This window comes from Mesorhizobium ciceri WSM4083 (assembly GCF_000519305.1).
GTDB lineage: Bacteria > Pseudomonadota > Alphaproteobacteria > Rhizobiales > Rhizobiaceae > Mesorhizobium > Mesorhizobium ciceri_B.
In genome coordinates, this window is record NZ_JAFG01000012.1 from 1 (window position 1) to 57,671 (window position 57,671).

Annotated in this window: 45 protein-coding genes, 1 tRNA gene and 1 pseudogene (1 of these 47 running past the window's edge); 26 read left to right on the top strand and 21 right to left on the bottom strand. The window is 59.3% G+C overall.

Features of this window, described 5'->3' with window-relative positions; genetic code table 11:
• Positions 1 to 793 (bottom strand): nitrogenase iron protein (nifH, locus tag MESCI2_RS0121710; protein WP_027038414.1); only part of this gene is annotated, 793 nt, incomplete at its 3' end.
• Between the two features lie 1,114 nt (positions 794 to 1,907).
• On the opposite strand from nifH, the gene MESCI2_RS0121715 reads away from it, so the two are divergent.
• Both MESCI2_RS0121715 and MESCI2_RS1000000137090 read left to right on the top strand, forming a co-directional pair.
• Complete coding sequence (locus MESCI2_RS0121715) at positions 1,908 to 2,876, top strand: NAD-dependent epimerase/dehydratase family protein (protein WP_027038415.1); 969 nt, start codon at positions 1,908 to 1,910, stop codon at positions 2,874 to 2,876.
• A 291-nt stretch (positions 2,877 to 3,167) separates the two neighbouring features.
• Complete coding sequence (locus tag MESCI2_RS1000000137090; RefSeq protein ID WP_050596608.1) at positions 3,168 to 3,611, top strand: TOBE domain-containing protein; 444 nt, start codon at positions 3,168 to 3,170, stop codon at positions 3,609 to 3,611.
• A gap of 52 nt (positions 3,612 to 3,663) precedes the next feature.
• On the opposite strand, the gene MESCI2_RS0121725 is transcribed toward MESCI2_RS1000000137090, so the two are convergent.
• Both MESCI2_RS0121725 and MESCI2_RS0121730 read right to left on the bottom strand, forming a co-directional pair.
• Positions 3,664 to 5,529, bottom strand: a complete 1,866-nt coding sequence (locus MESCI2_RS0121725; RefSeq protein WP_245270415.1) for a hypothetical protein — start codon at positions 5,527 to 5,529, stop codon at positions 3,664 to 3,666.
• A gap of 444 nt (positions 5,530 to 5,973) precedes the next feature.
• Positions 5,974 to 7,416, bottom strand: coding sequence for a UbiA family prenyltransferase (locus tag MESCI2_RS0121730; RefSeq protein ID WP_032901154.1), 1,443 nt, complete (start codon positions 7,414 to 7,416; stop codon positions 5,974 to 5,976).
• 1,354 nt (positions 7,417 to 8,770) lie between these two features.
• Here MESCI2_RS0121730 and MESCI2_RS1000000137100 point away from each other — a divergent pair.
• Positions 8,771 to 9,013, top strand: coding sequence for a beta-eliminating lyase-related protein (locus MESCI2_RS1000000137100; protein ID WP_245270419.1), 243 nt, complete (start codon positions 8,771 to 8,773; stop codon positions 9,011 to 9,013).
• Here MESCI2_RS1000000137100 and MESCI2_RS0121745 read toward each other — a convergent pair.
• A complete protein-coding gene (locus tag MESCI2_RS0121745; protein ID WP_027038419.1) occupies positions 9,010 to 9,366 on the bottom strand; it encodes a hypothetical protein in 357 nt (118 codons plus the stop codon). The two genes, MESCI2_RS1000000137100 and MESCI2_RS0121745, sit on opposite strands and share 4 nt — an antisense overlap.
• A gap of 580 nt (positions 9,367 to 9,946) precedes the next feature.
• On the opposite strand from MESCI2_RS0121745, the gene MESCI2_RS0121750 reads away from it, so the two are divergent.
• From MESCI2_RS0121750 to MESCI2_RS0121770, 5 genes are all read left to right on the top strand, one after another.
• Positions 9,947 to 10,756, top strand: a complete 810-nt coding sequence (locus tag MESCI2_RS0121750; protein WP_032901156.1) for an EipB family protein — start codon at positions 9,947 to 9,949, stop codon at positions 10,754 to 10,756.
• Between the two features lie 524 nt (positions 10,757 to 11,280).
• Positions 11,281 to 11,622, top strand: coding sequence for a nucleotidyltransferase family protein (locus MESCI2_RS0121755; protein WP_081738831.1), 342 nt, complete (start codon positions 11,281 to 11,283; stop codon positions 11,620 to 11,622).
• Positions 11,603 to 12,106 carry a hypothetical protein gene (locus tag MESCI2_RS1000000136200; RefSeq protein ID WP_050596610.1) on the top strand — a complete coding sequence of 168 codons (504 nt, stop codon included), beginning with the start codon at positions 11,603 to 11,605 and terminating at the stop codon, positions 12,104 to 12,106. The genes MESCI2_RS0121755 and MESCI2_RS1000000136200 overlap by 20 nt, the downstream gene beginning before the upstream one ends.
• A 479-nt stretch (positions 12,107 to 12,585) precedes the next feature.
• Positions 12,586 to 13,233: a helix-turn-helix domain-containing protein gene (locus MESCI2_RS1000000137105; RefSeq protein WP_081738832.1), complete on the top strand. Its 648-nt coding sequence runs from the start codon at positions 12,586 to 12,588 to the stop codon at positions 13,231 to 13,233.
• Positions 13,226 to 14,461 carry a type II toxin-antitoxin system HipA family toxin gene (locus MESCI2_RS0121770; protein ID WP_027038422.1) on the top strand — a complete coding sequence of 412 codons (1,236 nt, stop codon included), beginning with the start codon at positions 13,226 to 13,228 and terminating at the stop codon, positions 14,459 to 14,461. The genes MESCI2_RS1000000137105 and MESCI2_RS0121770 overlap by 8 nt, the downstream gene beginning before the upstream one ends.
• 315 nt (positions 14,462 to 14,776) lie before the next feature.
• On the opposite strand, the gene MESCI2_RS0121775 is transcribed toward MESCI2_RS0121770, so the two are convergent.
• Entirely contained in the window at positions 14,777 to 15,736 is a 960-nt protein-coding gene (locus MESCI2_RS0121775) for an omptin family outer membrane protease (RefSeq protein ID WP_027038423.1), read from the bottom strand.
• A gap of 659 nt (positions 15,737 to 16,395) precedes the next feature.
• On the opposite strand from MESCI2_RS0121775, the gene MESCI2_RS01000000135000 reads away from it, so the two are divergent.
• From MESCI2_RS01000000135000 to MESCI2_RS0121795, 3 genes are read left to right on the top strand one after another with little or no spacing between them, the layout of a single operon-like run.
• Positions 16,396 to 16,830, top strand: a complete 435-nt coding sequence (locus tag MESCI2_RS01000000135000; protein WP_081738833.1) for an XRE family transcriptional regulator — start codon at positions 16,396 to 16,398, stop codon at positions 16,828 to 16,830.
• Between the two features lie 19 nt (positions 16,831 to 16,849).
• Positions 16,850 to 17,905: a DNA-processing protein DprA gene (locus MESCI2_RS1000000136205; RefSeq protein WP_050596611.1), complete on the top strand. Its 1,056-nt coding sequence runs from the start codon at positions 16,850 to 16,852 to the stop codon at positions 17,903 to 17,905.
• 3 nt (positions 17,906 to 17,908) lie between these two features.
• Positions 17,909 to 19,144 carry an HAD-IA family hydrolase gene (locus MESCI2_RS0121795; protein ID WP_027038424.1) on the top strand — a complete coding sequence of 412 codons (1,236 nt, stop codon included), beginning with the start codon at positions 17,909 to 17,911 and terminating at the stop codon, positions 19,142 to 19,144.
• An 18-nt stretch (positions 19,145 to 19,162) separates the two neighbouring features.
• Here MESCI2_RS0121795 and MESCI2_RS0121800 read toward each other — a convergent pair whose 3' ends face one another.
• Positions 19,163 to 21,028 carry an ABC transporter ATP-binding protein gene (locus MESCI2_RS0121800; protein ID WP_027038425.1) on the bottom strand — a complete coding sequence of 622 codons (1,866 nt, stop codon included), beginning with the start codon at positions 21,026 to 21,028 and terminating at the stop codon, positions 19,163 to 19,165.
• Between the two features lie 1,229 nt (positions 21,029 to 22,257).
• Here MESCI2_RS0121800 and MESCI2_RS0121810 point away from each other — a divergent pair.
• From MESCI2_RS0121810 to rpoN, 5 genes are all read left to right on the top strand, one after another.
• Positions 22,258 to 23,544 (top strand): efflux RND transporter periplasmic adaptor subunit, encoded by a 1,287-nt coding sequence (locus MESCI2_RS0121810; protein ID WP_027038426.1) that lies wholly within the window; start codon positions 22,258 to 22,260, stop codon positions 23,542 to 23,544.
• A gap of 3 nt (positions 23,545 to 23,547) precedes the next feature.
• The gene (locus MESCI2_RS0121815) at positions 23,548 to 24,252 is read left to right on the top strand and encodes an ABC transporter ATP-binding protein (protein ID WP_027038427.1); all 705 of its coding nucleotides are present in this window, start codon (positions 23,548 to 23,550) and stop codon (positions 24,250 to 24,252) included.
• Positions 24,249 to 25,466 (top strand): ABC transporter permease, encoded by a 1,218-nt coding sequence (locus MESCI2_RS0121820; protein WP_027038428.1) that lies wholly within the window; start codon positions 24,249 to 24,251, stop codon positions 25,464 to 25,466. Before MESCI2_RS0121815 ends, MESCI2_RS0121820 begins: the two co-directional genes overlap by 4 nt.
• 1,463 nt (positions 25,467 to 26,929) lie before the next feature.
• Entirely contained in the window at positions 26,930 to 27,463 is a 534-nt protein-coding gene (locus MESCI2_RS0121825; protein WP_027038429.1) for a peroxiredoxin, read from the top strand.
• Positions 27,464 to 27,533: 70 nt separating this feature from the next.
• Complete coding sequence (rpoN, locus tag MESCI2_RS01000000135010; RefSeq protein WP_050596612.1) at positions 27,534 to 29,000, top strand: RNA polymerase factor sigma-54; 1,467 nt, start codon at positions 27,534 to 27,536, stop codon at positions 28,998 to 29,000.
• Positions 29,001 to 29,015: 15 nt separating this feature from the next.
• On the opposite strand, the gene MESCI2_RS0121835 is transcribed toward rpoN, so the two are convergent.
• The 6 genes from MESCI2_RS0121835 to MESCI2_RS0121865 all read right to left on the bottom strand — a co-directional run bounded on the left by MESCI2_RS0121835 (position 29,016) and on the right by MESCI2_RS0121865 (position 35,383).
• Positions 29,016 to 29,636: a nitrogen fixation protein NifQ gene (locus MESCI2_RS0121835; protein ID WP_027038430.1), complete on the bottom strand. Its 621-nt coding sequence runs from the start codon at positions 29,634 to 29,636 to the stop codon at positions 29,016 to 29,018.
• Positions 29,637 to 29,944: 308 nt separating this feature from the next.
• Positions 29,945 to 30,997: an LLM class flavin-dependent oxidoreductase gene (locus MESCI2_RS0121840; protein ID WP_027038431.1), complete on the bottom strand. Its 1,053-nt coding sequence runs from the start codon at positions 30,995 to 30,997 to the stop codon at positions 29,945 to 29,947.
• A gap of 292 nt (positions 30,998 to 31,289) precedes the next feature.
• Positions 31,290 to 32,891: an SDR family oxidoreductase gene (locus MESCI2_RS0121845; RefSeq protein ID WP_027038432.1), complete on the bottom strand. Its 1,602-nt coding sequence runs from the start codon at positions 32,889 to 32,891 to the stop codon at positions 31,290 to 31,292.
• A gap of 220 nt (positions 32,892 to 33,111) precedes the next feature.
• Entirely contained in the window at positions 33,112 to 33,696 is a 585-nt protein-coding gene (locus MESCI2_RS01000000135015; protein ID WP_050596613.1) for a nuclear transport factor 2 family protein, read from the bottom strand.
• Positions 33,697 to 33,821: 125 nt separating this feature from the next.
• A complete protein-coding gene (locus MESCI2_RS01000000135020; protein ID WP_050596622.1) occupies positions 33,822 to 34,106 on the bottom strand; it encodes a ferredoxin in 285 nt (94 codons plus the stop codon).
• Between the two features lie 59 nt (positions 34,107 to 34,165).
• A complete protein-coding gene (locus tag MESCI2_RS0121865) occupies positions 34,166 to 35,383 on the bottom strand; it encodes a cytochrome P450 (protein ID WP_027038434.1) in 1,218 nt (405 codons plus the stop codon).
• 1,084 nt (positions 35,384 to 36,467) lie between these two features.
• On the opposite strand from MESCI2_RS0121865, the gene MESCI2_RS0121870 reads away from it, so the two are divergent.
• The gene (locus MESCI2_RS0121870; protein WP_027038435.1) at positions 36,468 to 37,694 is read left to right on the top strand and encodes an MFS transporter; all 1,227 of its coding nucleotides are present in this window, start codon (positions 36,468 to 36,470) and stop codon (positions 37,692 to 37,694) included.
• 1,419 nt (positions 37,695 to 39,113) lie between these two features.
• On the opposite strand, the gene MESCI2_RS0121875 is transcribed toward MESCI2_RS0121870, so the two are convergent.
• The gene (locus MESCI2_RS0121875; RefSeq protein WP_235984499.1) at positions 39,114 to 41,297 is read right to left on the bottom strand and encodes a S46 family peptidase; all 2,184 of its coding nucleotides are present in this window, start codon (positions 41,295 to 41,297) and stop codon (positions 39,114 to 39,116) included.
• A 683-nt stretch (positions 41,298 to 41,980) separates the two neighbouring features.
• Between MESCI2_RS0121875 and MESCI2_RS1000000138010 the strand changes: the two genes are divergently transcribed.
• The 5 genes and pseudogenes from MESCI2_RS1000000138010 (at position 41,981) to MESCI2_RS0121890 (ending at position 46,083) form a co-directional block, all read left to right on the top strand.
• Positions 41,981 to 42,063: transfer RNA gene (locus MESCI2_RS1000000138010), tRNA-Ser, on the top strand.
• 563 nt (positions 42,064 to 42,626) lie between these two features.
• Entirely contained in the window at positions 42,627 to 42,881 is a 255-nt protein-coding gene (locus tag MESCI2_RS1000000137115) for a topoisomerase DNA-binding C4 zinc finger domain-containing protein (RefSeq protein ID WP_235984500.1), read from the top strand.
• 135 nt (positions 42,882 to 43,016) lie between these two features.
• A pseudogene (locus tag MESCI2_RS1000000138870) lies at positions 43,017 to 43,508 on the top strand (MucR family transcriptional regulator); the annotation flags it as partial.
• A gap of 56 nt (positions 43,509 to 43,564) precedes the next feature.
• Positions 43,565 to 44,515 (top strand): IS481 family transposase, encoded by a 951-nt coding sequence (locus MESCI2_RS0121885; protein WP_027038437.1) that lies wholly within the window; start codon positions 43,565 to 43,567, stop codon positions 44,513 to 44,515.
• Between the two features lie 455 nt (positions 44,516 to 44,970).
• Entirely contained in the window at positions 44,971 to 46,083 is a 1,113-nt protein-coding gene (locus tag MESCI2_RS0121890) for a potassium channel family protein (RefSeq protein WP_081738835.1), read from the top strand.
• A 79-nt stretch (positions 46,084 to 46,162) separates the two neighbouring features.
• Here MESCI2_RS0121890 and MESCI2_RS0121895 read toward each other — a convergent pair whose 3' ends face one another.
• The 4 genes from MESCI2_RS0121895 to MESCI2_RS0121910 form a co-directional block, all read right to left on the bottom strand.
• Positions 46,163 to 46,393: a hypothetical protein gene (locus tag MESCI2_RS0121895; RefSeq protein WP_027038439.1), complete on the bottom strand. Its 231-nt coding sequence runs from the start codon at positions 46,391 to 46,393 to the stop codon at positions 46,163 to 46,165.
• A complete protein-coding gene (locus tag MESCI2_RS0121900) occupies positions 46,390 to 47,385 on the bottom strand; it encodes a DUF4238 domain-containing protein (protein ID WP_027038440.1) in 996 nt (331 codons plus the stop codon). The genes MESCI2_RS0121895 and MESCI2_RS0121900 overlap by 4 nt, the downstream gene beginning before the upstream one ends.
• Positions 47,386 to 47,654: 269 nt before the next feature.
• A complete protein-coding gene (locus tag MESCI2_RS0121905; protein ID WP_027038441.1) occupies positions 47,655 to 48,539 on the bottom strand; it encodes a hypothetical protein in 885 nt (294 codons plus the stop codon).
• A gap of 1 nt (position 48,540) precedes the next feature.
• Complete coding sequence (locus MESCI2_RS0121910; RefSeq protein ID WP_235984502.1) at positions 48,541 to 49,593, bottom strand: type IV toxin-antitoxin system AbiEi family antitoxin; 1,053 nt, start codon at positions 49,591 to 49,593, stop codon at positions 48,541 to 48,543.
• 261 nt (positions 49,594 to 49,854) lie between these two features.
• Here MESCI2_RS0121910 and MESCI2_RS0121915 point away from each other — a divergent pair, with 261 nt between their 5' ends.
• Positions 49,855 to 50,325 carry a hypothetical protein gene (locus MESCI2_RS0121915; RefSeq protein WP_027038443.1) on the top strand — a complete coding sequence of 157 codons (471 nt, stop codon included), beginning with the start codon at positions 49,855 to 49,857 and terminating at the stop codon, positions 50,323 to 50,325.
• 140 nt (positions 50,326 to 50,465) lie between these two features.
• On the opposite strand, the gene MESCI2_RS01000000135030 is transcribed toward MESCI2_RS0121915, so the two are convergent.
• The 4 genes from MESCI2_RS01000000135030 to MESCI2_RS0121930 all read right to left on the bottom strand — a co-directional run bounded on the left by MESCI2_RS01000000135030 (position 50,466) and on the right by MESCI2_RS0121930 (position 53,767).
• Positions 50,466 to 51,080, bottom strand: coding sequence for a site-specific integrase (locus MESCI2_RS01000000135030; protein WP_081738836.1), 615 nt, complete (start codon positions 51,078 to 51,080; stop codon positions 50,466 to 50,468).
• Positions 50,977 to 51,366 carry a nucleotidyl transferase AbiEii/AbiGii toxin family protein gene (locus tag MESCI2_RS1000000138875; RefSeq protein ID WP_181060873.1) on the bottom strand — a complete coding sequence of 130 codons (390 nt, stop codon included), beginning with the start codon at positions 51,364 to 51,366 and terminating at the stop codon, positions 50,977 to 50,979. Before MESCI2_RS1000000138875 ends, MESCI2_RS01000000135030 begins: the two co-directional genes overlap by 104 nt.
• Positions 51,367 to 51,441: 75 nt before the next feature.
• Entirely contained in the window at positions 51,442 to 52,236 is a 795-nt protein-coding gene (locus MESCI2_RS0121925) for a type IV toxin-antitoxin system AbiEi family antitoxin domain-containing protein (RefSeq protein ID WP_027038444.1), read from the bottom strand.
• Positions 52,237 to 52,699: 463 nt separating this feature from the next.
• Complete coding sequence (locus MESCI2_RS0121930; RefSeq protein ID WP_027038445.1) at positions 52,700 to 53,767, bottom strand: hemin-degrading factor; 1,068 nt, start codon at positions 53,765 to 53,767, stop codon at positions 52,700 to 52,702.
• A 763-nt stretch (positions 53,768 to 54,530) separates the two neighbouring features.
• Here MESCI2_RS0121930 and MESCI2_RS0121935 point away from each other — a divergent pair.
• From MESCI2_RS0121935 to nifV, 3 genes are all read left to right on the top strand, one after another.
• Positions 54,531 to 54,851 (top strand): iron-sulfur cluster assembly accessory protein, encoded by a 321-nt coding sequence (locus MESCI2_RS0121935; RefSeq protein WP_027038446.1) that lies wholly within the window; start codon positions 54,531 to 54,533, stop codon positions 54,849 to 54,851.
• Positions 54,852 to 55,613: 762 nt separating this feature from the next.
• Entirely contained in the window at positions 55,614 to 56,837 is a 1,224-nt protein-coding gene (gene nifS, locus MESCI2_RS01000000135035) for a cysteine desulfurase NifS (RefSeq protein ID WP_050596616.1), read from the top strand.
• A protein-coding gene (nifV, locus tag MESCI2_RS0121950) for a homocitrate synthase (RefSeq protein WP_027038447.1) crosses the window boundary here: on the top strand, positions 56,827 to 57,671 show its 5' portion. It continues 307 nt past the right edge of the window; 845 of the gene's 1,152 nt are visible here — the first part of the coding sequence; it begins with the start codon at positions 56,827 to 56,829; its stop codon lies off the right edge, out of view. The genes nifS and nifV overlap by 11 nt, the downstream gene beginning before the upstream one ends.

Here is a 57,671-nt window from a genome sequence, read left to right on the forward strand (position 1 = left end):
CCTCCATGGTGATCGGCGTCGGCACGGTGCCCTGCCCCGAATTGGCATGGATCTTCTCGGCCAGCGCGCGGTATTCGCCGGCCTGCTTGGAGTCCGGCGCATACTGGATCACCGACATCTTCCTGAGCTCGGCGTGCTGGACGATGTTGTCGCGCGGCACGAAGTGGANGAGCTTGGAATTGAGCCNNGAGGCCAGCGCTTCGGCGAGGTCGAGCTCGCGGTCGGTCTGGCGCTCGTTGCAGATCAGCCCGCCCAGCCGCACGCCGCCCGAATGGGCATATTTGAGGATGCCCTTGGCGATGTTGTTGGCCGCGTAAAGCGCCATCATCTCGCCCGACATGACGATGTAGATCTCCTGCGCCTTGCCCTCGCGGATCGGCATGGCGAAGCCGCCGCAGACCACGTCGCCGAGCACGTCGTAGGAGACATAGTCGACATCGTCATAGGCGCCGTTCTCCTCGAGGAAGTTGATCGAGGTGATGACGCCGCGCCCGGCGCAGCCGACCCCCGGCTCCGGACCGCCGGACTCCACGCATTTGATGCCCTTGTAGCCGATCTTGAGCACGTCCTGCAGCTCGAGGTCTTCCACCGAACCCTGCTCGGCCGCAAGGTGCAGCACGGTGTCCTGCGCCTTCGAGTTCAGGATCAGCCTTGTGGAATCGGCCTTGGGGTCGCAGCCGACGATGAGGATCTTCTGGCCGAGGTCGACAAGGGCGGCCAGCGTGTTTTGCGAGGTGGTGGACTTGCCGATGCCGCCCTTGCCGTAAAAGGCGATCTGACGCAGACCTGCCATAGTGCTTTCCTTCCTTCGTTCCTGCAATCGCGGTCGCCCGCCACATCAATGCCGTCGGCAGCTCTCGCCGCCTCACAGCCGAAGGACCTCAAGATCCATGCCAACTCGCCCGAGCCAGCCCGAGGAAAAACCAAGCGTTGCTCCTCAACGGCTTGGCTCGCCATCCGACAGCCATTGTCGGACGACCCATGTAGCGGAACCGACAAAGGGCGACAGATCGCGTCGGATAGCGATCCTCGAGGCCGCTACGCTGACTGGCAGAATGCGGCAGCGCCGAGGCGATTGCTACGTAAGCGGCGATAGGGAATCCGTCCACGCACAGTCTGCGCAGCGCCTGATATCTATCTGAGCGGCAGATTGGCACTATTCGCGTCCGATCCCGTGCTCTTCAATTTTGATCGTAAGCGTTTTTCGTTTCGGCCGGCTCCTCAGTTCGAAACGCTTAGCTGTTCAAAGTTTATTAATGGGATAGCAAACACTAGAAACAATACATCGAAAAACTTTAACACTGTTGCCTTATTCATGCCACGTGCCTCGTATATCAACATTCACACCGGGCACAGATTTCAGGTTTCACGTCAGCGACGGGTAACGCATTCACCTGCGAATATACTAGTAAACGAGCTGATCTGATTTCGATAAGCCATAAAAATTAAATTTCTATTCTGAGTCGCTTACGCAAAGGAACTACGGCACTTCCGGACATTGCGTGTCTCACTCTCCAGAAATCAGATAATATATCATGACCGCTTCCTCATTTGGAATGATCCTTTTTAGCGTGAGCATGAACTCACTAGCTCAAATCGCTCTCCGGGCAGCTATGCTGTCTCTTGGTAGCATTTCTTTTGCTGATCCACTAGTTGCGGCTCTTGCACTCGCTGGTAATGTTTATTTTTGGGGCGGGTTATGCTGTTATGCGATAAGCGTGTTATCCTGGATCATTGTACTGTCGACCTACGAGGTTAGTTTTGCTTATCCAATGTTGTCAATCGGATACGTAATTGCGGTCGCACTTAGCTTCTTTGTGCTTGGTGAGGCGATACCACTCCCAAGGCTGGCTGGCATCGCACTGATTTGCGCAGGCGTAGTCCTGATTGCTCGGACGGCGTAGCCGATGCGACATATCATCACCGGAGGCTCCGGTTTCGTCGGAACGTACATGGCATCCGTTCTCGCTGAGCGTGGAGAGAACGTTGTCGTTTTTGATCTCGACGAGCCGCTGGGAATGAAGAGCTCTTTGGATTTCATACTTGGTGACGTACGGCAGCACCGAGACCTGAGGAAGCTTCAGCTCCAACGCGATGATGTGGTCTACCACCTTGCGGCGCGTCAATTTCACGGTGATGTACCTTACAGAAATCGAGATCAATGGTTTTCTGACGTGAACGTCAATGGGACCCGCTGCCTGTTGGAAGCAATCTCGGCTGGCCACACGCAGCGACTTGTTTTCTTTTCCACCGACATGACCTATGGAAAACCAGAGCGTACGCCGGTCAATCCAACCGATATGCAACGTCCGATCGGACCCTATGGCAGGAGCAAAGTGGCAGCGGAGCGGCTTCTGATGCATGCCTGTAGAGAGTTCGGCCTCCACGCGACCATATTCCGGCCAAGACTCATCGCTGGCGCTGGGCGCCTTGGAATATTGATGAAGCTCTTTCGGCTGATCAGGGCAGGGCTACCTATCCCGCTAGTAGGCACCGGCGAAAATCGCTATCAAATGATTGCCGTTGAGGATTGCGTCACTGCTGCGTTGGCGGCTGTAGAACGAAATTGCCCGTCTGGTCCATTTCACCTCGGCTCCCGTGAACCGCCTACGGTCAAAGAGCTTCTCCGAGAATTAACTCGGCGAGCCGGTTCACGATCGGTCCTTCTTCCTGTACCCGCGATCATTCTGAAGCCTATTCTTTCACTGTTGGATAACGTCGCCTTGACATTACTCTATCCGGAACAGTTTGCTATCGCGAACATTGATTACCTGCTCGACATCGAGGCGACGACCAAAGGCCTGGGCTGGGCGCCAATTTGGAGTGACATGGATATCATTTACGAGGCCTATACGGGGTTTTTGAAGTCCTTGTAAATTCGTGCCAACGCCCGCTGGCGCCGTCTGACCACGGATGAGAAGGTCGGTTATGCAGCCAGGATCCTAAACATTACCGACCTCCTCAAACGCTACCCAGGCAACTTTCCGGCGGTCAACGGCAGCGTGTCGCCATGGGCCGAGCGATCGTGCGCGATCCACAAGTGTTCCTCTTCGATGAGCCGCTAAGCAACTTGGATGCCAAGCTCCGGGTGCAGATACGTACAGAAATCAAGCAGCCAACGGCTCAAAACGACCATCGTCTACGTCACCCACGATCAGGTCGAGGCCATGACGATGGCCGACAGGATTGTGGTCATGCGAGGCGATATCATCCAACAAATCGGTCGCCGCTTGATCTTTACGACCACCGTGTTTGTGGCCGATTTCATCGGCTCGCCTGCGATGAACTTCATCCCCGGCACAGTGCAGGACGGGGTGTTCGTCGCGCATAGCACCGCTCAGTTGCCGCTCTCAGCGAACGCGCATGGCGATGCGGCAACTTATGGAATCCGGCCGGAGCACCTTAAAAATGACGGGGGCTTTCCAGCGGAAGTCGTCGTGATCGCGCCTATGGGATCGTCGACGCAGATCATTGCGAAAGTCGCAGAAACCCTGATGATGGCGATCTCGTCGGAACGTCTGGCGCCGCAGCCAGGATCGACCGTGCGTCTGATGCCGCAGGTGGCGGCTGTCCATCTGTTCGACCGCGATGGAGCGCGGATCAACTACTAAGACTCTATCAGTAGGTCTTCCTGAGTCCCACTGAGTTGGACCCTAGGACCTACTATCGGTAAATGCGCCACTTCCCCTTTTCCTCGGAAACAAGCTGGAAAACTGAATTATGGTCCAGAAGCGGCTTACCCCATAACCCATCTCGAACCGTAACAACCAGCGTTTTGCAACGATACTCTTCCTTCATAACTTTCAGCCGAGCTTCAGTGATGTTGCCGTGGAATACATCTGTAAAAAACCCGTCAATATCGGATGCTTGCTCCGGCGAGAGTTGACCAGCGAAAGCACGCAGATGTTGCAGAGACGTCGCACAATTTCTCCTCTGCGACATTATTGCCCATGAAATATTCGCCGGCGAAAACGTCAACTCAGCAAGGTCTAGCGGGTTGTTAGCGACCGCATCATTGGGTGGCGTTACTCGTCGAACGGCTTTCCACATTTCAGAAGACGCTCTGAAAGCCTTAGTTTCTTCGGTTTCCGGACCCTCAACCCGGAACCGAAACGCATATGCGTATAGATCTCGAGCGCCAACCAGAATCGATGGGGTCAGCAATATCACCACAGCTACCGTCACTAGCCGTCCCAATTTTGTTTTTTCGCCCATGTGCCGTGATAAGACTGTAGCAGTAATCACCATCATGAGGAGCGTCGATGGCATTGCGACATGGAGTGCTAAGTCGTTATACATGACTACGCTGTGCACGAACTGAACACACGTGAACGGAACTAATACGGTGGACATTACTGCTGGAGCCAGGTTGCCGTTATCCTTCTGGAGGGGATAGCTCGACTCTGCCCGCCACACAACAAAGGATAGAAACAGAATGCCGAAGTCGAAAATGATTCGGATGAGCCAGAACCCCGGCAGGTCAATAAACCATTTCCCACCGGCGAATACGGGAAAGATCCAAAATTCCACGGGGGTTCTTGTCTCCAAGATGGCTGCTTGCTCGTACGCCAGCACCCCCGCACAGAGTACTGTCACAGCAGCAATGACGAAAATTGACGTGACCACCTGCATCGTCCGCTTAGCGCGTAATATATGGGGAGTCGACAGCAGTCCTATAACAGGCAATACCAAAAGGGGTGAAAGGCCGCCCGCCCACATGGAGCTGCCGTAAGCGGTCGCTAGCATTGCTCCCATCAGCACTGACAAAGCAATATTGTTTCGAATATTGCAAAATAGAACTCGCATGTATGCGGTAATAACGATTAGGACGATGGTCGCGGAAAATAGGTGCTGGGGTGACCATGCCGCCTCTGCAAACCACGTTCTCGGATGACCCATTGCCACAATCCAATCGTCGGACTTTTCAGAGATAAATAGAAGGATTCGGCTAAGCGGGCCTACAAGCAGTAGCGGCAGTACCCACCATGCGGCATCTGAGCGTTTACTTTGCGCGACGGCAAGCCATGTTACGACGAAGATCGAACTCAACGCCGTCACGGCAGTAAGAGCAATGTCGGCCTCCCAGCCACCGGCGCCCGTAATGATTGATGAAGAAGCGGCTAAGAAGTACCAGATGTAGTAGTAAATAAGAATATTGGAACCCTGGGCCTCGGAATAGTACGGATTGTAAGGAGGCAAACCGTTTTGAGCGATTTCATCGATGATGGCTATTTTGGCATGGTCAAAAATCGGAGCACCGACACTCGCGCCAGCGCCATAATATTGGGGAATGACTGTCAACATAGGTAAAAGGCCGAAAACAGACGCAACAGCTATCCAGGAGAAGCTTGGACTTACCGGCGAGCTGAAAATCGGGCAGGCCGCTTTCGACAACCCTACCGCGGCAACTGACAGAAAGATGGTAGTTGCAAGTAGATTGCTGACTGTAAATGGCAGTAGATGAAAGATAGAGGCACCCGCGGCGCCGAATATGCCAAGCCCAATGGCCGGCGAGATGAGCAAACGCATTCGAATATTGGCCTCAAAGTACCTGGAGGCCGGCAGGCCGATGGCATAGCCTACGGCGCCTAATGTGAGAGCACTTGAAATCAGGGAGGCGGTTTTAACTAGCAAAAGATGACCTCAGGTTTGGCGGCGGCAATCTCTGCTCGCACCCACAATCAGCATCTTGGGATTAATGCGGCGCCATGTGCATCGGCTACGGATCCGCGGAGAGGTTCCACGTCTCAGATATACTTGCCGCACTTGGACGGCTTGCAGACGCAACTGCACCACGTGTACTTGTGCAAGAGCGAGTGCCCGCCTTGGGCTGCATGAAGCCGCACTTCCGGCAAACCTGCCGTTGGCGCGGCTCCGACGCGCCCTCCCAGACTTCCGGCGACTCCTGCCAGAACACAGGGGCTTAGCAAGATCACTGCGATGGTCCATTGCATTGCACGCGGGGCCTTTGTGTTATAGTGCCAAAGCAAACGCCAATGCGATGCAGAAACCGATGAGGTAGCTCGTCTTGTCCTTGAGCGCAAAAACTACCGGATCGTCATGCAAGCGCATGCGATGACTTAGAATCCAGATCCTTTGCAGCCAGACGAACATGCCGGCCGGGGCCACAAAGAGCCATACGGAATTGCGATAGGTTTCCGTCACTCTGGGATCAAGCGCGACGAAAATCAGCATGATGACAATCGAAGCTGAGGCGGAAGCAACGCCATAGCCGAGGGTGAGTGGCCAATCGTCCGGCAAATATCCGCGCCCTCTGACAACCTCCCGTCCTTGGGAGTGTGCACGCATCACCTCCACATGGCGTTTTGCGAGCGACAGCGAAAAGAAGAGCATGGAGGAGAAAGAAAACAGCCACGGCGAAAATTCGAAATCGTTCAGCACTTGTCCCATGATGATCCTCAATGTGAACAGCCATCCAATCACTGTCACATCAAGCAAGGCGTAGCGCTTTAGAGAGAATGAATATGCTAATGTCAGCGCCAGATAACCCGAGAGGGTCAGCGCGAATCGCGGATGTAAGAACAAGGCCATTCCCAATCCTGTAGCGAGCAGGAATATGCTTCCCACGAAGCCGTTGATGATGCGTATTCTTCCGGCGGCAATCGCCCTGAAGCGCTTGGTCGCATGCGCCCGGTCCGACTCCAAATCGGCCAAATCGTTGATGACGTAAGTTGAGGAAGCAACCAGACCGACAGCAACGAAGGCGATCGCCGTGTTCAAGACGACACCAAAGTCCCCCCCCTCTTGAGCGAGAAACAGCGGAACAAAGATCAGCACATTCTTCGACCACTGGTGTATCCTCAGCTCGTGCAGCCAGTCCTTCACCAACTCGCTTTTTTCAGGGATGATGGTCCTAACCTCGACGCCAGCGTTTCGGAGTCGGCTCGCGTACCTCACCGCGTTGCCGACAAGAACGGCTCCGGTAGCCACCTCCCAGATTGGGAGATCCGCAGCACTGTCGCCCGCGTAGATGAACCCGTTTGGGAAGCTTTCTTGAAGCCATTTGAGCTTGTTGCAGCTCTTGAGGTTCAAAGTGCCATCGCTGCCCTTCGCCCCGTCAAATCCGCCAAGATGAGAAATGACTCTGTCAGCTATGCTCTGGTCTGCTGCCGTGACGAGATGAATTTCACGTCCGTCAGCATGCGCCTCACGTATCAGAACCAACACTTCTTCACGATATGGAAGGGCTCGAACTTCGATCGGACGAATGCTTGCCAGGGTACGTTTCAAGGCGGCGCGGTTAAGGCATCTCGGAACGGAGCAAAACAGGCGCTTCGGTGAGTGAAAGAAGGCTTGAAAGAAATTCTCATGCAAGCTGTCCGACTTTATCAGAGTGCCATCCAAATCACAAATTAGAGGTAATCGGCGATCAAAGCCGCGCAAATTGAAAATCATGATCTTGACTCCCTAACCGAAGTCACGTCGCTGGGATCAACGAGGGCAACAAAGCTGCCACTGCCTGGATACGCAAGAATCCGAACTTCTACTCTGCTTGGTTGGGTCAACACCGAGGCGTGTCGATTCCTTGAACGCGAAACGACGCAGCGATTTGGTCTGGCGCGTCGCTGCCGATCCAAGTCCCAGGTCAACACGGCTGGGGGACGCATCTTGAGAGTGTTGAACCTCGGATACGCCCCGTGTCCGGAGACCAGACCTGACATGTTGTTCCTTCCTTCCTGGGCTCGCTAAGTCCAGCTGCGTTGCAGCCAAGCAGGATCAAGAGTCGTGCCAACTATGCAGCAGGAGCCCAAAAGACTTTTTTCGCGTAGTTTTCAATGGCTGCGTGATTCTGAGAGAACTTCTGCCTTTGTCGTACACTCAACAAATCGACAGCATGAAGTGAGGCCAGGTGCGCTGCGACGATCGGCAGCGACCCAACTGCGGTGGGGCAAACCGAGCATGCGGCGAATTTCAACCTTTGCTATTGCGTCATAGAGCGAGCTCGTCCGCGATTGCCGTCGCTGCAAAGGCGCACATCAACCACGGACCCATGGCCGCGGCGCATATGGCGACCGATCGGCCAAATACATAGGTTGGCTAAGCTTGCCCTCAGCACCCACAACACTGAGGTTGAAGAGATCAGGATGTCTGGGTCGACGTGTCTTCGACGAAGATTGCGACCTTAGCCGAGCGAAAGTCCGTCGGAGCTGCGCTCCGCCTGCGTGGATACGCTCGCGACCATGGCCACCGGCGACCGTTGCGGAGCCACCAGAACGATTCCGGAAAGGTCACAGTCGCAGCCACGAGAGGTGTCGCCGCAAATGTCGGGCAGAATATACCTTATATACACACACAACGGATGGGCGCCGAGCTGGCGCGTTGCGCTGGCATAGCCGTATGCGCCGGAGGTGATCGCCAGTCCCGGCGCCTGCCGCGCATTTTGCTCCCAGCCGTAAATCCCATCAATAGGACGAACCGCGTCAGCGAATTGCCGAAATAAGCGAGCATGGCCAGCGCCACGATGAGGAATGGTAGCGAAGCCTGAACGTCGATGATTAGCAGCAGGACATGCTCGACGAGCTGCGACATAAGCGGCAATGAAGGCGACCGCCGTCCCGACCGGCACGCTGAACGCGCGGCGCCGAAGACAACCAGCAGGCTGGTGCGTATCGAGTAGAAAAGGCGCGAGGCCATGCCCCGGCCCAAATCGTCAACCCTCCAGCGTTAGCATCAGGCAGGCTACCAACGTGGGATCGACTACGCGCTCGATGAGATCAAGGCGATCGGCCATATCTGCTGGTCAGCGAACCTGCCGCTCCATATGGACGGCGCCTGCTTCGCCAACGTACTTACCACTCTCGCCTGCTGCCCGGCCGAGATGACGTGGAAGGCCGGCGTCGACCTTTTGTCATTTGGCGCCACGAAGAATGGAACATTGGGTCGATGCGGTCGTCTCGTTCCGCAGAGCTCTCGCGAGCACGATCGCCCTTCGGCGAAAACGGGCCGGCCAGTTGAGTCACCGATCGTTCAAGGCGTTCAAAGGGTCCTCTAAGCGACGGGCATGGTGCCGTTGGCCGACATTTCGAGGACATCGAGCAGGATGGCCAGCCCGACACCGCAGGCAGTCAGGATAAGACCGGACATGAAGATGCGGTTGGCGCGTTCGTAGAGGGGTCGGCGCAACGAACTCACGTTGAGCAGCGAGGACAGTGCCCGCATCTGTAACGCGATGCCTACCACGATCGGCACAACGGCGAGCAGGTCATAAAGCCCCCATGGCATGGGGTTCGCCGCCCAATGCGTGACGAAGCCGAGCGAAAAGGCAAGCAGGATGCCCACGACGGTAATCGAACCGTTGCGGAAAATCGTCTCTATCAGCTCTTCCTTCGGATCGTGCTCGCCCAAGTGTTCCTTATCCCCTTTGCTCAGCCCGGGTCGGACCCAAGCTCTCGGGTCGTCCTTGAACATTGGCGCCAATTGATGGCCAGGAGCCGAGGCCGAACCCATAAGCCAATTGTCGCGACTGCGCCACCCTCTTCTCGGCCTTCCGCGACGTGAACGATGCAAGCGGCGGCTGCCAGCAGGTTCGGTGAGAGTCGCGACATTCTTGTGCAGCTTCGGGCACCAGAAGGTTGCCGATAGACACCCTGGGAAAGTTTGCTGCTGCGCTCGTGGTTGCTACGCCAGCCGTTGGTTCGGGATAGCCGTGCCTGCGCACACACGAACATGCAGAGCACTTCCCGCGTTCGATGTCTCGATAGAACAATTGGAACAGTAATTGCGCCGCGACGCAGACAGCCAAGCTCGTCAGCATGACGAGGTCGAGCCGGGCGAGGCTGTCTGCGATGTGTCTTCCCGCCGCAGTGCGTGCGCCTTGTGGATCAGAGACCGCGCGATAGCACCGGCGCATCACCAATGGTGTCGCGCCATTCAGCTCATACGACACGCTTGTAGCCCGATCCGGGTGCATCAAACGGAGATTTCAATGCTTGTTTCGACCCGGCTCATCCTTGTTATCGCTGCCCTCAGTGTCCTACCACTTCCGGGCACCGCCTTGGCAGCGCGCGTTCTGTTGCCTCATCGTGCTGTTTACGACCTGGCGCTAGTTAAAGCGTCCGCCCCATCAGGGGTTGGCATGGTAACGGGTCGCATGAGTTACGAGTTCAGTGGCTCTGCCTGCGTAGGCTACACAACTCAAACCCGTGTAGTGCTTCGTGTCATTTCGGAGGAAGCGGACGGGGTAATTGATCGGCAATCGACGACTTTCGAGGATCCCGGCGGCAAGTCGTTTTCGTTCGTGACCAAAAGCTATATCGACGAGGAACTCCAGGAGGAGGTGAGAGGGACGGCGACACGACAGGATGAGGACGTCAAAGTCAAACTGGAAAAGCCGAAGCAACAGACTCTCAACATCGGCTCGACACTGTTTCCGACACAGCAGATGCTCGACGTGTTAAGCCGTGCCGATGCCGGCGAGACGTTTTATGAGACTAGACTGTTCGACGACAGCTCGGAGGCGATGACTACGAGCATTCTGATCGGCAAGGAGGCCGAGATCGACCAAAAAAACCCTGTGACGCCAGCTCTTGCGAAAGGCCGCGTCTGGCCGGTCACAAAGACCTATTTCGACGAGAGCGACAAGGAGGGGGTAACAGTACCACAATCTACCCTTAGATTCACGTTGCACGAGACTGGCATAATGCGCGACTTCGTGACGGATAATGGCGACTTCTCGCTTTCAGGCAAGATCATCAGTCTTGAGGTTTCGGATATGAACTCGGCTACCTGCGAATAAGTAGCCACTCGGGAGCAGAGGGGTTTCTGATCGGCGCCAATTCCATCGAGCCAAGCTCTGCGCTGCAGATGACTACGATGGCTGTGTCCCGCGAGCCGTCGTCGGGCTTTTTGGTTACGATCCACTCGCACGGAGCGCACACGAAACGTGGCACGTACACAACACTTCTCCTCGGTTCAAGGCGTTTTGGTCGCAGCACGCTACGCCCATTGAAAGCTTCCGCGGCTGAGACGACGCACGGACGGAACCGAGTTTTGCCGAACTCGAAAGTCGAATGGGCTTCATATTCGAGCGGTTCGCGCCGTCTTGGCGACGGCACGATCGCGGGTCCGAGATCGCGCAGCATTCGTGCCGGAATTGAGCACGATTTCTCTTCGACGGCAGGCCATGGGACGGAAGGCTCGCCCAAAGCGTTCGTCCCTCAGGAGAAAACCCGTGACTGACCATGAGTTGACTTAAGTACGGGGCAACCGCATATCTGCCAAAGCGCAGCGTGTAGCGGAGTTGGAATCGTGGTTGCCGGGATGGCCCACTCGCACAGTCGGTTGAAGCGTCTTGCGTCGGATCGGGCAAGCGAGCGCCGTCGGTTGGCTGTCGCTCGCGCGCGGCTTGCCTGCAAGGCGCTCTCGGACATGGGCGTGACTGTACGTGTGATAGGATCGCTCGCCACAGGTCGTTTTGGCCCGGATTCCGACATTGATTTCCTCGTCGAGCACTGCCCGCGTCACCTGAAATACGCCATCGAGGGACTCGTCGAGGATTGCCTCGGTGGTCTGCCGTTCGATGTCGTCTATCTCGATGAAGTGCCTGCCCACAGGCTCGAGCGTTTGACCAGGGAGGCGGTCGATGCTGGGCATCTTCGTTGACATCAACAACGAGCTGGCCGACATCGCAAAAGAAGCGAAGATGCTGGCCGACAGTGTCAGGATATACGAAGAAGCAGCGAATATCGGTCCTGTCTGGACTTGGCTTGCGGTCCAAGGCCTCGCTTCGGGTGTGGAGAAGATTTACACGGGCTGCGAACGTGTAATGGCGATGATAGCGAGCGACATCGATGGTGCGAGAATTGACCACAGCGAGGGCTGGCATGTCTCGCTACTGAAGCGGATGGCCCATCCCTTCCCAAGCGTTCGGGACACGGTGATTTCTGACGAATGCTTCAATGCACTCGACAGGCTGCGGTCCTTCCGCCATCGGGAGCGGAACAGCTATGGCCTCACCCTTGATCCCGGGATTGTGCTGGAGCGGGCGGTCGAGACTGGATCGGCATTCGAGAAATTCCGATCCGAAGTGAACGAGTTCGCCCAAAAATTTAGCGGGCCGGACAATAATGGCAGTTGGAAGCCCTGACAGTCGACGGCTTTCCACTTTCGCAGCCCGGACGCGAGTTCGCTGAAATAAAGATGTAATTGCCTATTGATTTGGTGGCGTTTGCTCCCTAATGCCCTGCAATTGATTGAGCAGGCCGGCGACTGCCAGGGCGCTCGCTCCATCCGTCGTGACCCGCCTTATTTAGCTCCGAGGCGGTGTTGTCGAGCGCGATTGGATGGTCAACGGCAATCGAAATGATCGGTCAAGCATCCGGCGTTCAATGTTGAAAACCCACCCGCTTCCTAGCTCGTAGTGCAAGTCTGCACTTGTTTTGCGCGAGCGCAGCGCTGCTTAGGCCTTGAGCGGCGGCGTTAATTCCGCCAGTCAAATGATATGCTATTTCATATCGAATTCCGTTTCGATATATAATTGCGGATCACTCTCTCCACCAAACGGCCTTGCAATTTGATATGCAAAAGCATATCTATGGTGGACTCTGATATGTTAAAGAACATCAAATGCCCTACGAAACAGAAGACATCATTAAAGTGCTTAAGTCCGCGCGCGAGGCCCAAGCCTTGAGCCAGCGTGGCCTCGGCGCGCGCGCAGGTGTGCCTCAAAGTCACATCTCCAAAATCGAGAGCGGGAAGGTCGATCTGCAACTTTCCAGCCTCATTCAGCTGGCGCGGCTCCTCGATCTTGAGGTGAAGCTCGTGCCGAAGAAGGCGCTTCCCGCAGTGGACAGTGTCGTGCGGTCGACCACGCCCCAGGCCACCAGCAAAGAAGCCGCGAGCGCCCTGAACAAACTACGCCAAGCTGAGATCGTCACGCAGACGCTGCGCACAGCTCTACCCAATGACTCGCAATTGAATCGCGCGTCGACGGTCCTGAGGGAGCTCCGCAGCATTCCCATTCAATTTCAGCTGATCGATTTCCAGGCGCTCAACAAGGCGCTCAAGCCTTTCGACGAGTTGCGGCGCGCCTTGGCACGGAGCGCAGCGCTTGACGAGGACATACGCAGGATCACCGCGGCACCCGAGGTGGTCAATAAGCTGCGCGAGGCAACGGGATCGCTGCAGGCATTGCGCAATCGTCTCGTTCACGCTGTCAATGTAACGACAGCCGGCCCGAAACCAGCCTACGATCTGGAGGACGACAATGAGTGATGTGTCCATCCTCGATGTCGCCCTGTATGGAAACAAGATCGCCACGCTCACGCTCCTGCAAGGAGACCGCTCGATCTTTGCATTCACCCAGGAATACATCGACGATGCGCGACGGCCGACCTTAAGTCTCTCCTTCAAAGACGATCACGGCGGGCTCATCACCGAGCAACCAGCCACCCATGTTCAGGTATCGCCTTTCTTCTCAAACCTGTTGCCGGAAGGTCCATTGCGCAAGTACCTGGCAGAGCGGGCCGGCGTGAAGGAGATACGCGAGTTTTTCCTGCTGTGGGTGCTGGGGCGCGACCTACCCGGCGCCGTGACCATCACGCCGACGAACGGAGAGGCGTGGCCGCCCGCCAGCAACGCCGCCGGCGGCGCCAGACAAAAAGAAAAGGCACTGCGGTTTTCGCTCGCCGGCGTGCAGCTGAAGTTCTCGGCCATCAGAAACAAGCGCAAGAACAGCGGCCTCGTCATTCCGGCCAAGGGCGTCGGCGGCTCCTGGATTGTGAAACTCCCGGCTGAGCGGTTTGACGGCGTCCCCGAGAATGAATTCTCGATGATGACGATCGCCTCTCGCATCGGCATCAATGTCCCTGAAATCGACTTGGTCGATGTCAACTCTCTGGAAGGCCTTCCCGAGGGGCTGGGGCGGCTGCGGGGCGACAAGGCTTTCGCCATTCGTCGTTTCGATCGAGACGGCGCAGATCTTGTCCACATAGAGGACTTCGCGCAGGTCTTTCGTCGCTATCCCGACCAGAAGTACGAAAGTGCCAGCTACCGCAACATCGCCACTGTCCTCGGGATCGAAACCAACGAAGAGAGCATCGCCGAATTCATCCGGCGGTTGGTTTATTGCACACTGATCGGCAATGCCGATATGCATCTCAAAAATTGGTCGCTGATCTATTACGATCGCAGGACGCCTGCATTGTCTCCGGCCTACGATCTTTTGTCCACCATCCCCTACATTCCCGATGAAACGGCGGCGCTGAAATTTGCGCGTACCAACAGGGTCAGCGAATTCAACAAAGACGAGCTCCGCTACCTGGCAGCAAAAGCACGCCTGCCAGAGAAGTTGGTTCTCGACAGCGCCCAGGAAACCGTCCAGCGCTTCCTCGACGTGTGGAGCGCCGAGAAGAACAACCTATGGCTCGGCAAAGACGTCGTCGATGCGATCGATCGCAACATCGCGATCGTTCCCCTCGCAAGGAAGAGGTCCATCGGCTAGCGGAAACTCTACCTGCCCGTGGCCAGCGTCAGGACTGATTGATCCCGGAAGTGAAAACTGGCGGCGAAAGCGATAGCGGACGAGAATGGGCCCCCAGTACTTGAGGCGAGCGAAGGTGTGTTATCGATCTTGTGGCTTGGCGCTAAAGAATCGGATCGCAGTTACGGTTCATGCGGTGTCTCCATGATCCGGAACCGCGGAGCGATGCCGTGCTGGACGAGGGGGTCGCGGAATCCCGCTCGAGCTATAGGCGCTCTCGGCGAGCAGATGGCGGGCTTGGCGGCAGGTTTGTGCTCGGCTCAGACGCGATTGTACTCAAAACGTCAGCTTGAAGCCGGCCGACATGGTTAAGGCATAGAAGTCCAGGCCAGCGCTATCCTTGAAGGTCATGCTGCTTTGGGCGCCCTTCGAAAGCTCGTACGATGTCGTGTCGCCTTTGTCCCGGAAATACTCATCGAAATTGCCGGTCAGGAAGAGGCTGGCGCGGTCGCTGATTCGATAATCAGCCTTGGCGCCGACCGAGATGAAGGGATTGGTACGGAAGTCGTATTGGCCCACCCTGCTCGGCCAGTGAAGGTCAATGGCGCGTGCGTTAATCGAAAGGCCGCCGCGCACGAGACCCGAGAGCGCCCAATTGTCTAATTTCGTGGTGGCTTCCACACCAAGGAAAAAGCCCGGATAGCGCTGTTCGTAATCGACGAGCGGTTCGTCGTGCGGAAACTTGCCGCGAGTGTCGCGAAAGCGTTCCACACTACCTATGTACGAACCGCCATAAGCGCTCCACTTCACGTTCGTGTATTTGAAGCCGCCATGCAGGTTTAGGGTCGTGACCTCGTCGATCGCGAAATCCCGGCCTGCTGCGAGATCAAGGTTGATGTAGCGGTCAAGGTGAGTGTCGGGATGGATCGACTGATTCGACCAATCTGCAGCAGCAAAGCTCGGCGCCAATTCCAACCAATCGTAATCTTCCATGTGGCTGTTGCCAGAAAAACCTACCACGGCATTGGCTGAAAAGGTCCAGCCGTTTGCGTCAGCCGTGAGGCCGGCCGTCAGGACCGGCGCATTGGTTTGCCAGATCAATTTGCTGATACGGTTGCCCGCGCTGTCGAAGACAAGCTCGTCGGCCTTGAGCCACGTGTAGCCGACGCCACCAAGGAACACGAGGCTCTTGTCGGGCGCTGAATAGATGGTCCGATCCGCTGCCGTGGCGAAGGCCGACCATGTGCAGACAGTGGCGAAAGCAAGAGTTGCAATTGATGATGTGCAGCGATTCATAGGGCAGCCTCCTTGGCCCCCAGGGATAGGGATAGCCGTTGGTGATTTTTCGTTGAACGTCGGCGGCTGTCAGCGCCGTTCGCCCGTACTGTTCGTCGCGTGGACCATTCCTGGGCGCTGGCGCGAAGACGTTGAACTTCGACGCGACGTCGAGGAATCGCTTTGGTCACTGCCCTTTGTCTGGTGCGCCCGCGCTCGTTGCCCGTTTTTACATGGGTGGCCGCGGGCTGCCTTGAGCTGGATCAGTTTACGGCAATGGCGTGCTTGAATTTCGGCTCGCGACCCCTTGCGGAGCGAATTGCGGTGGCGTCGTTAAACAAGTCGGCGGGACATCCGCAGCCCGGCGCGGCGCCTCGGATGGGCTTTGTCCTGGCATGATAGCTTGCCTTGGTTGTTTGCTGGGGCTTGATCTCACCGAAGTGCCCTTCTGTAGCACCGGGCTTAACCAGGGGTTCGGCCTAGCGGTTCGACGTTGATCCAAGATAGCCTGAGAGCTATATTCGATCAGAGCCGTCATTCTGGTGGTCCGACAGCACGTTTGAGATGGCGCGATCGATATCTTGACTGCCCTGCAGGGTTCCGATGCCGGCTCTCGCAATCGTGTGCCGTGTTTCGTCTGACGCAAGTGCGGTCCGCCAACATTACGGAGTTAAATTTTCATGGCACGTGGTATCGAGATCCTTGCATCTGTGCCGCAGAGACAGCGGGACCACACCGAGGCGCTATATTCGAAGCCGACCAAAGAGGTAGAAGGTCTTCGGGCCCTGCGCCGCATAGCAGGCAAGGCCCAAGCTGACGTCGCTGCCGCTCTGAAGATCAAACAGCCGTCTGTTTCCAAGATCGAAAACCAAGCTGATATGCACATCTCGACCCTTCGCAGCTATGTCGAAGCCGTGGGCGGAAAGCTCGAGCTGACCGTCAGGCTACCAAAGCACCCGGCCCTGCGCATCCATGCTATCAGCGACCCTCGCTCCACATTCTCCGCAAATCTCGCTCCTCGTAGAACGTCTCTCGCCACGGCTGGACACGCCGACACCGTCCATCCGCAGCGCTTGACAAGGCTGTCGCCACAGAACGTTGAAGGCCGGTCGTAATTTTGAAAGGCGTTGATTCATGATTGGCACCGAGACGCGAACCGCAGCTGGTATTCTCACGCTCACAGCTTTGCGCGGCATCGGTCCGGCTACGGCCGAACGGCTCGCCGAGCGCTTTGCGCTCTTGGACGGCATCGTCGAAGCAGAGCCTGGGAAGCTTCGAAGCGTGGTGTCGGCCGCCGTCGCCGAGAGCCTTCACGAACCCGCCGCTCTAGTCAATGCCGGTGAAAAAGCCCAGAGGGTGCTTGATGAAGCCGACCGACGTGGGGTGCGTGTCCTCTCTATCTTCGACTCCGACTATCCCGAGGCTCTTCGTTCCCTCTCCGACCGCCCTCCCATTCTCTTCGTTAAGGGCAAGCTGCCGCCCCGCCGCAGCGTCGCCTGTATCGGGACGCGCGAGCCGTCCGAGTTCGGCGAAATCGTTAGTGATAGGATTGTGGAAACCCTCATCAGCGCGAATTGGGCGATCGTGAGCGGGCTGGCGATCGGAGTCGATACGCTTAGTCACCAAGCAGCACTACATCATGGCGGGCGGACCATCGCCGTAATGGCCGGCGGTCTCGACGCGATCTATCCGAGACAGAACGCAAAGCTTGCCGACGAGATTCTCGACAAGGACGGCGCGCTGATCAGCGAGCAGGCCTTCGGTGTGCCGCCGTCGCCGCGCAATCTCGTCCAACGCGATCGCCTGCAGAGCGGGCTTTCGATCGCGACGTTCGTCATGCAAACGGACATCAAGGGCGGATCGATGCACACTGTCCGCTTCACGATCCAGCAGAACCGCCTGCTGTTTGCGCCAGTGCCGCAGGGCCGCCATGCCGCAGAACCCAAGAGCCAGGGCATCCTCGCGATGACACAGTTTTCGGCGACCCGCTTCGCCGACGCCGCGCGGGCCGAAGGCGACTATCGGCGTATTCTCTTCGAACGATATCGCAGTGGCCCCGTGGCTGTGCCGCTTGCAAGCAAGGAGGATTACACCTCCATGCTTGAGCTGCTGGAAAATCGGTTGGGAGGTGATGCAGCCCAAGACGCGCCGGTTCGGCCATCGTCACCCACGCAGATGTCGATGCTCTGACCAATGCCGAACGTGTTTCTTTTCGACCTCGACATGACGCTCGTCGACAGTTCGGCGCTCGCGCATCTGCGACGCTCGCAAATGTGGGAAGCCGTTCGTCAGAATATGAATCTGATCCGAGCCTTTCCAGCGCAAGGGCGGGCAGCGCCGCATGAACTTCCTGCGCTGCTGCGGGCCGACGGGCAGGCAGTCGGCATTGTTACGTCATCGCCAGAATGGTACGCGACCGCTGTTCTTCAGCAGTTCCGTATCCCTTATGACGTGCTGGTCAGTTACGGCGACACCGAGAACCACAAGCCAGATCCTGCGCCGATCGAGGAAGCCCTCCGGCGCCTTGGCATCGCAGCAAGCCGGGAGTCGCTTTACATCGGCGATGATGTCGGAGATGTAGAGGCCGCCTACCACGCCGGATTGGCCTCCGTTGCAGTCCGCTGGGGTCCTGCGTCGATCTTCGAGCTCTCGTCCAGTGCGCCCGACATTTTCATGTCGAAGGCCTCGACGCTGCTACGCCGAGACCGCATCGGTGGGCGCGGCTACATCGGCGAAGCGCTGACCAGCAGATGGCCCTTCCACAGCCATTGGGGCTCTATTCTCCATTGCGACGATGAGCCCGTCGTTTATGCACTTGGCCGCTATTTCCCGGCTTCCGATCCGCGGCATGCGACGAGCGCCTTGAGCGCGGCCGTGTTGTCTTTGAAAAATAATGACAGCCAAGCGCAGATCCTCGGCGAATGCGTTGGCCGCGCCGTCGCCCTTTTCGACTGGAATCCCGATTGCATCATCCCCGTACCCATGAAGCCCTCGCAGGAGCGCAACCGCTTCAAGGAACTGCTCGAAAGCGCTTCCGACCATTTCGACGAGGATATCGAGGTTGAACTCAGCGGCCTGAAAACCGTCAAGGAGATCGACGGCTACAAGCAGATGAACGCCCTGCAGCGAGCGGAGGCCATCAAGGACGCCTTCGATACGGATTACACTTGGAGCGGTGCCAAGATTCTGCTGCTCGACGACGTCTATACGACCGGAGAGACCACAAGAGAGTGTGTGCGCATTCTTAACGCCAACGGGGCTGGCGAGGTCCGGGTGATGGCGATTGCCAAGGATCAGCGCGTCTTCTCGCGCAAGACCTGTTCGGCCTGCGGACGATCGATGAAGATACGCGAGAATCACACGACGCACGAAAAATTTTGGGGCTGTTCGGGTTATCCGGATCACTGCCGGCACACCGAAGACTTCTAACACAGACTTCCAACGGGCTTATTTGGAGCTCCCCTCGGAAGTGTCCGTAATGTGGCCACCGGTTTGCCGCCTCCACAGCCGGGCATAAAGGCCGTCCCGTTTGAGTAGCTCCGAGGGGGAGCCCTCCTCGACGATGCGCCCTTTGTCGAGCACGACGATCCTGTCCATGCCGGCAATTGTCGACAGGCGGTGGGCAATGGCGATCACCGTCTTGCCCTCCATCAGAAGCTCGAGTTTTTCTTGGACCGCCGCCTCGGCTTCACTGTCCAAGGCGGAAGTCGCCTCGTCCAGAAGGAGGATGGGCGCGTCCTTAAGCAGCACCCGTGCGATGGCGACCCGCTGACGCTGACCGCCGGAAAGCTTCACCCCGCGATCGCCGACGAAAGCATCGTAGCCGGTGCGGTTTTCGCTGTCCTTCAGATCCGCAACAAAGCCGTCCGCATCGGCCAGCACTGCGGCGCGTTCGACCTCCTCCGGCGAGGCATCCGGCCGGCCGTAACGGATATTGTCCCCGACAGAGCGATGCAGCAACGAGACATCCTGGGCAACGACCCCGATATTCTCACGCAGGCTTGCTTGCGTTACGGAACGGATATCCTGGTCGTCGATGACGATTGCGCCATCGTTTACATCGAAGAACCGCAAAAGCAGGCTGATTAGAGTCGACTTGCCAGCCCCCGACATGCCGACGAGCCCGACCTTCTCGCCGGCGCGGACCCTAAGCGATAGGTTCTCAAGTACCCCTTTTCCCTGCCGGTATTCGAACCTGACATCCCTGAACTCGACGGTGCCGGCGACCACGGCCAGCGGCTTAGCTCCGGGGGCGTCGATTACCGTTGGAGGCGTGGTGATGACAGGCATCGCGTCGCGTATCGTGCCCACAGCCTGGAATATCTGCTGCCCTAGCTGGAGAAAGGCCAGGGAGTTGGCGCTGAGCCGCTGAATGAGTAGCATTGAAGCAACAAACTGGCCGGTGGTTAGAAAACCGCCCACGAGTCCCCACAACCCTACGGCGATGTTGGTGAGCGAAAGAACAACGTTCAGCAAGAAAACGCTGGTGTCGGTTGTTAGGTGAATGCGCCGTTCAAGGTGCTGCGTCTCGATGGCATCTCTCATGATCGTGCGCATTGCGCCCGCCTCGCTGTCTTCGGCCGCAAACAGCTTGACCAGATGGATGTTGCTGTAGAGGTCGGTCATGGCGCCAATGACGAGGCTGTGCGCGCGGGCAGAGTGGCGGGACCGGAGGGAAAAATGAGGCACTGCCGCAACCGCGACAGCGACGTTGGCCACGATCCAAAACAAGACCGGAAGCGCCAGTGGCCAGGACATTGTGCCAAGCAGCCAGGGCGAACCGAGAACGTGCACGAGGAAATGCGGTATGCTGTAAGACGCTACGACGATCTGCTGCTGCACGGCAGAGGCGAGTTGCGAAATGCGCGACGCCACCTGGCCGGCGAAGAGATCCTGGAAAAAAGCAAGGTCCTGACGTTCGACCGCCTTGTAGCCGTGCCATTTCATAGCCGCGGGCATGCATACGTTCATTGCCTGGGACCCCAACGTTTTGACGAAGAACATCAGCAGCGGTTGCACCGGGAACATCAGCAGCCCGAGGCACGTAAGCGTAGGCCAAGCTTCCTCAAGGAAAACCGCCGCACCTTTCTTGTTCACGCCGTCCACAATGATAGACATGCCCCAGATCACCGCGAGGTTTATTCCCTCGACCGCCATCGTGAAGACGGCGATGGTCCCCAGCACGCCGCGGAACATGCGTGCGAAATGCAAAAGCAGCACAAACGGACCTGTTGCCGGCAACGGCGCGTAGGGGATATCCAGCGGGCGGATAAGCGTCTCAAAGTAGCGATAGATCGAATGCAAAGGCGACATGGCTGGTCAAACCGGATGATCGGATGAATGGGTGCGGCGCATCGGGCGAGAGCGCTCGCGCCATCTGAAGGGCCGAGCGCACGTCCAGCGTCCACACATCGATGCCGTCCTGGCGCGGTTCGAAGGGACCACGCAAAGCCGAGGGGCGCGCTTGGTTCTACATGCACGCTGTGGCCAGCCTCGGGAGCTGCATAGGGTGGCCCTCGTGGTGCTGATGGACGCCAACCGGCTTGGCGCAGGTGGCGCGATCTACGAGGAAGCGCCGCGGCTGGCTATAGCGGTCCAGTTGCCCAGGTGGCTGGGTTCATCATCCTGTTCTGGCCGTCGCACTGCGAGCATCGAGCACGCTCCTGGTTTATTACCCGTCCTCCGCGACGCCCTGTCGACGTCTCGCCTACGAGGTTCATCAAAGCAATTTGCATGCCGATCGCGCTCCGTTTGCGTTCGACCGCTTGCTCGCCAGCCGGTGCCTGGTTGTGACCGCCGCCGGTGGGGTTCCGACATTCTTGTCAGTTTCGGACACAGAAGGGTCGCCTATGAGACGCTCGGGGAGGACCGGATGGCGGCTCGCATGATAATCGTCGCAGCCGAGCCGAATTCGATCCTCACCAGATCCTGATCAGGGTGATTGCTGAGGAGCGCGCGCTCATGCTGCTGCCTTGCTGCGCCAGCCATGGGTCGCGCGATAGCCACGGAACCTTATTCTTCGGACATCGACTGCTGGTTCCACGGAAGGACCGATCCCGCGCGTCGCGCGATCGAGCCCGGTTGCCGATCATCTGCGGGCAAGGGACATTCCCTCACGGCCTGATCTGCCTAAAACCGGTCGAAACAAGTGCAGGAGCGGCTCCATGACGGGTTAGAAACCCGGCCTTCGCCAGTCTGTCGCTGAAGATCGGCCACGCTGCGAAAGAGCGGCAGTCTTACCAGATCGAACTCGTCGAAGGTCAAGCCGTCACGCTTTCTCCCCGGGCAAGGCATCGGTCCGATATTCTCCTCCCGCACGAAGATGCCGATCCCCTTGCTGGCGAGTTCGGCACCCCTGCAAGTGGAATTCCGGCCAGCCGTTCGGTGGTAATAGCATCGTAAAGCAAGTGACCGCGGGGACAACCATTCGCCCGCCTCAAGGTGCCTCAATCTCAACACGAGGGAAACTTAATCAAATCTGAACCTTAAGACCTGATCTGTGCACGGATAGGGACAGCAATTTTCAGCATTGGGGGTCTGGCCTGGACCAACTTGTCAATCCGTCGAAGGCGGGATCCGACACTTCCATCGAGAGCGCGCTCGGGCTCGACCGTAAGGGCGTAAGCCGCAAGCGTCGACGCTTCTGGCTCTACGTTCTGCTGGCGACAGCGATCGTCGCGGCCGGCACTGGCGTTTACCAAGAGTATGCGGCCGCTCCGCCGAGGGTCGAGTATACCACCGTGCCCGCGGCGACCGCCGACCTCATCGTCGAGGTATCGGCCACGGGCACGCTGCAGCCGCTGACCCAGGTCGACATTTCCAGCGAGCTCTCCGGCATCGTCCGCTCGGTCGCGGCCAATGAAAACCAGCAGGTGAAGAAGGGCGACGTGCTGGCGACGCTCGATACCGCCAAGCTGGAGGTCCAGATCGAACGTGCCGAAGCCTCGGCAAAGGCGGCGGCGGCAGCCGTCGAGACCGCCAAGGTCACGCTGCAGGAAAACGAGAACGCCGTGGTGCGCGCGGCGGCCCTCACCAAGCGCGGCATGGCGACGGACCAGTCGCTTGAGGCAGCGACGGCAACGCGCGATCGTTCGAAGGCGGCACTGGACAGCGCCGAGGCCAATCTGGCCATCGCCCGGGCCGACCTCAAGGCGCAGCGGACCGACCTTGCCAAGAGCACGATCTACGCACCGATCGACGGCATCGTGCTCACGCGCTCGGTCGATCCCGGCCAGACGGTTGCGTCCTCGCTGCAGGCGCCGGTGCTGTTCATCATCGCCGCCGACCTGAGGAACATGGAATTGCAGGCCGCAGTCGACGAGGCCGATATCGGCGCGGTGAAACCTGGACAGCATGCCCGCTTCACCGTCGACGCCTTCCCCGACCGCCCCTTCGACGCCGAAATCCGCGACATCGCTTATGCCTCTGTCACCACCGATGGCGTCGTCACCTACAATGCGCGGCTCGAGGTCGATAACAACGAGCTTCTGCTCAGGCCAGGCATGACGGCAACCGTCTCAGTGGTCACCAAGCAGGCCAAGGGCGTGGTCACGGTGCCCTCGACCGCCTTCCGCTACCGCCCGGCGCAACAGGCCGAGCGTGGCTGGAGCCTGCGCGACCTGTTCATCGGCCGCATGGGCCGCCCCAACCGGCAGCGCGAAGCGACGAAGGCGCCGACCGACGGCTCGCGCACGCTTTATGTGCTGGAGAACGGACGGCCGCATCCGGTCAACGTCAGGATCGGCTCGACCGACGGCGAGTTGACCGAGATCACGTCCGGTCTCGACGAAGGCGCGCAGGTCATCACCGGCGCGCAGCAGCGGAGCTGACCGGTGTCGGCTCCCCTGCTGATCACCTTCGACAAGGTCTGGAAAAGCTATGGCGAGGGCGAGGCCCGCGTGCATGCGCTGGCCGGCGTCGATCTCGCCATCCGGCGCGGCGAGTTCGTCGCCATCACGGGCCCGTCCGGCTCGGGCAAATCGACCGCCATGAACATCATCGGCTGCCTCGACACGCCGACGGTCGGAACCTATTCTTTCATCGGCGTCGATGCCGGACGGCTCGACCGCAACCGTCGCGCCTTGCTGCGCAACCTCTATGTCGGCTTCGTCTTCCAGGGCTACAATCTGTTGCCGCGCACGACGGCGGCGGAAAATGTCGAGCTGCCGCTGATCTATCGCGGCGTTGCCGCGCGCGAGCGCCGCGATCTCGCCATGCAGGCGCTGGCTGAGGTCGCGTTGATCGGGCGCGAGCACCATACGCCGGCGGAGCTCTCTGGCGGCCAGCAGCAGCGCGTGGCGATCGCGCGCGCCATCGTGACCCGGCCGACGCTGCTTGTCGCCGACGAGCCGACCGGCAATCTCGACACCGCGCGCACGCACGAGATCATGGAATTGCTGACCCGGCTCAACGCCGACCTTGGCCTGACCATCGTCATGGTCACCCATGAGGCGGATGTCGCAGCTTATGCGGAGCGCACGATCCGCTTCCTCGACGGCCACGTCGCCGCGGACACCGCGAACGCGGAGGCGGCATGATCTGGGAAACGGTCCGCCTTTCGCTGCGCTCGATCCGCCGCAACGTGCTGCGCTCGTTCCTGACGCTGCTCGGCATCGTCATCGGCGTCGCCGCCGTCATAGCCATGCTCACCATCGGCTCCGGCACGACGGAGAAGGTCAAAGCCGATATTTCCAAGCTTGGCAGCAACCTGCTGGTCGTCCGCTCCGGCCGTCCGGCCGGGCCAGGCGGTCCGGGCGGGCTCGACCAGGTGGTCCGTCCTCTGGCCGAAAAGGACCTCGCGGCACTGGTCGCGCATCTGACGGGCGCGCGCGCCATTTCGCCGGCCTCGCAAAAGCAGGTCCGCGTCATCTTCGGCACCGAGAGCCTGACATCGGGCGTCACCGGCACCGACAGCGCCTATCTCGATGCGCGCGACTGGAAGCTGGTGTCCGGCCGTCCGTTCAGCGATTCCGAAACCCGCTCCGGCACCGGCGTCTGCCTGATCGGCCAGACGGTGCGCCAGCAATTCTTCGGCGCCGGCGACCCCGAGGGCGAGATCATCCGCGTCAACCGTACTTCCTGCAAGATCATCGGACTGCTCGAGCCCAAGGGCTATACCGGCTTCGGCCAGGACCAGGACAATGTGGTGCTGATGCCGCTGCACGCCTATCAGCGCCGTATCGCCGGTAACCGCGACATCGACAACATCTACATCGCCGCCGACGACACGACGCCGACCAGCGAACTGCAGCCGCGCGTCGAGGATATCTTGCGCGATATCAGGCGCGTCACCGCCGACCGCGAGAGCGATTTCGCCATCCGCGACATGACCCAGATGGCCGACGCCATGGCCAGCGCCACCACCACCATGACCGGCATGCTGGGCGCTGTCGCTGGCGTCAGCCTGTTGGTCGGCGGCATCGGCATCATGAACATCATGCTGGTCTCGGTCACCGAGCGCACACGCGAGATCGGCATCCGGCTTGCCATCGGCGCGCATGAAAAGCACATCCTCATCCAGTTCCTGGTCGAGGCGACGGTGCTGTCGCTGCTTGGCGGCATCATCGGCATCCTGATCGGCCTGGCGCTGGCCGGCCTCGCCTCGGTGGCACTGACCATCCCCTTTGCGCCAAGCCCGGCGGTCATCCTGCTCGCTGTCGGTTTTTCGGCGGTGATCGGCATGGTGTTCGGCTTCTTCCCGGCGCTGCGCGGCGCAAGGCTCGACCCGATCGACGCGCTGCGGCACGAGTGAGCCGAGGCCGCCTCCCCGTCGGATTTTCCGGTGCCCGACCAATCGTGGCCAGCGAATGCGATTCGATCAAAGACTTCATATGCGGCGCATGAGGCCTTCGGGCTGGTCCGTCACATCGCAGATGATGAGCAGCCCCTCGTATCTGCGGCTCCGCCTCGGCCGCGACGAGTGGGCTGATGCGGCGCCAGCTCGTCGGCCAAGCCAGCGATCCGGTAGTGCTGGAAGATCATCGTACCGCTCGGCGTCGACACTGCATGAGCGCCGTCCATGTTCAGCCTTCTACAAGTCGAGCCCGCCTTCCCCCTCACCTCGCCGATCTTGTTGAAGTGGGCACGACCAGCCCTCGCGAAAGTCGATCGGTTTGACGGGCCGGCGCTGAGATAAATGCGGCCGGCATTGACTGTGTGCGGTCCATGCCGATCGCGCCACCAGCGCGTTGTCGCCCGCCACCAGAGCCATAGGCATGCGCGGCACCGGAATTCTCGCGCCGCTTACGCAGAGCAAGAAGCTCGAATAGACCGCAGGGCAGCGGCCGACGAGGCTGCCGTCTCTGTAAGGCAAGATCGGAAAGCAGCACCACATGCCGCCAAAAAACGCGTGATTGGCCGCCGTTTCCTGACGCCAATTCTTGGCGATCGCCGCTCAATGTTGAGGGCGAAGGGATGTGGCCCGGGGTCGAGCCGGGACCTCCATCGCGCCAACCGGAAGCATGATAGCGTGAGGTGCGATCCAACAAACCATGTTGTGTCGGACACTGGACAAGAATGTCGAAAGCCCGACAAAAGCACCGCGTTGCCGGGCCGAACCCTGCTTGAGTCAGGTGGCATGGCGCTTGCTACCCAGTTTCTAGGATTGTGCAGCACGCAGCGAAGCCACGGACCAACCGTGGCTGAAACGCGGAGCTCCATAGAAAGCCAGAGGAAACCATGCCTATTCCGGCCGCCGCCTATCGAGGTATCGTCCCTTTTGGAGGTCCGTGCTCGGCAACTGTCTTGCCCATGGGTGCTGTTCGCCGGACGCGCCGGTTCGTGGCGGCCGCCAAATTGCCGGTCGGTTCTGACCAGTGCGTGAGTGGCGATAAGCTCATGCAGGGGACGGCGACACTGCCATCGGCACGTCACTGCCCGCCCATCTTTGGTAATCTGGGATTGGCTGCAGCCGGGCTCTCGAGCACCCCAACAGTCGTCCCGGCACAGCCCTATTTCGACGCACGCATATGCGACCACAAAGCCTGTTTCCTCGACGAGAAGCAGCGCCTTGTCACCTTTTTGCCTGTCGCCGCCGCCCGACATCAGCCACGTCAGCCTCGTTCTGGTGAGGAAGCCCACAAGCCACGACGCTCTCGTGTCACCGGAAGGAAAGCGGGTCGGAAACCACACGACCTCGTCATGCCCGGCCGCCGAGGATGATGTCCGTCGGCTGGCTAAGAGGGCCGTGCACACATTTTCTAGAGGAGCAAGTTTATGACGGTTCACAAGAAGGTCCCCTTCGTCACGTTTCACACGCGTGTTCGCGATGAATCCGTTCAGGGGCCAAATCCATATCGCTGGGAAGACAAGACATCCGACGACTATTTTGCCGACAAGCGGGTCATACTGTTTTCGCTACCTGGCGCCTTCACGCCGACCTGCACGACCTACCAACTGCCGAAATTCGACGACCTCTATGACGAGTTCAAAAAGCAGGGGATCGACGCGATCTACTGTCTTTCCGTGAACGATGCCTTCGTCATGAACGCTTGGGGAAAATCCCTGGGTGTTCACAAGGTAGAGCTCATCCCTGACGGGTCAGGCGAGTTTACGCGCAAAATGGGCATGCTGGTGGCCAAGGACAATCTCGGATTCGGCATGCGCTCCTGGCGCTACGCCGCCCTCATCAGCAATGGCGTGGTGGAGAAATGGTTTGAGGAGGGTGGTTTCTCCGACAACTGCGAAGCCGACCCCTACCTGGTCTCATCCCCGCAAAACGTTCTTGAAACGCTCAAGGCTGCCGCATGAGTTAGAGGCGCCAAGCCTCACATACAGTTGTAGCCGCCGGAGCCACGCTCGACAGGAGTTCGCGCTCGCCATGCAATCCTCAGCAAGCCTGCTTCAGCGTCAGAAGCAATCCATGGTGGCATCGCCTCAGCTGATTGAGTCGATACGGTTGCTGCAACTGTCGCATACCGAACTGCATCAGTATCTGGGGCAGGAAATCGCGAAGAACCCTCTGTTGGAGCTGGCGTCAAACGATGATGGCGCGTCTGGACAAGATTCGTCGATGTCGGGGGAGGATTCCCAGATCGACATACGCGAAAAGGACTTCGCCAAGCCGATCAGTGCCGGCACGCCTGAGCGGCTCACGCAATCGAAGGCGACCCGCAACACGGCCAACGCCCCGTCGGGCGAAGGCAATGCCGTCGACAATTTTGCCGCTTTCACCGAAACATTGCACGACCATGTCGCTCACCAGATTGCCCTCACTCCATTCACATCGCAGCAGCGGCTGATTGCCGGCGAGCTTGCCGCGCATCTGGAGGAAACCGGCTATCTGCGGGTAAGCCTGTCAGAACTGGCCGGCAGCCTGAACGTCCGAGAGGGCGATGTGGAACGGGTGCTCGCAACCATGCAGCACTTTGACCCACCGGGACTCTTTGCGCGAACGCTCAGCGAATGCCTTGAGATCCAGTTGCGCCAGCGAGACCGGTTCGACCCGGCGATGGCAGCTTTGGTTGCCAATCTTCAGACGCTTGCGCGACGTGATTATCAGGCCTTGAAGCAGCTTTGCGGTGTCGACGAAGAGGACCTTCTCGACATGTTGCATGAAATCCGTGCGCTTGACCCCAAGCCTGGGAATCAGTTCCAAACCGGCGTGCTGGAATCCGTCGTGCCCGAGGTCTGGGTGACGCCCTGTCCCGGCGGTGGATGGCAAATCGAACTTGATCCGAACACACTGCCCAAGCTGCTGATCAACCAAACCTATTACGCCGAAGTCTCGCGCGCGACCGCCCAAAATTCGAAAGATCAGGCATTTCTCAACCAGTGTCTGGAGAACGCGAACTGGCTGATCCGCAGCCTTGATCAGCGCGCCAAGACGATCCTTAAGGTCGCCACCGAAATCGTGCGCCAGCAGGAAGCCTTTTTGGAATACGGCATCGCGCATCTGAGGCCTCTCAATCTCAGGACTGTGGCCGACGCCATTAACGTGCACGAGTCCACGGTCAGCCGGGTGACCTCGAACAAATACATGCTTACGCCCCGCGGTGTTTTCGAACTCAAGTACTTTTTCACCGTGGCGATCGCCTCCTGCGAAGGCGGTGACGCTCACTCCGCAGAATCTGTCCGCCATCTGATCAAGGCAATCATCGCCGCAGAATCGCTGCAGGAGGTACTTTCCGACGATGACATCGCAGCCCGGCTCATGGAAACGGGTATCCATGTTGCTCGCCGCACCGTCACCAAATATCGCGAGGCGATGAACATCCCCTCCTCGATACAACGACGCCGGGAAAGGCGCTTATGGCTCAACGGTGATCAAGGCCTGAAGGCATCTTAAGCTGACGAGCTACCCTTAGTCCAAAGCGATCCCGCTGTTGATGCGTGTGAGGCGGCTTTCGCCTTCCTCCGGACCGAAGCAGCCTTCAAATTCACTGCATTCCCGGCAGCTAGGCACGGTGCACAGCGAAAAACCTTCCGCCTCGCAGAGCTTGCGGTAAAAAAACTTCTTCCATTTCATGTTTTGGGTGTTGCCGGCTGCCAAGGTCGGGAAATGCGTGGCAAGCAGGCGGCTGAGCTCGGCCCGATTGACAAGGCCAAGGTCCTGCCACAGATGATCGTTGCGCATCGAACGACGGGCGATGATCTTTGCGAAGCAGGCGCTCGCCGGGTTGTCTGGCCGAGCATGCGCCAAGAGCAAGTCGTGCAGAAGCTCTTCCTCCATCTCGGGCTCGGGATCGCATGCCTCTTCCAAGGCGAAGGCGTCGATCACAATTGCCGGGCAACAACGGGCGACGAGATCGCGCAGCTCGGCGCGGGAAAGCCCGGTTGAGTCCGTCGCCGTCGCCTCGCCGGCCTCAACCTCCTTGAGCGCGCACGACAGGACACAGGCAAGCACATGCTGGTCGAAGCCCTTTTCCAGCTCGGAGCCGCGTCTTTGGCCGGTGCCGAGACCGCCATCGCGATGGGCGAACATGGTCCCGTTCTCCTGGGTTGTCTCGTCGGTCATGCAGAGACGCTATCGGCCACTGTCTGGCAGTCAGACTCGGGCACAGTGCACCGCTAACCGCAGGCATGGTCGAGAACAGGCTGGTGCGGTTGAGCTCGTGGTCAAAGCCATCGTCCTCGCCTTCTGCGGCCGGCGCATTTCACCTGCGTGGTCAATGGCATCAGAACGCACGACCTCGCGCGCGCAGTTTTTGAAGCGGCGGCCGCAGCCGATGCTACTGGCGCTGTGTCTATTGATGAGATGGCAGGCACCCTCTGCATCATGCGGTTGCGAATTCAAACCCGCGCATGACCAAGCGACTTGTTGATCGCTGGAATGATCTTCTCGCCCCAGCGATCCATCTGGCGCAGCATCGTCTTTTGGTCGAAATCTCCCAACTGGGTCTGGATTGCGATCTGGTCCGGCTTCAAGATGTCGATCTCTTCCAGCAGTCGTTCGATTACGCGATTCAAGCTGCCGATCGGCAGGTTCTCGCGCATGGTTTCGAATGACAGATCCTGCTGGGTCGGCGTTTCCTGCAGCAGATAGCCGTCCACGCTCTGCTCGCGCCGCTCATGCAGCGCTTCAGAAAGCCGGCGTTGGAAGCGCGCATTGTCGAGATAGCTGTTGATCTCTGCCTCGTCGTCGCTGGCATAGCAGCAACGCAGCAAAGATATCTTGGCGTCCGTGACTTTCCTGCCCTCGGAAGCCGCGGCCTTTTCGATCGTTGTGCGCAGCGTGCTCAAACTTTCCAGGCCATTGTGCAATGCTGTGACAAATAAATTGAGTCCCTCACGATAGGCCCGGCTCATGCGCGCGGACCCGCTGGCGATCCAGATCGGAGGGGTCGGCTTTTGGACGACGCGCACCGATGTTGCCGTCAGCGGTATCGTCTCATACCGGCCGTGATGCTCGAAGATGTCCTGCTTGAGACCCTTGAGAAGGATGTCCAAATATTCCGAGAAGACGGCGGGCGCCCCATCAATATCCACGCCGAAGCGCTCAAACTCGAATTGCTGATACCCCAAGCCGAGGCCGAGCTCGAGACGGCCGTTCGAAACGATGTCAGCGAAGCCGACCTCGGACAGCAGGCGCTGTGGCTGATAGAGCGGCAGCACGCACACGGCAGTGCCGAGGCGAATGGTGCTCGTCACCCCGGCGCAGTGGGCCACCATCATCAAGGGCGACGGAATGAGGCTGTAATTGTTGAAGTGGTGCTCGGCGAACCAGGCTGTATTGAAGCCAGCCTGCTCCGATACGACCGCCTGTTCGATGGAGTTGCGGATGACGCTGTCGCAAGATTGATGATAGCCGCGTTGAGCAGCCAGGATGAAGGTGGCAAATTCCATGGTGCTTCCTTTGCTCGCAGAAGGGTTGGCCGATCATGGGCCGGCTCGGCATCCGCACGGTTGCTCGCCATATCGATCTGGCGCTTGGCGGGGCGGGATTCTTCGGCAGACCGCGCGCATACTGCGTGCTGGGGCGCTCCCAAAGTTGGAGCTGCTTCAACCCGGAGGAACATCCGCGCCGCTGATGACATCCTCGACCGCGGCCGCCCTGTGGGGGCGCGCAGCCGGGAACTCCAACGTTTTTCGTCGGCATCGAAAGGCCACAGCACGTGGCATTGCGCATGGGCGTCCATCAACCCGCGGCCTCCGCAAAACCGTGGTCAGGGAGGCCGCCAGTGTCTCCTGCATCGCCAAACGAGGTCCAGCCACCGTCCACGTAAAGGGTCGAGCCGCTGATGTACGAGGCGTCAGAGGAAGCAAGGAAAAACACCGCATCCGCGACCTCTTCCGGCCGTCCCATCCTGCCCATCGGGATGCGTCGTGCGATCAAATTCAAATCGATGCGACCGGCCCTGGCCAACTGATCAATGGCAGGCGTGCGGATGCAACCAGGAGCGACGGTGGCTGTGCGAATGCCGACCGGCCCAAGTTCGGCCGCCATGCATCGGGACAGCATATCCATCGCCGCTCTCGAGGCGCCATAGATATGGCGTGGCGCGAAGGGCAGAAAGCAGTCGATCGATGCGAGATTGAGGATCACGCTGCCCGGGCACATCACCTTGATCGCCTCGCGCGCACAGGTGAAAGCACCGGTGATATTGACGTCCAGGACGTGTTCTATCCCTACCGGCGTTTCTTCAATGCCTGAACTGAAAGCCTCGGCGACAGCAGCACAGTTGACGAGGACATCGATGCGTCCGAATCGCCCCCGCAGGTCGTTGAACAGCGCCACCACCTCGCTTTCGAGGGCCACATCCACGGACTGCGCCAGGCTCCTTCCGCCCAGCGATCCAGGGAGCGCTGTGGCGGCAGCGTAGTCCCTATCTGCAATTACGACGGTATCGCCGTTGGCGGTGAAACGGCGAACAATGGCGGCGCCGGCGCCGTTTGCGCCGCCCGTGACGACCACGATTCGTGAGTCGGTGGGTTCGGCCTTACAGGAAAGCTCGTTTCGGGGTGCCCCTTCCACTGCGGCATGCGCATCCCCTGCCTGGTTGAATGTCATCCAGCCGCCATCGACCGCCAGCACCGATCCGGTGATGTAGCTCGCCTGCGGGCTGGCCAGAAAGCGGGCGACCCGGGCGATCTCGTCGGCCCGCGCCATCCGCCCCATCGGTACGCGGCGGCGCATCGCCGCCGGGTCCATTTTGCGCGCCCGTTCCAGTGCTGCAATCATCGGCGTGTGCACGCAGCCCGGCGCTACCGCTGTGACGCGGACGCCGCGTGAAGCCCACTCGCAAGCCAGCGACTTCGTCAACGAGATCAGACCCGCTTTTGAAGCGGCGTAGGCGTTGCGTTTGGGATTGCTGATAATGCCCGCTATCGAGGCGATATTGACGATTGCGCTGCCCGGCCCCATGCGCCTGGCGGCTTCGCGGGACATGAGCAACGGCCCAACTAGATTTACTGCCAGGCCGCGACGGAAGGCGTCGACGCCCGAGTCAACTGTCGCAGTCATGGTCGGCCCGACGGCTGCGTTGTTGATGAGGACGTCGAGCTGCGCGAACTGAGCTTGGAGCCGGCCATAGAGTGCGCGCACTTCCTCCTCTCGCGAGACGTCGCATTCGAGGCCCAGATGCGGATGGCCGCAGTCACGAGCCAGTTCAACCACGCCCCTGCCGGGGAGGTCGACCGCAACAACAGTGTCCCCATCCCCGGCCAGGATACTGACCAGGGCGCGGCCGATTCCCCCCGCGGCCCCTGTGATGATCACGATGCGCCCGGCCTGCTTCACGGGATCTTGCTGCGGGCATCAGCAATTCCTGCCCGTCGGACCGCGGAATGCTGCGCCGCGCTAAAGCAAAAACTGCTTGGGAATACTTGGCCCTGCGTTACCGCAGTGTGAGCAACATAGCAGGCCGCCCTCCCCATCGGGCCGCTGCCGGGCAGAAACGCTATGTCCTCGGCTGCGTCCGTGCCGGGCAGAATTGCGCCGGGATTGCTGTCTGTAATCATCACAGACCTTGTCTTCGATCGCCGCCCAGGCTCGGAACCTCTGCTTCGTGGCGAGGAGGGATGCGATGCTTTGCGAGCGCATAGACCGCGTCAACCGGACGAGGTGCGCCGATCGGCTGCCGCCGGCCAAACCGTTCTGCCTCAGGCACCGCGGGTGGGACCTGCTCCTCGACCCAATCGTAGACCACCGTCCGTTCGGAGATCCGCCACTGCCCTTGCCTCTTCTCAAACAGATCGCAGTAGCGGCCGCAGAGCAGCATCTGGCGTACTTCTCCGTCCTCGTCCGGGCCGCGTTGCTTTGCTGAGAAATAGCTCTCGACGGCGGCCTCTGCCTGGCTGATGAATTCGATCAGCACGTTCGTGATCCGATGGATGTTTCGCGGTCCGGTCTTGAAGACCACGAGCGCCGACCGGATGAAACCTTCTGCCGAGCCGCAATAGGCTCCATGATTGTCGTGCGCATCTGGCCAGTACGCGCTGCGCAGCGCCGCCTCATCCGCGCGGTCAATCCCGCGGCAGTACCGATAAAGGCAATCGCGGATCGCTTCGCGGTCGAGTAATTCCGTGATTTTTTCTTGGTCCATCGGTCCTGTCGCAACACTGAACTGGGAAGGCGTTCGCGCGCTCGCCCACCGTTTGCGCGTCATGTGGAGTGGCTTGAGATGTCCCTTGCGCAGCTGCGACGAGAACGGTGGATCAGAGGACGCAATTATCCTGGCCAGCGTGCCGCCACATTGACGGAGGTTGATTTAAGCTCGTCCGGGCCGCGTTCGACTGAGTCCGGCTCACGCTGCGCAGCGGGCGTGCGGTCCACTTCCAGCGCACGTTCGGGGCAGGATTGCGCGCCTTGCAGCGCGAGCAACTGCTCCCCCGCCGTAATCTCGATGTCACCGGGCAGGATGTAGCCCTCGTCATCAAGCTTGAAGATCTCCGGCGCTTGCGCCGAGCAACGCGCGTGGCCCTGGCATTTGGTGTTGTGGACGATAATGCGCATAGCGCTGCCTACCTTGTCGCTCGCGCCATTGTCTGCGCCGTGTCTCGGGGCGGCCGTCGTCATGACCAATCCAGGACCAGATTTTCAATCCCGAACACATGGCCGCCATAGGTGATGGGCGATGTACCCTTCTTGATCCGGAAAGCCGGTATGCGCGCCAGCCACTCCTCCAAGGCAATGACAATCTCCCGTCGGGCAAGGTGTGAGCCAATGCAACGATGGGGTCCATAGCCAAAGGCGGCGTGGCGATTGTTCTCTCGGGCCAGATCGACCGTGTTGGGGCATTCGAATTCTGCCGGGTCACGATTTGCGATCATCGTCGCGCAGGAAACATAATCCCCCTTGCGGATCGGCGCGCCTTCGAAGTCGATATCCTTCCTTGCCACGCGGAGCATCTGAATGGGCGGATAGGCGCGCAGCAATTCTTCGGCTGCGAGCGCAATCCGCTCCGGTTCGCTGCGCAGCAGTTCCTGATCTTCGGGGTTGCGCGCGAGATAGGCCAGGTCGAAGCCTATAGCTGCTGCGACGCTGTCGAGTCCCGCGACGAACACAAGCACGCCAATGCCACGGACTTCCTCGTCGGTCAGCCGGCGACCCTCGAGCTCGGCCTGCACGATGAAGCTGATAAAATCATCGACGGGCTCCTTGCGGCGCAAGGCTGTAAGTTCGTCGATGAAGTCCACGATCGTCCGGGCAGCCGCCGATCGTTCAGGGCGATCGCCGTGGAGCAGCTCTTGCCCCCAGCGGACAAATGTATCGAGCCTGTCATCCGGCAAGCCCAGAAAACGAAGGGAGATGCTGACCGCGAAAGGGAAGGCGAAATCTTTCGTGACGTCGCAGCTTGAGCCCGATGCGGCGATTCTGTCGATGAGCAAGACCGCTCGCTCGCGGACAGCGGGCTCCAGTTCCGCCACCCGCTTTGGCGAGAGCAGCGGATTGAGGAGTGAGCGAAAGACACCGTGGGCCGGTGGATCGAGCTCAAGCGGGATTGTCGGCCAGCTTTCATCCAGCGCGGCTGAAAAAAGTTTACGATGGCTGGAAAAGTTTTCGGCGTCCTGCAGCACCCGGCGCTGATCTGCGGCGCGAGTGATGACCCAGGTGCCCAGGCCATCTTGCGTATTGTAGGGAGAATAAAAGATTGGCGGCCCGCTGTGGACGCAAGCGACCGCTGCGTGCGGGTCCCCGTTGGGCGTCCGTTGCATGCCTGGCGACGTAAAGAGGCTGAAGTCCCTGACCATTTCGCGCGGGACATGATCTGGAACGCGGCTGACCGGCATTTGGCTCTCCTATGTTTCAGGCGTTGTTTGCGTTCGATTGGCGATCGCACGGCAGGTCACACCATGGATTGACCACGCGTGGTACGTTCCGGCCCAGGCGTACTGATCGGGCAATGAGATGCGCTCAAATGAACCAACATGCCGCCTGACAAAATCGTCAGGGCAAGTTGCGTGCCGTTTAACGCACCCCTTGCGTTGCCGCATAATTGCCCGCAACCAGTGGCCGGGTCTTGGCCGCCTGTTGTTCGGCTTGCGACATTCTTGCTCAGCTTCGAACACAGCAAGTGGCTGATGAAGGCGCCTCAGGCCGCAAACGCCACGACCCGAGACGAATTTCCCGCAGTGGTGCGCGCTTGGGGATGTGAAACACCCTCCAGACAAAACAGGAGCAGGAGCAGGATGCGATCGCCGTTGCTGCGACGGGGGTCTTCGCAGACCGGTGTCCTCACAGACCGCTGCGGCGCAAGCAGAACGCGTTAGAGACGGAGCCGTCAAGGTCGATACCGTCCCACCGGTTTGCCGCAAAGCGTCGGTCGGCCCTTGGCGCTTCATTGTCCGAAGCCGGTGAGCAAGAGCAGATTGCGCCGACTATACAGCACCATCCGAGCGGCCCTGGCGGCAAGCGAGCCGGGCCCGGTCCGGGGAAGGCACCATGCGCCTGCTCAAACGGGTCAATCGTTGCTTCAGGTGAGGTGGCATTGGCACTTGCACGCACGGTGAGGCCCATCAAGGCATCAGAAAAGACGACGGAACCCTGGCTAAGAGACGACACTCTGTCGAAGCGCCTTGGAGATTGTGCCGGTCTCGCCGCGGTACCTCGACCCTTCACACCTCGTGCTCGGTAGCCGTAGCTGTCTCGCGACCGCGACGTTCGCCATGGAATTACCGGCCACCTTCCATCCGAGGCGACTTGCTCGTCTCCGCCTCGGAGAAACCGGCACCGATATTGCATTCTCGCCATCGCAACATGTCGGGTAGTGAACATCCCTTCGCGCAATGCCGCCGAGACCAGTGGATCTTTTGGTTTTGTGCGGGTCAACGCTGCCAGCTCACGTTCCAGCGCACCCAATTGGCGAGCTTATTCATGACCGATTCCGCGACAGGCTTCATGGGCGCTGTTCTGCACGAGCCGGAAAGGCCGGATCAACGGTCTGACCCTGCATGGGGTGCAGTCGTTTCGCTTGCCTTGGGCACGTTCGGGCTGGTGGCGGCAGAGTTTCTGCCGGCCAGCGTTCTGACACCGCTCGCGCATGATCTCGGTGTCACCGAGGGCGCGGCCGGACAGACGATGACAGCCACCGCGATCGCTGCGGCGATCTCTGCGCCGACGATGGCCATCATCACAAAGCGGTTGGACCGCAGGATCATCCTGTGGGCGATGATGCTGCTGCAGATCCTGTCCAACGTTCTGGCGGAGTTTGCGTGGTCCCTTTCGGTTTTCCTGACTGCACGCGTAGGGCTCGGGATTGCGCTCGGCGGCTTCTGGTCGATTTCAGCATCGCTGGCGAGACGGCTCGTCCCAAATCACCTCCTGCCGCGCGCCATGTCGATCATCCTCACCGGCGGTTCCGTCGCTGTCATTTGCGCGCCCCCCATCGGCGCCTATGTCGGCGACATCTGGGGATGGCGAGCCGACTTCATGATCGCGGCGGTCGTCAATGCCATTACACTGCTGGTGCAAGTCGCAACGCTTCCAACCCTGCCGCCGGTTGAAATGGCTGGATTGCGTAATCTGCTCTATTTCGCCAAGAAACCGATGATCAAGGGCGCGCTTCTGGCCGTCCTGCTGGTCGGTTCTGGACACTACGCCAGCTTCACCTACATCCGAGCCTTCCTCGAAAAGATTCCCGCGCTTGATATCGAGACGATCTCGCTTGTGTTGTTCGCTGCTGGAATAGGGGGCTTCTTCGGCAACTTGGCCGCCGCATTCGGGGTCAAACACAGCCTAGCGGCGGTCGTGGCCGTACCGCCTCTGCTCATGGGTACAGCCGCTGTTTCGCTGCTGATGGTGGGAGCATCGGCCTCGGCCTCGGCGATGGCGGTTGCCGTATGGGGCTTTGCCTACGGGGCGGTGCCGGTGGGGATTCAGACATGGATGGTGCTGCGCGCCATTCCCGAACAGGCCGAAAGCGCAGGGGTGTTGATGACCGCAGCTTTCCAAGTGGCCATCGCAGTCGGCGCTATTTTGGGCGGACTGCTGGTGAATAATGTCGACCTGGCCAGTGTCTTCACTTACAGCGCGATTGCCACGTTCCTCGCTGCACTGACAATTTTCCTGCTCGTCACGAAGCGCGCAACCTACATCGCCTGAAGAAGGCCTCAGCTCGGCGCGGCGAAAGATGCAGTCGCATCAGCCGCGGCCCGCGATCGAGCGTACTATTGTTTAGCGGCCTCAGGCTTTGTCTTGCCGGTAGTTGGGCTGCCTGCGCGCGGCTACTGCCTTCCGGGCGCCTTCCGATCGACAGTGCCAGCGTCTCGCCCGCCCTCGCCTTCGCGCCAAGGGAGCGGCCCAATGATTTCCCAAGACGGAGTGAGTCAGGGCGACGCAGCCCGGCCCAACTCAGCACGTTCGTATGTCCGACTGCATGGCCCTGTTCTCTGCCTGCCAATGATCTCTCGTTCAGAAAATCGAGTTGCCCTTCATGCTCCAGGCGTTTGGTCCTTGTGGTGGGCCAAAGCGAAGTTCAAACTGGATCGCCTCTGGGCAAGGTCAGCAGCAAGGGGCCGCTAAGATGCGGCCCCTCCAACGGACTGACCCCCTAACTCTCCGATGCAACCGGGATTCGCGGAACAGGCGAGAACTGGATTCGCGGAGTAGGCGGGAAGTGGGCAGGACACATGACCGAGCACCATAGGCCGGCCACCGCGAGCGCCCACGATGTGCGGCCGCAACCCGCCTAGATGCGTCTCAAACTCCACCTGTTTTGCCACCCCCTCCAGGTTCTTGGTGACGCCCGGACTTTGTCGGCAATGAGCCGGCTCCGGCCTATGATGTCTTAGCCTCTCTATGACTGCGTCATGCAGCATCTGACCCCCATCTATTCTGCTCAAATGCATTCCAAGCTCCTATGACTAACGGACGTCCCATATGTCCGAGCGCATGCATACTCGGGCGAGCTTTCGAGAATCTGACGAGCGTAGGATGGCCAGCACTCGCCCGCTCACACCATAGGTCAAGCGCCGCTAAAAGACCTGCTTGGGACAGTGACCTTCGACACGCTTGCCTTTCAAGATTGGCTTAAACAGGACACGACGTTGCGCCCCCAACGCCGGTTTGCGATCACGGCGACTGCCAATGCTGGCGAAACCACTGCTTCTGCGGCTCCGCGATGGCGGCTGCCATCCGGAGCGTCGCCTCGGGGTAAACGTGGATAGCTGTGCGCTGTCCCGAGCAGGCCGAAAGCGCCAGTGTTCCGATCACCGCGGAAGCCGATCTGGATACGCCGCGGCGCAGTACTTGAACGGTCGAGTACTTGCGCCTCAGCGATGCGGACAGAGCAGGACCAATCGCTCATCAAGGTGGTGACCGGCCGATGCTCGGCTTCAGATCGACGGCAGCGCAGCCGCGATCCTGGCCGGCATCGAAATGACCCACATGATGCGCGAGCGACAGGCGAGGTACGCTTCAGTGCGAATCGGCCTTGGCCGAGCAGTTTGAAATCCTCGCCGCCTGACTGGCCTCGCATCAACGGCTGGGTCTGTACCTGTATTCAGCCCTTACAACAAACCCTCAGGAGCGCGACGCCGGCCGCACTCCCATTTCCTTGAGCAGCCGGCTCGCGCCGTCGATCTTGTCCATGGTCCAAAGCATGAAGCGACTGTCGACATGGATGGCGCGTGTGCGATCCGTGTCGAAGGCCCAGTCCGAGATCGCGCCCTCCAGCGTGCCGTCGAAGGCGAGACCCACGAACTCGCCGCGCCCGTTCAGCGTCGCCGAGCCGCTGTTGCCGCCAGTGATGTCGACCGTGGACATGAAGTTGACCGGCAACGTGCCCAGCACAGGCGCCACATACGGGCCATAATCCTTGGCCCGGATCGCGGCGATAGCGGCATCCGGCACATTAAACTCGCCCCTGCCAGTGTGCTTGGCCAGAAGTCCCTCTGCAGTGGTGAAGGGCGTCCAGACCTGCCCGTCGCGCGTTCGCCCCGTCACCTTGCCCCAGGTGATGCGCAGCGATCCATTAGCATCGGGATACACCGGCCGGCCGATCGCCTGCCGATAGGCACGCAGGCCCTCCATATAGGTCGCGCGCGCCGTCAGCCCGCGGCCAGCGCGGTCCTTCGCCGTGCGGTCCGCAGCTATGTCGCCGGGATAGAGTGCGATCGCCAGCTTGATAAAAGGATCGTCCGATGCCTCGAAGGCAGTAGCCGGTTTCTCGAGCCAGCCGAGCCGCGTTGCCGTGTCTGCGAGTTTGGTGTCTGCATAAAGTCGGTCAAAGCCAATTTGGTCCAGAGCGGTTTCGAAGGCAGTATCGCGGTCCTCTGCGTCCAGCCGGCGATATTCATCGAGCGCGGCCTCGAACAGCTTGCGATCGATGTCCGGCAGATAACTGCGTTCGATCCGCGTCAGTCGATCCACGGTCTCGTTAAGGTCACGATCCTGAAAGCCGCTTTCGCGCTCTTCATCGGGCTTCTCGTGCTCCTTGGCCCAGCGATAGAGAGTGCGCGCCGATGAGAGGATTTTCGCGCGCTCTAGCACCGACTCCCGCAGACTCTTGAGCGAGGACCGGCTGTTCTCGGCCACGACGGCGTCCAGTTCGCGGATTGCTGCGCCATAGCGCGCCTGCCGCGCGGGATCGTCAGCGATCCAGTCGCGATAGGCTTTCTCGTCGGTGGTCTTGCGCGCGTCGAGCCCGATCGCGTCTGCGCCGGCGAGATCGCCCGCCAGCTTCTTCTCGACGTTCTGGACGTTGCGCAGGATGGAGGCGTAGCGGATCTGCGCCTCGCGATTGCCTGCCGTTGCCCGGTTGATCTGGGTGGCGTAATCCGAGAACAAATGGTGCAACAGCGGTTCGTGGTGCGCGAAGTTGAACTGGACTTCATCCGCGGTGAGGAACCGATCGGTTGCGCCGGGAAAGCCGGCGACCATTACGAAGTCGCCTTCCTCGACGCCTTCACGGGCTATGGGTAGCCAGCTCTTCGGCCGGTAAGGCACATTGTCGCGCGCATAAGGCCGGGAGGAACCATCAGGAGCGACATAGGCGCGATAAAAGCCGAAGTCGCCTGTGTGGCGTGGCCACATCCAATTGTCGGTTTCGCCCCCGAAGCTACCGAGGCCGAGCGCGGGCGCATAGACGAGGCGCACGTCCTGAATTTCGAGCTTCTGCTCGAGATAGTAGGAAGCGCCGCCATAATAGGACTCCACGTTACAACGGCGATTGGGCTGTTCTTCACATGCGGCGGTCAGCGCCTTGCGGTTTCTGTCGAGCCTCTCATAGCGGTCAAAGCCGTTCAGCTCGTCTGAGACGCCTTCGAGCATGTCGGCGGTCACATCGCGCACATCCTCGATGACCTCAATGCGGCTGCCGGGCGCGGCGGGCAATTCCTCACCCAGGCTCTTCGCCAGAAAACCGTCTGTGATATAGTCCTGGCCGTCGTTGCTGTGGTATTGGATGGATCCGAACACACAGTGATAATTGGTTACGACCAGCCCTTGTGGACTGACGAAGGAGGCGGAGCATCCACCCAGTGATACGATCGCGTTGAGCGGGTCAGCATCCAGACGGAGCAGCTGGGCGGGATCGATCTGGAGCCCATCCGCGCGCATGGCCTCCCCCACTTCCGCAGTCTGGCCCGGCATCCACATTCCTTCGTGCGCCGACGCAGCGCTCACCATCAAGAGCAAGGCGACGGCAGTCGCTTCGGCCAAACATTTCAAATTCGGGTTCATGCTGATCTCGCTTCCATCTTCCATATTGATTCCTCTTCTCGGCAGATCGGATCGATGGCTATCGGCAAGGCCGGCGTCCGCCAGCGGGCTGCGCGACTGCCGCTGGTGAAGACCGCGTGGGCAATGGCGCGGAAACTGGATGAGGCTCGCCTGTCACCGTATCGGTTCCATGCAACGTTTGCGGATCATCCGTCGCATTTGGCATGCCAAGGCAATAAAGCTTGCAATACTAGGTGGCGAGCGGTCCCATCCTATGTCGGACCGTCGACATTGGTGCAGACCCGACACTTTCGTGCTGGCACAGACCTTAGGTTTCAGCTTGCAGCATTTTTCCCTCAGCGTTCTTGCCGGGGAGCTCGTCGAGATGTTGCTGAACTGCGGCCATCCTCGCCGGCGCTCAGGTCTGCTAAGAGCCCGGGTCGCCGGCGGCGCATCAAATGCGGAGAAAATTCTAGCGTGCCATCGGCACGCGCCGGTAGGCTAGCCGTGATGAAGACCGGCGCGGTTCGGCAGCCCGATAGCACCAGGCCGACAAAATAGCAGCGGTAAGGGTGGGCGTCATCGAAGGCCACTTATACGTCGCAGCTCGTCGAACCGGAGCTAGCAAGACCATGCTCGCCAGGTGCCTAAGGAATCTCGGTGATGGAAAGCCCGATCGAGGCGACCGGCGACGGACTTTTTCGCCAATTACTACGGCAAACTTTGCTGCGGATGGTAGCAATCAGAAGCCATCTGGCTACCGCCCTTGCCAAGGTTGGGGTCGAGCGTTCGAATCGCTTCACCCGCTCCAGTTTTCCTTAGGGAAATCAAGCATTTAGATAAGGGCCGCCGCACGGTGGCCCTTTCTGTTTTTGCTATTGGTCAACACCCGGTCAACACGCACGTTGATCGATTTCCCACGTAGCCGATAGCACGCGGGCTGGGCTATAGCGCAGCTTGGTCAAGACTCATCGCGTCCTACCGGTCCCAATCGCGGCCGTGGAAGACTCCATTCCTTGCCAGGGGTAACCAACGCGATGGCGGAGGAGCGGGTCGAAGCAGGCGCAACCGATCCTCCTTCACCAAACCACGCACAGCGCCGGATGGCTATGAAACCGGACTTGCTTGTCCTACACCGCCGATGCTTCAGTGATAGGAGGAGAGCCAAAATGTCCAAGCGGTTCAATCATACGCAAGCTTTTGCGCATTTCGATACTGTGCCAACGAACGTCCAATGGAGTTGGTCAGCGAGAAACGAGAGCAAAGGAACCGTCGTGGTTACTCTTTGGCAGGACGAGTTCAAAAAGGTTGACGGAAAGCTTGTTTATACCCGAGGCGCGTTGTGGGACGACGCGTGCCAGCCGAGGCGTCTATATGATCACTAATCGCCGTCAGCCATCTCGCTATATCAGTGAGCTCTGCGAGATTGCTAACGACGAAGTTCGCTTCGAGACGATCGAGGGCGTCGCATTAAGCCAGTGCCCAGCTTGCCTCGTCGGCCAATTGGTTGAGCGGCGCAATAAGAACGGAGGCGTATTTCGTGGATGTAATCAGTTCCCGGACTGCAAACACGGTGAACCGGTGGCTGCCGACCGTAGGAGTCGGTCCCGTTCACCTCACTCTTTGTAGGCCGCAGGCTTGCTAGTACTGTCACACCGAAACTGTGCTGCTTCCTGCCGAGAGTGATTGGATTCGCTTTCGCTATCCTGCAGTCATGAACGAGGCATTTATATCGGCATTGCCCAAAATTGCGGTATACGGCGGATGTATGAAGCGAGTTTTGGCCACCATACCAGGAGTGAACCTTTGAGCGATCAAAACGTAGCCCCGACGGCCGATCTGGTCGGGCTGACGGCAGACATTGTCTCGGCCTATGTCAGCCAAAACCCTCTGCCCGTCGCTGGGTTGCCAGACCTCATCGCGTCGATCCATTCGTCGCTGTCAAACCTGGGCCAGCCGAGTGGGACCGCCCAACCGACACAGGACCCGGCCATCAATCCGAAAAGGTCGGTAACGCCGGACTACATCATCTGCCTCGAAGACGGCAAGAGATTCAAATCGCTGAAAAGGCATCTCGCAGTACATTACGGCCTCACTCCAGACGAATACCGCGAGAAGTGGGGATTGAAGCAGGATTACCCGATGGTTGCGCCAAATTACGCGGCCCAAAGATCGACGCTCGCAAAGGCGGCGGGGCTCGGACGCAAGCCGCAGCCGACGCCGGCCAAAAAGGCTCCTGCCAAACGCAAGCCTAGGTGTTTGATCCCAGGCTTTGATGGTGCATTATTTTCCTTGGAATGGAGGGATGCACTTTGGGACAGATTCTACATGGCAGCGCCACGACGACAGAGGCAGTCCGTCGAGCAATACAAAATAGTGAAGAGAGCCTGAGAGCACTTTCGAAGCGCTACGGCATCAATCAGAAGACAGTTGCCAAATGGAAGAAGCGCACGTCCGTTGCGGATCTTCCGACTGGCCCGAAAGAGCCGAAATCGACGGTCATGTCGCTTGAGGAAGAAGCAGTCATCGTGGCTTTTCGAAAGCACACACTCTTGCCGCTCGATGATTGCCTTTATGCCCTCCAGCCGACCATCCCGCACCTGACGCGCTCGTCGCTGCACCGCTGCCTGCAGCGCCATGGCATTGGACGCCTGCCGGACGTCGGGGGCGACAAGCCTGCAAAGAAGACATTCAAATCCTACCCGATCGGCTATTTTCACATCGACATTGCTGAAGTCCAGACCGCCGAAGGCAAGCTCTATCTCTTCGTTGCGATCGACCGGACATCAAAATTCGCCTATGTCGAACTGCACGAGAAGGCGGGCAAGATGGCTGCGGCACAGTTCCTGCGCAATCTCATCGCAACCCTTCCCTATGCCATCCACACAGTGCTGACGGACAACGGCATCCAGTTCACCAACCAGGAACGGCATCGCTATGCCTTCGTCCACATCTTCGACCGTGTCTGCAACGAGCATGGGATCGAGCACAGGCTCACGAAGATCAAGCATCCCTGGACCAACGGCCAGGTCGAGCGCATGAACCGAACCATCAAGGAGGCGACCGTCAAACGCTTCCACTACGACGATCACAATCAACTGCGCAGGCACCTGAATGACTTCGTAGCAGCCTACAATTTTGCGCGCCGCCTCAAGACCCTAAAGGGTCTCACGCCTTACGAGTTCATATGCAAATCATGGACAAATGAACCGCAACGGTTCACTCTAAACCCGATCCATCAAATGCCGGGACTGAACACCTAGGACTTAGTGGAGGCAGGATGTTTGAGCGTCCAACCTCGGGTGCTTCGTCAGGCGCGGGTAGCCAATGGAGACCACCTTCGTGGGCGCACTCCATCTTCATTCCCGGCGATCTTCGGCGAAGTTTACGATCTTCAAGCACGCCGAAATCCGCCCACCAGTAGATATTTCTACTAGGCGGAATACGAAGCAGCGCCTGGACCCGGCTGGTCGCTGGGATGTTCTGCGAATCAACAAAGAATTCGCCGCCGCCAAGCAAGTGCTCCTCACAGTGATCTGCACGAATCGCAGGTACTGGGAACTTTGACCCTCCGGCTGCTATACGAGCGCTGTCCGGGTTATGCCCTCGATCTAGCAAAAAATGTGTCGAAAAGGTTGGGCGTCCTATTGCCTGCCCGCTGAATCCACGGCCTGTAAATGACCGGGGGCGGTTCCAGTCGCGCGCCGTGGAGTAAGGAATGCCTATGGAAGACGCGGGGGCCGCCAAGGTCGGTCCAGATGATCTACAGGCGATGCGTCCGCATTCGAAGCCGAACATGCCAAGCCCGTTCGGCCGCCTGTTAGATCGCGCTACATACTGGGATCTGATGATCGTTGCGTCCGCAACGCTCTTGGTCTCCTCAACGTACTTCTGGCTCGCGCCACAAAGCCAAGGAGCTCTTTTCGAAGGACGCGCTCTAACTTTCCCGGAGGCCGTCTATCTCTCCATTGTAACTTTCACGTCGCTTGGGTACGGGGACGTGCTTCCCGTGGGCTTCGGCCGGGTCGTTGCCGTTCTTGATGTCGCCTGTGGCCTTCTGCTGACTGCCGTTCTGATTGGGAAGGTCGCGTCCGAACGGCAGGCCTCGCTGCTCCTTCTGCTCCACACCAGTGACACGCAGCGCCGGATCTCCGCCTTCGCAAAGGAACTTGCAAACATCCGCGGCGCTTTGTCAGAGAAGTCCGAAAGCGAGGCGACCACGAAAAGCAATCGGGCGGAACTATACTCGCTTCGTACGTTGACCCAGTCGATTAGCAACTACATGTCTTTCAACGGTTTCCAAGCTGGGATCGTTGAGTTTGGCAACTTCAGCGCATTGTCGGCGCTGTATGACGAATTGGATCTCGCCTTCGAAGTCTGCTCGAGGATCGTCCACGGATCAGGCAAGAACAGTGACGCCGTCGTGATGGCCAGAGCCGTTTCGTGCTGCACAAGGATATATGTCCTTGTGCGGTTGATGAGTCGACTTCATCGCTCTGCCGCTACGAGGTCGTCCCTGTTTGGGACCGTCCTGATCTCACTGCGGTTAAAAAAGCCGGCGAGCCTGACGCTGGCCGAAGCAGCGGCCAAGAACAAGTCGGAGCTGCTCTTTCAGTCAATGGCCATAGGGTTGGGGAAGGCCGAGGCCTGGAAAGCTCGGGGCTATCATTCGCTTCAATTGGAGCGCGTCCTCGCGGAGATGCCGAGCGGATCTAAGGACGGATGGGGCAATCAAGTCCACAAACTCATTGCGGCTAAGCTCGGCATTTCTAACTCCGTCGCTTCCAAATGCGTCGCCACGCTCGTGGAGCTCGGCAGACTTCCTAAGTGACGCTGGTTAGAGCGCGAATCCTGAACCCAGATGAATGCCGGAACTGAGAAGTAGCCCTGATTCATCAACCTGGTGAATTTTAGGGATTAGATTGATTCACGCCTCGATCAACGGCTGATTCGATCTCCTCAAGCACCTGGCCGAAGGTAAGGGCATCGATGCTTTCGTCGATCTGGAATTCAGGGTGCGATAGAAACTCGTTGGCAGCACTGCTAATGAGAAGTGATGAAATGCGCCTCGCAAGTTCATCGTCAGCAAGAAGGTAACGCGGCAAAATCCGCTTTTCGTTCTCTCGGCTGGGCAAGGTCACGAAGCATGCAGTCGGCGTGAGGGTGCGATCAGGCGAAGACCATCGCCCAAATCCCCCCGGGCACTGAAAACGTCAGGCAAGACGAACAAAGGCGCTCGAGCTCTGACGAGCGCCCAGCGGCTCCACATTAACGGATGTGCGAGCGCGTGGTAGAATTCGTTGCTCTGGTAAAGCGTCTCGTAGGCTTTCGATGCCATATCGAGGTCATCGGCGTAGCCAAGCTTCTCCAGGTTCGGCCCCATCATACCCCGAACCGCGTTTATGAAATTGGGGTTTCTAAGTATCTGTATAACCAGAAAGCCAACCAGCGATTCACGCTGCGGCCCATTGAGCGGTTCCCTCCCCAGAAGCATCTGGATTGGCTTTTTCGCATCCCCTTCGATGAGCCCAAAATAGGCCTCGAGCCGGTCGCTATATAGATTGTGCCCGAATCCCCATTTTCCAAAAGCACGGGAAGCGGATTGCCAACCACCATCGCTGCGCTGCCAGCGCAGAACCGTTCCGCCGACCGCCCAGTGATCCCGAATGAACCCGCGCGAAATGAAGTGATTTTTTTTTTCGGGCTTTATAGAAAGTTTAGCTTTTGGCGGATTGGCATCCCGTTCGATGGCCCTCTGAGATTTTGGCTTCCATCGGGTCTCCATGAATGTTTTCCAAACATGCTCATAGGCCAGCTTGGCGGTGGCGGCGATCATCACCGAGCCTGCTGGCCCCAAGCATTCATGGCGTTCCTGCTCTAGATCAATCGAAGTCAATTCGCGACCTGCAACCAAGCGTTTCGCAACGACCTCGTTGCCCAGCCAGAGCTGTAAGCGCGCGAGTTCCAGGGCCATTTCCTCGCGGATATTGATGTGGAGAGGGGACTGGTCGTGATCCAGCGCGAGCATCTCGCCAACGATCCGATGTATTACTTCGTCCCAGATGTGCGCCAGGGGGTCGATCGCGTCAGCACTGACATGGGGAACAAGCGTCAAGGCGGCAGCTCGCGTCATCGGAGGGTTCGATTTCCGAAATGGGATAAGGGTCGCAGCGCTGGGATCTGTCTCGGAACTCATGGGCGTCGGTTGTTGCCTGGAAATCCTGGGTCCTTCACGGCGCCGAGCAGCCTCTGGCTTCCAGCGCGCGATCATGCTCAAACAGGAAGAATTTATGTATCACCACCCGGATCCGAGTAGCGGTTGGAAAGCACTGCCTAGCTCCGGCTGCCTGTTATTAACGCGGCGGCCGTGTGGGAGAACTGAAGAACCAGCCATACTTTTATCTAGCCGATCGCCTTCAGCAACCGCATTACCTGTTCGGCAACCTCTCTCTGACGGAGAATGCGGATGTCACGATCAGAATCCTCACCCAATTCGAATTTTGCCACGGCCACTGGGCCGTTCTTTTTGTAACCTTCGGTCTCCCCATCGTCTGCGAAATGGCGGGCGAGAAGACCGAGAACCTCGCCAACAACTGCTTTGTGCTTGCCATCCAGGGCAGAACGGAATTCCTTGGCGGCTGTATCGATGCCGCCATCATAGTGCGTCAGGCAATAGACCAGATCATGCGCGTCTTTGCGCTCGTCTCTCTGATCAACCGCGTAGGCCTTAAGGCAAGTGAAGGCGACCAGATCCGCATAGTGCAGGGTGACACTTGCGACACCGTTGTCGCCGAGGAGTTCTGCCTTGATTTCTCTGGTCTTATGGTGATCGAAGACGATAGCGGAATGGGGGATATTCAGCGCGGAGACATTTCCGTCTGTTGGCAATTCCACGACCTTTCCGCCGGATTTTTCCGGGTCATCTGCGAGCAGTTCGAGAATCACTTTGGTCCCGCTGGACCTGGTTTCCCAGCGCCACGAAACAGGCTTTCCTGCGCTGTTTGTGCCGCGTGCAAAGCCTAACTTTTTGAAGTTGTCCTCCAGCGTATGGTACGCGTCGGTATTAGCCAGCATGTGCAGCTGGATGACGACATCGACGTCACCGGTACCCGCATGCGCGGGAACGTCCGGCGGTTTCTTATCTACTAGGTAGCGCGGAGTGAGTCCGCCAACGAGGAACACGGAATCCCGCCACGGGCCGAGTCCGCGGATCAACGTGACAAGGACACGCTCACAATTCTCAGTCACTTCATTGCTATAGCCTTCGGCCGTCGTCGGTTTCATCATCTTAAATACCCAGGACTTCTTTCCTCAAATGCTCGGCCATGTCTCGCGAACGACCTTCGTTGCGCAGAAGGTCCAGATAGACCTGGACGGGGCTTGCCAGCCAGAGGTGCCCCCTTTGCTCCTTGAAGAGGAACTCACCACGGGATGGCGTCTCGATCACATCGAGATTTGCACCCTCCGTCACAACGCGCGCTTCGAGGTTTGCGAGAACCTCTCCGGCCGCCTTGCCGGGAGTCATGCGGCAGGCAACACGGGAAATGCTGGACAGGAAAGGGGCGTATTCCTGAGCGGCCACGTCCTGCGTCAAAACATAGTCGACGGCGCCGGTTTCACACAGCGCTGCAAGACGATTGGCAAGCGACTCGCTGCTTCCTCCCGGCACATAGTACCGCCGCCTTGCCAGGGGGTGCCTAGCGGCCTGGATCTGCGTTCGCCATTCGTCGAGCAATGCTGAGGGAGCGGAAAGGCGGCGCTCCTTAGATGGTCCCTGACCTCGCGCCACAACCCAATCCATCCGCTCCAAGCCGGCCAGGGTTTCGGAGGCCGTACCGGGAGAGACCTCCGCCAGCTTGGAAAGCTCAACAACACCGACCCAATCGCGGTGTCCTTGGAGAAGAGCATGGAGTACCTGCGATCGCTTGCCGGTGAACAGCGACCGGATCGACTTTTCGATGGTCTTGGGGACAGGGCGCTCGACATACAGATAGGCGCCCTTCGCGGGGACGAAGAGGCTACCTCCACTGTCGAAGAAACCGACTTTCTCATCTCGGAGCAGGTCCCGTGCGCCAACCGAAATCGACTCAGCCACCACCATCGGCACGACGTTCTGTTTGCCGCTTTGAGCGTACTCATTTTTTGCCCGGCTCAACTGCCACAGGATCTGCCGCACATCGCGGGGATATACGCTCCGCTTCAACTCTATAAGAAGGACCAGGTTCTGGTCGGCGACAACAACATCGATTTGAGCATCAAGTTCATGACCTAACTGCGTGAGCGGGTGTTTTTCGCTCACTATCGATGTCTGCGCAAAAGGGATCTTCTGGAGCGCGCTCATCAACGCGTCCAGAAGATCCCTTTCTCGCTCGTGCTCGCTAGTCGTTTGCATGATTACCATTTTCGCTGCGCAGTGAATAATGGCATTTTGGCAAATTGCTAGCTTCGGCGCAACATTCACTGCACAGTGAATATAGCGGTTTTTTAGAATAACGGCGTCGTCCCCCCGATCGGAGAGATAACAGTCGATATATCTGTTGACATAAGAGAGACCGCCCTACAAACAGACCTATTGGCAGTTATATCAGAAAGGACGGCGCAAATGGACTTCAACTCTCGGATACGTACTCGGGCGGCAGGGCTTAAGAACGGCGACATCCTCTTACAAATCGCTTCTCGGGAGGACGTGCAGCAAGACATGCTTCGTCGAATCCGCGTGGGTGAAAAGCCGGTCACCGCGCTATCGCAGCCGCTCGTCGAATCGATCGGCCAGGAGGCAGCTCAAGACGACAACCTGCGCCGCCTATCAGGTGAGGTGACTGCGGCTATCGTGGAAGGGCACTTCGGCTGCCTAAGATCCACAGGCTCAAAGTTGATCAAAGGGGACATGGTATTCACATCCGGCCAGCCGTTCAGGGAAGGCGGCATCCGGCGCTCGACCGGGGAAGGCGGCGCCCCCCAAGGCGGATCGGATTTGGCCGTAGCCGACGTTTTGATCAAACTCCTCGGTAACGAGAACCTTTTCGCACTTGAGAAGCTGGTGGGAGAGGAACTTCACCGGCGGGCGGCATGACGAGCATGCTCATCATGCCGATCATCGCATGGCCACGGTCGTCGCCAGCACCCAGACGACACCGTCGTCTTGGTGCTGGCTATAGCGATCGTCCCGCTGAAGTCGACATGGGACGATGAACGTCTGCGAAACTATCCCCTTCAGTGTTTGGCGCCTATTGCGTCAGCGATAATCGACTGCACACGTGCGCCGTCGATGCCCTCAGCTTTGAGCCTATCCGTGAGACTGGCCACCAGCGTTTCGAGATCACTAGGTCGCGCCTTCTGATTGCGAGACAGCGACACGTTTCCAGCAAGTGCCGCAGCGATTTTCTTGGCAACTCGATTCGCAGCGCGACGGGAGGGATCGTTCTGGACGTGCGCGTAAATGGCCGTCGAACGCGGATTTGAATGGCCCAAAATCGCGCCCGTGAGTGCCAGGGCTTCGCCCGTCGAGATCGCGGTCGACCCAATCGTATGCCGAAGTGTATGAGGGGTAACCCCGGGAAGCTTCGCTTTCTTGATCGCTTTCGCCCAAATGCGCTTGGTTCCTTGGAAGTAGCTATCGCCACGCTCAGCCGGGAAGACGAAACTGCTGCCAACCTCACGTGGGAGACTTTCGAGCAGCGTGACGGCAGCCGCTCCGAGAGGCCGGATTGACTGGCCCGTCTTGCTATCTTCGAGCTCCAATAGTCCTTCGCCGAGATTTACCTCGGACCATTTGAGCGCCGCAATCTCCTCCCGGCGGCAGCCAGTCAGGACCCAAAGCCGTGCAATATTGACCGCCTTTTGGTTTGCCTCGAGGGTTCGTCAACATTTCGAAATCCTGGAGGTTCGCCGGAAATTCAAGGCCGGTATGCTCGTAAATCCAGGCCGAAATCTCACCAAACACCCGCTTCAGAAACGCCTCGTCCAGATGCGTCGGATCGAGCAGCGTGAAGTCCAGGTCCTCGGAAAACCGATAGGTTTCGAAGTAGCATTTCTTGAGGCAGGTTCCGCCCTTGAACACCCATTTGTCCGCAAGCTCCGGATGCGCAAAGATGCCGGCGAGTGCCCAGCCCAGCGCGTAGTCCTTTTCGACAACGCTCGGGTTAAGCCCAACTCGCGTCGCCGTATTCGAGGAGTTCTCGCTTTCCGATCATTGGCCGGCCCAACTTTCCGGGACGCGAAGGCGCCAGCGCGTCACTAGGCGCGAGCACTCAAGCGCCGGGTCGAGCAGGGCGTGTCCCTTTGTGAGCCGCGTACTACTCATTTCTGCCAATTCCTTCCCTTGCGGCAGCCGCTCGGACAGGAACCCCAGCCTCTTGAATACCGCCCCGTTGCCGAGCCGCTCGGCATAGGAGATGAGCTTTTCCGGATCTCGATCGTTGCGGTGCAGGTATTGGCCAAGACAGTCAGCCACATGCTGAATGCCCCCGCCGACGGCGGGATCATCGAGCATATCGATCATCGTGCGGTGGATATCAGACACAGCAATTCTTGTGCGTCCTCGCCAGACAGCCTGTGTGCCGAAAACCTTCGCCTCAGCGATATGCCGCACTGAGAAGATCGCGCCCTGCCGCTCGACCACTGGCGCATTCACCCTCCGCTGCGTGTACACTACGATATCTCGGAAAATCTGCTCGGTTAGGTCCCAATGCTCCGCCGCCGTGCGCCCACCGACATAGGCCGGCTCGAACAACACCGGCACCAGTATCCAGGGATCCTCGACCACCTGCTCCGCATCGAGGAGTTCCAATTGCACCGGCATATAGGCCCCGGTCCCGACGCGCCGGAGCCACCCCTGGCTTGCCCATCTTGACAGCAGTTTCGCGGCAACGGTTCGCGATATCTGCAAAGCCTTCTGAGCATCATCAATGCTCACAACCGGGCCAGCCGCTTTGACAACAGCCGCGAGCCGGGCTCTTCCTTCGGTCAGAGTGCGCGAATCCATGGTATAGTTATATCATGAAAATTCCCGAAAACTGCGAATTTTGTGTGTTTAGATAGCCGGATCGATATAGTCAAACACGTAAAATTCCAAAAAACTGCGAATTTTTTGCGAGTCAAATACAGATCCGGACACCTTATTCCTCGCCATGCGGCTCGCTGCACCTCCGCCTGCGCTCCTTCTGCTCGTTCTTTCGGCCTTGCTATCCCCGGCAAATCACCCGGGAAGCTCTGCCTTCTTGATCGCCTTCGCCCAAATGCGCTTGGTCCCTCGAAGTAGCTATCGCCACGCTCCGGCGAGAAGACGAAACTGCTGCCGAGACTTTCGAGCACGTGACGGCAGCCGCTCCTAGAGGCCGGATTGAGTTGCCCGTCTTGCTCTAATCGAGCTCCAAAAGTCCTTCGCCGAAATTTACCTTGGACCACGGTGCACCGCCGAGCGAAACGGAAATGAACATGTATCGGTCTTACCCCATGTCGGCTGTCGCAGTTGGAACACGCGGGAGGGTCTCGGCCAGGAACCGCCAATCGCTGCGCTCGCGTTCGCCTTCATGGCGCTGACCGAAGAACTGAATGATCATTTTGCCGTCGGCGCCATAGGCCTCCAGTGACGTGACGTGACCGTCCTTGGTCGGCTTGCGCACGGCCCAAACCTCACGGATGTGGTGGGTTTGGAGATGAAGGTGAAAGGTTTCGTCCAGCACATTGATCCGCGGGCCGACCGGCTTGACCGACTTGATCGGGCCGGAATGGATCTGGATGCAGCCCCGATTGCCCACGAAGCACATGATAGGCATTTCGTCTTCTGCCGCGCATTGGATCATGGCGCCAACGGCGCCATTGTCTAGGAGCCAGGCGTAATCCTGGCCTACCATGCGCATGGCCCGGCAGCGACTGAGCTTCAGCGTCTTCAGCATGTCGAAGAACTCGTGCACATCAGTCAGTCGGCCCCAGTGCTCGCGCAGCTCCTCGACCGTGGCGGCTTGGTCCGGAACGTCTGCGTCGGAGCTGGCGCCTTTCGCCTCGACCGACACGATCGGCTCCTGGTTCGAGGATGCAAGCTCGCCCACCAGCTTCTGATAGGCGTAGAGGTTGGAGTTGTGCCCGAGATCCACCTGATGCACTGCTGCGCCGGTGGCGTCGAAGAATTGCAGATTGCGGCGGATGTCGCCTCCATCACGCTTTTCGATTGCAAAGCCATGCGTCCAAACCTTCGGGAAGATGCGCAGGCCGATTTCGTCGCCGAGCACCAAGGCATGGTCATTGCCGGTTACCACTTGGTTGTAGACGCCCAGCTTCTTGTGCACGGCACTTTGATTGCGGGTCACCGCCCTCACCTCGCCGACCGCTTCGAGGCCGATCAACACATCATTGGCGCTCGGCTCCATGCGCACCGTGCCGAAACCGCAGTGTGCCGCGACCAGCTCCGCTTCCGAAATATTCAGCTTGGCGGCGAGATCGTGTTCCCGGACCTTCGGACTGTGTTCCTGTGCCCGGCGGATTTGCTCCGGAGAAGGTTTCTCGAGCTGGTCCATATCCTACCCCTGCTTCCCAACCATGTTGAGGATCAGCTGCTCTGCCGGCCACTCTCCGATAGAGCGTATCGTGACGCCCGATGCCGATCTTGTGCTCGGGCCAAGACCTGGAGCGTTGCTGGACGCCATACCTGGCGCCATGTCACCGGTTCGAAACGCGGCGGCTGCTGCCCCGAGGGCCCCACGCGACTGACGGTCAGAGTCAGATGCCGGTCGCACCCCAGCCAATCCATGGCGGCGACCAGCCGGTCGCGAGTGATTGTGGACCTCGACGCCAAAGGACCGATCCGGCATTCGGGATCGACGGACGCTGGTGCCGTCCCTCAGAAAGCGAATCTGGGCCGAGCATGACATTTGCGTTCCTTCCATCGTGAACTGGTGAGGCCACCGACAAAATCAGTGTCCCTCGCCGTTGTGCCGTCTCGCCAGAAGGGAGGTTCAAGCGGTGTGCCAATCGCGCAGAAGCGAGCTCAGAAAAACATCTTCCGCATGCAGCTCAATGGTTTGCGCCAGAGCGAGCACGGCCGACGCTAAGACCCGCTGTGTCGCGGAGCGGACAACCGCCACCCCCCATCTAATTTTCCAAGATGAGGAGGATTGTCGCGGCTGAATTCACGTATGTGAAGTCGCCACGCACCCGACAATGTCGCACATCCGACACAGCGTGTCAGGGACAGGCCCTGTTTTGAAACTGTTTTTTGCTTTGGCACGGCGCATGCTTGGTGATCCGCACACGCGTCCCGGACTGAGGAGAAACCGAGCCATGATCACGCTCACTGACAACGCAGTTGCGGCTGTCAAGATCGCTCTTTCTCGCGCCAGCGAGCCCGCGGAGGGCTTTCGCATCATGGTCGAGAACGGCGGCTGCGCCGGCTTTAAGTACCAGATGGGCCTCGAGAGCGACTTGCGCGAGGGCGATGCCATCATCGAGGCAAATGGGGTCAAGGTGTTCGTGGACGTAGGGTCTCAGCCACATGTGGCGGGCATGACCGTCGACTTTGTCACAGATCTGGAATCCTCCGGCTTTGTCTTCGACAATCCCAACGCGCGGGAGAAGTGCGCTTGCGGCAAGTCCTTCGGCTAATGGCCCGAGACAGCCGCAAGCGGAACTGCAGCGAGAAGCCCAACAAACACTTCGACCGGACGCATGCTGGCGTTCTGGATAGGGCGAACGCAGCAGGTAAGGTCGGCACAATCGCCTATGTCGACCAGTTTGAATCTGTGATCGGCGTCGGCCCTGCGAGGTCGACGATCACCGCCCCCGACAGCCAGCCCTTCAGCGGCGGGGCCCGGATCCGCTCCGTGTCGGCGATCACCGGACTCGCCATCGGCAAACCGCAAGCGAGCAGATCACCTGCCACATTAGGGTGGGCCGCGGCTGACTCGCATGGCTCGACGCCATCGAAGAAACGCCTCTATTGGTCCGGCGAGAAACGCCCGCTGCGGGGCTTGTTGCGGCAGAGCAGGTCAATACGCCAGGCACGACAGACCTGCCCACCCTTAGGAAGTAGGCAGGGGCGGAGCCGGTACCGGGACCGGCGATCGCTTGCCGCGGGATGCGCGGAACGTCGCCGCTCGAAACAATTCAGGTCCTGGCAAGCCGAAGCTGCCTGGCCGCCAAGCGGCGGGGCCGCAGCGCCTGACGGCAGACGTTCCCAGCGGTTGCCTAAAGCCTCACGTCGGGGACCCGAACTTGACGACGGCGACGCCGACCATGTTGACGTCAGACCGTCAGGCCCTGCACCGCCTGCCTATTCGACTCCATCTCCATCAGCGCCACCGCGCCAGAGCTCGAGCGCCGATTTCGAGTACCGCGTCATTCTGGTCAACCTGAAAGCTTATAAACATGAGACCTGTCTATCTCGACAACAACGCGACGACACGGGCCGATCCTGAGGTGGTTCAAGCGATGTTGCCGTTCTTTAGGGATAATTTTGGCAACCCTTCGTCGACGCACGATCTTGGCGCCGCGGCTGATGTGGCGGCGAGCAGGGCGCGCCTGCAACTGCAAACGCTTATCGGCGCGGAGCTCGATCATGAGATCATCTTCACCTCGGGCGGGACGGAAAGCGACAATGCAGCGATACTTTCGGCGCTCGATGTGCTGCATGATCGAACAGATATCGTGATTTCCGCCGTCGAGCATCCAGCCGTGCTGACGCTGTGCGCGCATCTTGAGAAGACGCAGGCCGTCACGGTGCACAAGATCCCGGTTGATCGCCACGGCCGGCTCGACCTCGACGCCTACAGGGCCGCCCTCACCCCGCGGGTGGCAATCGTCTCGATCATGTGGGCAAACAACGAGACCGGCACGATCTTCCCTCTTGGCAAGCTTGCTGAGTTGGCCAAGGAAGTCGGCGCTTTTTTCCATACCGATGCTGTGCAGGCGGTCGGCAAAACTCCGATGGACCTGAAATCGACTGCAATCGACATGCTGTCGCTTTCCGGTCACAAGCTTCATGGCCCGAAAGGGATCGGCGCACTTTACGTGAGGCGTGACGTGCCCTTTAGCTCGTTGATCAAAGGAGGTCGCCAAGAGCGCGACCGGCGTGCGGGTACGGAGAACACGCCTGGCATAGTTGGGCTGGGCATGGCGGCCGAACTGGCGTTGAAGTCGATGAACGACGTGGCGACACGGGTAAAGTCGCTCCGCGACCGGCTTGAGAACGGAATTGTCCAGGCCATCCAAAACGCCACCGTCACAGGCGATCCGCTAGCGCGCTTGCCCAACACGGCAAACATCGCCTTCGATCCTATCGAGGCCGAAGCAATCGTACATCTTCTCAACCGCGAGGGCATCGCCTGTTCTTCCGGCTCCGCCTGCACTTGCGGCTCACTGAAGCAGAGCCATGTCTTGAGTGCGATGAAGGTCGCCCACAGTGCGGTCCGCTTCTCCCTCTCGCGCGACAACGGCGAAGCGGACGTCGACCGCGTACTCGAGGTCATGCCCGCGATCGTGCAGAAGCTGCGTGACTGTCCCAGTCCTGGAGCGGACCGGGTGAGTGCCGAAGACGTTCAACGGAATTTAGCCTCAGCGGCAGCAGAACAGGCGGCCGCTCATGAGCCGTGAGATTTTTCTCAACGACACGACGCTGCGCGATGGCGAGCAGGCAGCCGGCGTCGTCTTCACCTTGGCGGAAAAGCTGGAGATTGCCGAGTCGCTTGCGGCAGCCGGCGTGCCAGAGATTGAGATCGGCACGCCGGTCATGGGCGCGCAGGAGATCGAAGCAATTCAAGCCGTCATCGCGCTGCGTCTACCCGTTCGACTTACGGCCTGGTGCCGCATGACGCCCAAGGATCTCGATGCCGCCATCGAGTGCGGCCTCACCGCCGTCAATCTGTCGCTGCCGGCATCGGACATCCAGCTTCTCGCCAAGCTCGGTCTGGATAAGTCGGGAGCGCTGGAGACAATCGAGCGTATGGTCGCACGCGCAGCCGCCGGCGGCCTTTTCGTAGCAGTGGGCTGCGAGGATGCCTCGCGCGCCGACCGACACCATCTGGGCCGCGTCATCGAGACGGCCGCGCGCGCTGGTGCAAGCCGCATCAGGCTGGCCGACACGGTCGGCGTTCTCGATCCTTTTTCGACCTTTGAACTTGTCGCCCACCTCGCGGCGCAGTGTCCCGTCGAGTTCGAATTTCACGGGCACAACGATCTTGGCCTCGCAGGCGCAAACACGCTGGCCGCGATCCGTGCCGGTGCGCGCCATGCTTCGGTCACCGTTCTGGGGCTCGGCGAACGGGCGGGCAATGCCGCGTTGGAAGAGGTTGCCGTCGCGATGGCCGTGCTCGACGGCGCACACACCGGCATCGAGCTTGCCGCGTTGCCCGACCTCGCCTGCCAGGTAGCGCGCGCCGCCCGCCGGCAGACGCCGGCCATGAAGCCGATCGTCGGCGCCGATGTCTT

What these genes read in the sequence shown, in the direction of transcription:
- MESCI2_RS0121715 (WP_027038415.1), top strand. Translation starts at nt 1,908, where the DNA reads ATGCGACATATCATCACCGGAGGCTCCGGTTTCGTCGGAACGTACATG.
- MESCI2_RS0121930 (WP_027038445.1), bottom strand. Translation starts at nt 53,767, where the DNA reads ATGGACCAGCTCGAGAAACCTTCTCCGGAGCAAATCCGCCGGGCACAG.
- MESCI2_RS1000000136205 (WP_050596611.1), top strand. Translation starts at nt 16,850, where the DNA reads ATGATTGGCACCGAGACGCGAACCGCAGCTGGTATTCTCACGCTCACA.
- MESCI2_RS0121890 (WP_081738835.1), top strand. Translation starts at nt 44,971, where the DNA reads ATGCCTATGGAAGACGCGGGGGCCGCCAAGGTCGGTCCAGATGATCTA.
- MESCI2_RS0121770 (WP_027038422.1), top strand. Translation starts at nt 13,226, where the DNA reads ATGAGTGATGTGTCCATCCTCGATGTCGCCCTGTATGGAAACAAGATC.
- MESCI2_RS0121725 (WP_245270415.1), bottom strand. Translation starts at nt 5,529, where the DNA reads ATGCGTTTGCTCATCTCGCCGGCCATTGGGCTTGGCATATTCGGCGCC.
- MESCI2_RS0121730 (WP_032901154.1), bottom strand. Translation starts at nt 7,416, where the DNA reads ATGATTTTCAATTTGCGCGGCTTTGATCGCCGATTACCTCTAATTTGT.
- MESCI2_RS0121935 (WP_027038446.1), top strand. Translation starts at nt 54,531, where the DNA reads ATGATCACGCTCACTGACAACGCAGTTGCGGCTGTCAAGATCGCTCTT.
- MESCI2_RS0121775 (WP_027038423.1), bottom strand. Translation starts at nt 15,736, where the DNA reads ATGAATCGCTGCACATCATCAATTGCAACTCTTGCTTTCGCCACTGTC.
- MESCI2_RS1000000136200 (WP_050596610.1), top strand. Translation starts at nt 11,603, where the DNA reads ATGCTGGGCATCTTCGTTGACATCAACAACGAGCTGGCCGACATCGCA.
- MESCI2_RS0121755 (WP_081738831.1), top strand. Translation starts at nt 11,281, where the DNA reads ATGGCCCACTCGCACAGTCGGTTGAAGCGTCTTGCGTCGGATCGGGCA.
- MESCI2_RS0121825 (WP_027038429.1), top strand. Translation starts at nt 26,930, where the DNA reads ATGACGGTTCACAAGAAGGTCCCCTTCGTCACGTTTCACACGCGTGTT.
- rpoN (WP_050596612.1), top strand. Translation starts at nt 27,534, where the DNA reads ATGCAATCCTCAGCAAGCCTGCTTCAGCGTCAGAAGCAATCCATGGTG.
- MESCI2_RS0121800 (WP_027038425.1), bottom strand. Translation starts at nt 21,028, where the DNA reads ATGTCGCCTTTGCATTCGATCTATCGCTACTTTGAGACGCTTATCCGC.
- MESCI2_RS01000000135020 (WP_050596622.1), bottom strand. Translation starts at nt 34,106, where the DNA reads ATGCGCATTATCGTCCACAACACCAAATGCCAGGGCCACGCGCGTTGC.
- MESCI2_RS1000000137105 (WP_081738832.1), top strand. Translation starts at nt 12,586, where the DNA reads ATGCCCTACGAAACAGAAGACATCATTAAAGTGCTTAAGTCCGCGCGC.
- MESCI2_RS0121925 (WP_027038444.1), bottom strand. Translation starts at nt 52,236, where the DNA reads ATGGATTCGCGCACTCTGACCGAAGGAAGAGCCCGGCTCGCGGCTGTT.
- MESCI2_RS01000000135015 (WP_050596613.1), bottom strand. Translation starts at nt 33,696, where the DNA reads ATGGACCAAGAAAAAATCACGGAATTACTCGACCGCGAAGCGATCCGC.
- MESCI2_RS0121795 (WP_027038424.1), top strand. Translation starts at nt 17,909, where the DNA reads ATGCCGAACGTGTTTCTTTTCGACCTCGACATGACGCTCGTCGACAGT.
- MESCI2_RS0121750 (WP_032901156.1), top strand. Translation starts at nt 9,947, where the DNA reads ATGCTTGTTTCGACCCGGCTCATCCTTGTTATCGCTGCCCTCAGTGTC.
- MESCI2_RS0121820 (WP_027038428.1), top strand. Translation starts at nt 24,249, where the DNA reads ATGATCTGGGAAACGGTCCGCCTTTCGCTGCGCTCGATCCGCCGCAAC.
- nifS (WP_050596616.1), top strand. Translation starts at nt 55,614, where the DNA reads ATGAGACCTGTCTATCTCGACAACAACGCGACGACACGGGCCGATCCT.
- MESCI2_RS0121900 (WP_027038440.1), bottom strand. Translation starts at nt 47,385, where the DNA reads ATGACGCGAGCTGCCGCCTTGACGCTTGTTCCCCATGTCAGTGCTGAC.
- MESCI2_RS0121865 (WP_027038434.1), bottom strand. Translation starts at nt 35,383, where the DNA reads ATGCCGGTCAGCCGCGTTCCAGATCATGTCCCGCGCGAAATGGTCAGG.
- MESCI2_RS01000000135000 (WP_081738833.1), top strand. Translation starts at nt 16,396, where the DNA reads ATGGCACGTGGTATCGAGATCCTTGCATCTGTGCCGCAGAGACAGCGG.
- MESCI2_RS0121915 (WP_027038443.1), top strand. Translation starts at nt 49,855, where the DNA reads ATGGACTTCAACTCTCGGATACGTACTCGGGCGGCAGGGCTTAAGAAC.
- MESCI2_RS0121835 (WP_027038430.1), bottom strand. Translation starts at nt 29,636, where the DNA reads ATGTTCGCCCATCGCGATGGCGGTCTCGGCACCGGCCAAAGACGCGGC.
- MESCI2_RS0121875 (WP_235984499.1), bottom strand. Translation starts at nt 41,297, where the DNA reads ATGGAAGATGGAAGCGAGATCAGCATGAACCCGAATTTGAAATGTTTG.
- MESCI2_RS0121910 (WP_235984502.1), bottom strand. Translation starts at nt 49,593, where the DNA reads ATGAGCGCGCTCCAGAAGATCCCTTTTGCGCAGACATCGATAGTGAGC.
- MESCI2_RS1000000137115 (WP_235984500.1), top strand. Translation starts at nt 42,627, where the DNA reads ATGATCACTAATCGCCGTCAGCCATCTCGCTATATCAGTGAGCTCTGC.
- MESCI2_RS0121840 (WP_027038431.1), bottom strand. Translation starts at nt 30,997, where the DNA reads ATGGAATTTGCCACCTTCATCCTGGCTGCTCAACGCGGCTATCATCAA.
- MESCI2_RS0121870 (WP_027038435.1), top strand. Translation starts at nt 36,468, where the DNA reads ATGACCGATTCCGCGACAGGCTTCATGGGCGCTGTTCTGCACGAGCCG.
- MESCI2_RS0121905 (WP_027038441.1), bottom strand. Translation starts at nt 48,539, where the DNA reads ATGATGAAACCGACGACGGCCGAAGGCTATAGCAATGAAGTGACTGAG.
- MESCI2_RS1000000137090 (WP_050596608.1), top strand. Translation starts at nt 3,168, where the DNA reads ATGACGATGGCCGACAGGATTGTGGTCATGCGAGGCGATATCATCCAA.